The following is a 56,553-nucleotide window of genomic DNA, read 5'->3' as shown; positions in this document are numbered from 1 at the left end:
GCGACTGATGGCTCGTTGACCCCCATCTGCTGCTGTTTCGCGCGTGAGGTGAGGCCTAGTTTCACCCCTGTCACCACTTCACCCCGGGACTTCCGGTCGGCCAACGCGATGTCCTGCGCGGCGTAGGCGACGTCGAGGGTCAGCCCGGGCCACTCGTCCTGAATGGAGGTCCGTGCGGTATGGGACCGTTCCGCGGTCAGCAGGATTTCGGCGACCCGCGCCGGGTTCCATTCGTCGTCGATGTTGCCGTTGCTCATCGGTTGTCCTCTTCCATGATCGCGGTGACACTGCCCAAACCGCCGATGGTCGCAACGATCGTGTCGCCCGGCCTGATCGGTACAGCCTTGGTCATCGAGCCGGGCAGCACCACATGGCCTGCTTCCAGTGTGACGCCGAGCGGTCCAACCGTATTGGCCAGCCACACGAGGGCATTAATTGGTGAACCCAGAACGGCACCACCCCCGCCGGTGGCAATCAGCTGGCCATTGACGTGCAGGTTACAGCCGGTCAGCCGCACATCGACGTCGGACAAACTCGCTGGCCGACTGCCGAGGAGCACCCCGCCAGACGAGGCGTTGTCGGCAATGGTGTCGAAGATGCCGATATTCCAGTCTCGAATCCGGGAATCGACTATTTCCAGGCACGGGAGCACGAAATCGACGGCGGAGATGGCGTCGGCGACCGTGACGCCCGGCCCCGTCAGTGGCTTGCCGAGTACGAACGCAATCTCCGGCTCGATCCGCGGCTGAATGAAGGTGTCCGCCGCGATCGGAGCGTGCTCGGGGTGGAACATAGTCGCGGTCAGATGGCCGAAATCGGGTTGGTCGACCCCCATCTGACGCTGGATCGCGCGGGATGCGAGGCCGACTTTGTGCCCCTTGACGGTGTCCCCGCTCTTCTCCCAATCCTGCACCTGCGCGAGCGCGATCTCGTACGCCATGGACAGCGGCGCGTCGGCGAATCGTGGTGTGATCGGGTCGATGGGTTCCATCGACCGGTAGACACCGAGAAGGGCCTCGGCTGCTTCTTGCACTTCATCGACCATGAGCCGCACATTCTTTCTGTTCGGGCACCGCAGAACTCGTCTGCCGCGCATTGCCTAACCTGGTCACCATGCGGCACGATGAATAACCGTGCACGAAGAATGTGCCAACGATCGCCGTAGTGGAGACCGGATCCATATGTCTGCGAATCTGCATGCCGCACAGCCTGGTTCGATCTCGCGTGCCGTACGTGTGCTCGAAGCTGTCGCCGCAGCCGAACTCGGAATCGGCGTGTCGGCCATCGCCCGACATACAGGGATCTCCAAGTCGAGTGTTCAACGCATCGCGGTCGAGTTGGTTGAGAACGGTTTGCTGGAACGCACTGGCACGCGGTACCGACTGGGCCTGCACCTCTTCGAACTCGGACAGCGAGTGCCGCGACGTCGCGATCTTCGCGACGCTGCGGCTCCGTTCATGCACGACCTGTTGGAGGCCACCGGACATTCCGTGCATCTGGCCGTGCTCGATGGCACGTCGGTGTTGTACCTGGATGTGTTGCGGAGCTCGACCGCGCCACCGCTGCCCACCCGGGCCGGCGGGCGCTGGCCCGCGCACGGCACTGGGATCGGAAAAGCGATCCTGGCGTTTTCGCCCGCAAACGTCGTCGAGCAAGTCATTTCTGGCGGCCTGCAACGTCTCAGCGAACGCACCATCACGAATCCCGTGTTGTTCACCGCCGAACTCGAACGTATCCGCGTGCGGGGTGTCAGCTACGACCTCGAAGAGTCGAGGTCCGGTGTCGTCTGTGTTGCCAGCCCAGTGGTGGGCAGCGATGGCCAGGTCGTCGCCGGTATCTCGGTATCGGGATGGCACAACCGCATCAACCTCGAGCAGTCGGCGACCGCGGTGCGAACAGCGGCCCTGAGCTTGTCGCGTCAATTCACCGGTCATTGAGCCTCAACCCGCGATCACGTGCAAAGTCGGGTTGTCGAGTCCGGTCGGGACTGTCACTGGCAACGCGACACTCAGGGCCCGCGACGCCTCAGCTGCCGCAGCAATTACCGCGTGCCGGAACTCCTGCTGCGCCGGAACAAAGCGACTCGCCGGTGCGGTGATCGACATCGCGGCCACCACGACGCCCATGTCGTCGCGGATGGGAGCGGCCACGCAGTGCACTTCGGCTACCGCCTCGCCGTTGTCGAAGGCACAGCCCTGGCGAAGCACCGATTTCAATTCGCGATGCAGCGCAGCAGGATTGCTGATGGTCGACGGGGTGAGACGTCGCAAGGGCTGATTGGTGACATTGCGGTCGACCTCCTCTGGATGGCACTGCGCCAGAAGCACCTTTCCGACGGCGCTGCAATGCGCGTCGAGGTGTGCCCCGATGCGGGCGCCGGTCACGTTGATCACGTGATTCCCCAGAACCTTGTCCACATACATCACGCGGTAGCGCTCCATTACCGCCAGGTGAGTTGTCTCGCCAAACTTTTGCGACAGGGCCTGCAGGATTGGTGCGGCGCAGGTTCTCACGTCGACACTGCCCTGCAGTGTCTGGTTCAGTTCAACCACCCGCCAGCCGATCCGGTATCGACCACGAGCACGACACTGCAGCAGTCCGATGTCGACAAGAGAAGCGAGCAGCGCGTGAGCACTGGACCGAGGCACACCGACCTCGGCCGCCACCTCCGAGACACCCCATTCGGGGCGCGCAACCGTGAAGAGATCCAAAACCGGACCGATCTTCTGGACCGTCTGCAGTGCGGCCATGACCAACCTTTCTCAGGTTCTGTGGAGCGCGAATCGGCTGCCACTATGTGCTTGTTCTGGCGGACTGTCCAACGACGTGTGCCGCTGACCGGTACAGGTGTAAGAGTCCCGCCATTCACCCGCAGCGCCTATGTAGAAGGAGGATCACGAGTCGCCGCTGAAGAGCATCATGGCGCCGCCGGTGGCGAAGTTGGCGACATCGCCAGCCGCTGTCTGGCCCGCGGGTGAGGACAGCGCCTGCAGGGCAGTGTCTTTGGATTCGAAGGTCAGTCGGGCGAGCGCATACGCGGCAGGGGGGTTGCCGTCGAGGGATTCGCACTTGTCGAAGCTGAAAGCGTCGACGCCGGAGATGGCATCAACCAGCGGTACATGCTTGGTCGAGTAGTAGTCGTCGAACGCCGCGGTGTCAGTTGGTTGGTTGTAGATGATGGTGATGTGGTACATGGTTGATGCTCCGTTCAGGTTGGGGTGGATTGTTCTGGCTATCGCGTTGCGGGTGTGAACTCTTCGCGAAAGATCAGGCGAGGCGCCATCCGGCGTCGCTTCAGCGCCTTCACCGACGCTGCGATCATGGGCGGAGGTCCGCAGAGATACGCGCTCATGCCCTTGCATGACGCGAAGTCGTCCAGCACGACGTCGGTCACTAGGCCAGTGGCGCCGTCCCAGTTCTCTTCGCTCAGTGCGGGTCGATAGTGAAAGTTGCTGTGACTCTGTGCCAACTCGGCGAAGTAGTCTCCGTCGTAGAGGTCCTCCCGACGCCGTCCACCGTGGTAGAGGAAGATCTCTGGCAAAAGTCGGTGTTCAAGGCCATGGCGGACAATCGATTTCAACGGCGCCAGCCCGGTGCCTCCCCCGATGAGGATCGCCGGTTCAGCCTGTTCGGCAACCAGATTGAACTGGCCCAGCGGACCGCGTAACCCGATTGGATCGCCGACGGACAGCGAGGTGAAGATCCAGCCCTCGGTGGCCAATCCGCCGGGAGTGAGTTTGATATGAAACTCGAGATGCCGGGGTTCGCCAGGCGGGTTGGCCATGGAATACTGCCTGCCGATTGAGGTACCCGGCACCACCAACTCGCAGTACTGCCCGGCGTTGAACGTCATGTCCGAGTCCAGTTCCACCACCAGGCGACGCGTATTGGCGGCAATGTCGTCGAGGCTGATGACGGTGCCCGAGTAGTCCTTGAGCGGATGGTGCGGCACCCCGTCGTCGACCGCCCCGATCGGTTCGACCGTAAGGTTTGACCGTGGACTTGCCATACAGGCCAACGCCATCCCGTTCTCACGTTCTTCGGCGGTCAAGGTGTATTCGGGCGAGGCGCGATGGTCGATCTCTCCACAGAGAACCTTGAGCTTGCAGGTGCCGCAGGTGCCCTGAGTACACGAATGCGGAATCCACGCGTTCGCGCGTAGAGCGGCATCCAGGATCGGTTGATCCTCGGTCACCGTCAGTGATTCGTCCTGGCCGGCGATCGTCACCTGGTGTGACTGTTCCATGGTTTGTTCCTCGAGATCGGGTTCGGGGACCGTCGCAGTCACCTCACACCTCCCAGGTGACGTGGAGTTCCTTGGGGCCGCGGAAGCCCCAGCCCCAGAAGTCGACGTCGCGTGTCGTGTCGCGTTCGATGTTCGGAATGGTTTCGAAGAGCTCTTCGAGGGCGATTCGGACCACAGCGCTGGCGAAGTAGGTTCCTGCGCACGCGTGGACACCACCACCGAAAGTCATGTTCGGGATCACCGGTCGGTCCAGGTCGTACGTCGTGGGCGCGGCGTAGGCGTTTTCGTCGTTGTTGGCCGAACCATAGGACAGCATCACCAGCGAGCCCTCGGGTAGGGTGACCCCGCCGACGGTGACCTCACTCGTCGCAACCTTGACCGCCGCCGACCAGATAGGTGCCACCCACCGCATGCCCTCGCTGACGGCGCGCGGAATGAGGGCGGGATCGTCGATGACCCGTTCAAGCTGTTCGGGGCGACTGAACAAACCCGCAAGCGTGGTGGCCATTGCGTGACCCGGTTCCTGCATCGCGCCAAGCAAGAAGACATAGAGATTCGGGTAGATGACATCTCGGTCGCGGGTCTTGCCTTCCGGCATTCCATCGTGCAGCCAGTGTGAGATCGCGGTGTGATCGGGATGTTCGATCCAGTGGTCGATCTTCGGATCGACGTGCGCGATGATCTCGGCTTTAGCCTCGTCGCCGGGGAGAAAGCCGTCGGGGTTGGCAAACTCGCCGTCGGGAGTCATGTCCGCGTTGGTGAACGACACGCTGAGCTTGTGGAACCATTCGCGCAGCTTGTCCGTGGACACGTCGTCGAGCCCCAACAGGTCACCTAGAGCTCGGACGCTGACCGGCTCGCAGTATTCGGCGACGATATCTGCCGACCCGGCGTCTTCGATGGCGGCGAGACACTCGCGGGCAAATGGCCGCACCAGCGGGTCGATGTACTTATCCACCTCAGAAGGCTGTAGATGGGGCTCCACCATGTCCCGCAAGTCGCGGTGCTCGGGACCGTTGGTGTTGAGAATGGCGCCGTGCCCGAAAGTGCGGCCACCGGCAGGAGAAATTACCGCGGGCCAGTTCGCAGAGTCCTTCGCGATCTCCATACAAAGTTCTCGGGTCGACACGATATGTAGTCCGAGCTGCGGAAAGAAGGCGACAGGCGCTTCGCGACGGAGACGTTCGTAGGTCGGTCGCGGGTCAGCCTCGAGTTCGGCCATCGTCACGTCCTCGATCCACTTCGGGGTGAGGGATTGCTGGGTGGTGGTCATGGTTGTCCTCCGTCGGGATGGTCGGATGGGGTCTGTTGATGGGATGGGGTTGTTCGGCAATGTCGCTACAGGCTGCGCACGATCACTGTGATTTGGGACACTATGGCCGGAGGTGGCGGGAGAGAATGACCGAGAATGCACGGTTTCTTGATCCGGAGTGCACAGCGACGAACAGCACGGTGGCGCTCAGTACTCGGGAGTTGGCCTCGACCGAAGGGCGAGCCGTCTGGGCGGAGACCTTGGACTCGACCTATTGCGAGATGTCGGTCGACTGGCCCTCTACGGAGACGTCGTTCGCCGCCGACATCCGAGCGTGGTCGGTGGGCGATCTGTCGGTGAGTGTGGTCCGTGCGGACCCGCACACCGTCGTCCGAACACCAGCGATGATCAAATCTGATCCCGGCGACGACTACATCCTGTGTCTGATCGCGAAGGGCTCGGCAACGATCTCGCAGGACTCCCGGACCGCAGTCCTGGCGCACGGTTCGTTCGGTCTCGTCGATTCTTCTCGCCCGTTCGTGGTGAGTGGGCTGACCGAGTTCGAGCAGGTTGTGCTTCGCTCCCCACGCGCTCTGTTCGCGACGCGCGTCGGCGTTCCGACTGACATGCTTGTGGCACACACAATTTCGGCCGAGTCGGGCGTCGGTCGCCTGGCCTCGAACCTCCTGGTGGATGTCGCTATGCACGACGACGAGCTGCACGTCTCCTCGCTGAACGCGGTGTCCTCCGCGGTCCTGGACGTGGTGTCGGCCGCCGTCAACCAGCAGGCGGGAGGGCTGACGCTCACAGAGCGCGTGCATGTCGATGACCTCCATCGGGTCCAGTCGGTGATGATTCGTGACATGTCCGATCCTGATCGGACGGTTGCCGAGGTCGGTGCGGAACTCGGTATGTCGGTGCGGTATATCCACAAGCTGTTCAGTTCGTCGGGGACGACCCCTCGAGCGTGGTTGTACGGCAGGCGAATTGATCGAGCCAAGAACCTACTGCGACAGACTGAGCTCGGTGCGTCTGAGATCGGTCGGCAACTCGGCTTCCGCGACGCCTCACACTTCAGCCGCGCATTCAGTCGCCACTGTGGCAGTAGCCCAAGTCAGTTCCGCGCGAGTGCTTCGCGTTGACTGAACTCCTTGACAGCCGCCTTCAGGTCGTACGTGGGGTCTGCGGCCTGCTCAGGTGTCAGGGGCATCGCGCAACCGAGCATCTTTCGGGCGGCCATGTGGTCGCGGGCCATGTTCACAGACTCCGCTCCCACGAGTTGGCCTGACCTGAATCCGAAGACCGAGAACGAGCGTTCGGCGAGCGATCCGCGCACAACGTGGGTGTCGCTCGCCGCCATCAAACCGACCATCTGGAGCTTCGACTCGTATTGCTCGGACCAAAACCACGGAACCTCGCAGTACGGCTTGCGCACGCCAGTGAGTTGCGCAGCAACACAACGTGCTTGATCAACGGCGTTCTGCACTGATTCCAGTCGCACCAGCTCGTCGGAATCTTGGAGCGGGAAAGCCGCGCAGTCACCGATAGCCCAGATATGCGGATCAGGAGTCCGCAGATGCCGATCGACGATGATGCCGTTGTGTGTCGGTAATCCTGCGCGATCGGCGAGTTCGGAGTTGGGTAGCACCCCGATGCCGACGACGACGACGTCTGCTGGCACGATCTCGCCATCGGATGTGCGGACCCCGCTCGCGCGGCCGTCAATGGCAAGGATGTCGGAGACTGAAGTGTTGAGTCTCAGATCGACACCGTGACGTAGATGTTCGTTTGCGAAATACTCCGACATTGGTTTCGAAAGGGCCCGAGCCATAGGACGATCCAACGCTTCGATGACCGTCACACCGATGTGCTTCTTGCGTGCCGCAGCCGCCACTTCCAGTCCGATGAAGCCCGCCCCTATCACGACGAGCGACGTGCAGCTGCGGAGTGCACCCACCAGCTCGCTTGCTTCTGCGGCGGTACGCAGATAGTGAACGCCTGCCGTACTCGCTCCGGGTGTCGGTAGCGGTCGATTGCGGGCGCCGGTGGCGAGAATAAGGTGATCGTAGGCCATGGTGGCGCCGTCAGACAGTTCGATGAGTTGCCGACGACGATCGATGGCGGTAACAGCCCGTCCGCATTCCAATCCGATGTCGTTGGTTGCGTAGAAGCTCGACGGACGAAGTGCAAGGGCATCGTTGTCGTGCTCATGTAAGTACGCTTTTGACAGCGGTGGGCGTTGATACGGCGCCTCGCACTCGTCGCTGACGAGGGTGACGCGTCCCGCGAAACCGTTGGCGCGCAGTCGTGTTACCGCCTCGAAACCGGCCTGGCCACCGCCGATGACAATGACACGTTCCGTGTTCATACTTGTGCCTCGGGTAGTCGAACGACAAGGCCGTCCACATCGTCGGTGACCACGAGCTGGCACGAAAGTCGGCTGGTGGCCGTGCGTTCGCTCACGGTCTCCTCGAGCATCTCTTCTTCTTCATCAGAGATCGGTGTGAACTTGTCGACCCATGGATCGTCGACATAGACGTGACAGGTGGCGCACATGGCCTGGCCGCCACATTCAGCCACGATCCCGTCGATCCCGTTGGCGACGGCGGCCTGCATGACGCGCTTTCCCGCCGGAATCTCGAGCTGCTGTTTGGTTCCGTCGCAGTGGATATAGGTGATACTTGGCATGGATGAACTCCCTTGAGCTGATCGAAGATTCTGGCTATTGACGGTCGTCGCCGACCGGACTGTCGGCGGGATTCCACTCCACGAGAACGTGCTCCGGCCCGCGGAAAGAGGTGTTGGGCAAGTAGCTGAACTGCTGACCCTCGACCAATCGAATATGGGGCAGGCGACGGGTGACCTCTTCGAGGAAGACTTTCATCTCCAGCCTCGCAAGGGTGGCACCCAAACAGGTGTGGGAGCCGATACCAAAGGTCAAGTGCCGACGTGCATTAGCGCGATGAATGTCGAACTCATCGGGCTCGGCGAACACCTCGTCGTCGCGATTGGCCGACGCGGTCACGATCAGCAGGCGCCCGCCTGCGGGTATCTCGACATCTCCAACCGTGGTGTCCTCGACCGCCATCCGCCGCCACGCAACCACCGACCCGCTATACCGCAAGCACTCTTCGATCGCCTTCGGGATCAGCGTCTGGTCTGCGCAGATCTCTTCCCACGCATGACGGTTCTCCAGGAGGGTGCGAAACGCGTTGCCGGTCGCGTTAGTGGTGGTCTCATGGGCTGCCACCACCCCGCTCATCATGATGTTCTGCAGGTAGTTGTCGTCAAACAGGTCGGGGTGCTGTCGCTGCATCTCGATCGCATGAGGAATCCAGCCCCGTGCTGTCGGATCGGCCTTGAGTTTCTGGACGAGACCGCCGGCAAACTCCCAGAACTTCCCCATCCCCGTGGCAACCCGGATCTGCTCGTCACCATCTGGATGTCCCCAGGTGAACAATGTCTGCTGCATACCGAAATGGCGACAGGTCTCGATGTCCTCGTCGGGTACCCCAAGGAAGATCAATGCCACGATGCACGGCACCTCATAGAGGAGGTCCCCCACCAGGTCGGCTTTGCCGCTCTCGACGATGCGGTCCAGGTAGGTGTTGACCACCTCTCGAATTTTCGATTCCAACACCGCGACGCTATCGGCCTCGAACGGCTGCATCAGAAGTCGGCGGCGTTGTGTGTGAATCGGCTCGTCCTCGTTGACGATGGTCGGACCGGGCGCGAATTGGTACCTGCCAAGAATCTGAAGTGCCTCGTCGCTGATCGGTGTGATCTGATCGAGAGTGATCCGCGGCGAGAACACTCCCGGATTCTTGAAGATGTGCTTGATGTCGTCATAGCGCGTGACCACCCAGTAATCGAGGAGTGGGCTGTAGAACACCGGCTCTTCTGCGCGTGCGTTGCGCAACGACGACGACGGGTCTATCTGGTAGGTGCCCCTGAATGGGTCGAAAGCTGCGGCCATCCCCGAAACCGGGCATCCGGTAGGACTTAACAACTTTTCACTCGCATGATCGACAGTCATTGGTACCTCCGCGAAGAATCGGAACGTGATGAGGATTGCTCGCTAGCCAGCGTATGATTCGGATCACACGGGAGACATCCGCAAAGCGCACCGTTCGATCCAATTGACGCAGCCCTCGCGTCGTTCAGTGACGCGCAAGCGGGGAGAAAGACATCAGTGGTCATGAGCTCAGAACCCATTCGCGAAAAAAAGACTATTTCCGTTGCATCGTCGGATATTGAGGAAGCGCGCCACATGGGCGCCGATCTGTTCTATCCACATGAGCTTCACGTAATTGGAGATGAGGCGTCATTTTCAATGAGCTTGTCCGCTGCATCGATTGGTCCAGTGACCATAGGGCGCCTTGAGTACTCAAGTGAAGTCGAGATAGTAACTAGTGAGTTAGGCGATGCCTATCAGGTCAACATTCCAATAATGGGCGACCTTGAGACAAGGTGCGGCACGGCCCATACAGTTGCGACCCCGCACCAAGGCGCCGTCTACCGTTGGGGGCTGGTGCACGAGTAGGTGACATCTGATCTGGCTTGCCCTGCCGGGCGGCCTGGAAGGATGCCAGCTGTGCCCAAGCCCTATCCCCAGGAGTTCCGCGACGACGTTGTCCGCGTCGCCCAGAACCGTGAAGACGGTGTGACTCTCGAACAGATCGCTGCCGACTTCGGTATCCACCCGATGACCCTGAACAAGTGGATCCGCAAGGCCGACGTGGAGGCCGGGATCAAGCCCGGCACCACGTCGGCCGAATCGCGTGAGCTGCGCGAGGCCAAGCGGCGTGTGCGCCTGCTTGAACAGGAGAACGAGGTCTTACGCCGGGCGGCGGCGTACCTGTCCCAAGCGAATCTGCCGGGAAAAGGTGGTACCCGCTCGTGAGTGAGCTGGCCGCTGACGGCATCCCCGTCACGGTGGCGTGTCGGGTACTCAAGATCGCTCGCCAGCCCTACTACCGGTGGCGCAAGAACCCGATCACCGACGCCGAGCTCGCCGAGGCGTACCGGGCCAACGCCCTGTTCGACGCCCACCGCGAAGACCCGGAGTTCGGCTACCGCTACCTCGCCGACGAGGCCGAAGCCGCAGGCGAGAAGATGTGCCGGCGGACGGCGTGGCGGATCTGCTCCGCCGGCGGCTGGACCAGCACCATCAGCAAGAGAGGCCGCGGCAAGCACCGCAAGGCCGGCCCGCCTGTACACGACGATCTCGTCAAGAGAGACTTCACCGCGCCCGGCCCCAACGAGCTGTGGCTGACCGACATCACCGAGCACTGGACGGCCGAGGGCAAGCTGTACCTGTGCGCGATCAAGGACGTCTACTCGGGCCGGATCGTCGGGTACTCGATCGACTCGAGAATGAAGTCCCGCCTGGCCGTGGCCGCCCTGAACAGCGCTGTCGCCAGGCGAGGGGACGTGGCCGGCTGCGTTCTGCACAGCGATAGAGGGTCTCAATTTCGTTCGAAGAAGATGCAGAAGGCCATCACCCGGCACGGCATGCTCGGGTCGATGGGCAGGGTCGGTGCGTGTGGTGACAACGCGGCGATGGAGAGCTTCTTCTCGCTGCTACAGAACAACGTCCTCGACCGTCGATCCTGGGCCACCAGAGACGAGCTCCGGGCCGCCATCGTGCACTGGATCGAACGGACCTACCACCGCCGCAGACGACAGGACCGCCTCGGCAGATTGACCCCCATTGAATTCGAGACCATCATCAACCACGAGGCCCCTCAGGCCGCGTGACTAACCCTGTCACCTATCCGTGCACCAGGCCCTTGCGACCAGCGAACGCGGCTCCGGGGCTGGGGCGTGCACGGCTGCGCGCCAGTCCTCGCGATCAAGTTCCAACGTCACGCCGTCGAGGCGCAACTGGCAGCGCAGCTGGGCGTCGAGATCCACGATCCAATCGTGTTCGACCTCGACCTCGACCTCGACTCCGCGTACGGGCGTCAGTGGCTCACGCTTGTCAATAATGTATGTCGACAGTTCGATGCGACTGACATGCTGGCGCTCGAACCCATGGTGGCGCAGCCGATGGCCGAAGTACTTACGTCCGGACTGTTGCTCGCAACTAGTCATGACTACCGGAGCATGCTCGACGAACCGACCCCGCCACTCCCACGTGTCGTGCAACTCGCCATCGATTACATGCAGGCGAACGCGAGCGATCCGCTGACTGTTGCGTGCATTGCAGGCGCTGTCAGAGTCAGTGTCCGGACACTGCAGATCAGCTTCCAGAAAGCCTTGGGCGTGACCCCGATGCGCCACTTGAAGTCAATCCGCCTGCACCGCGTGCGGGTCGATCTACACGGTGCTGATCCCCACGACAGTTCCGTCACCGAGATAGCTAGACGGTGGGGCTTCACCCACGTCGGCCGGTTTGCCGGCGACTACCGATCCGAGTTCGGGGTGAGTCCGTCTCACGATCTTCGATCGTCTGATTCTTGAAAAGTCCTGTACTACGGATAATTCGAGTTTGCTCGCGCTTCACGTTCTGAAATCTCTGCTGAGCGCATTGCACTTGCAGGAATGCCCGCTATTCCCCAGTTCTCCGGCGATACTTCAATGATCTGCCCACGGACCAGAGTGCGCTCGACCTCAAGGATGTCGACGAGGAGATCAGTGAATGCGGCCAGCAATTCTCGTCGCTGCGCAACCGGACGTCCCGCAAGTACGATTGCCGTGAAATATGTCGCAGATAAGCCACTTTCGGCAACTATTTCACCGGCAGCCGCAACCGATTTCGGATCGTACTCCACGAAGAAGGTTCGTACCCGTTCAATGGGTGACTGCAGAATCGCCGAATAGGACTTGCTGGATTGAATCAGCAGCGAGCGCTTCTGGTGGTCGTCGGCGATCCCCTGCGGCACGTGAAAGTGCGCGACTGGCATTGGAAACTTCCTTCTGTCAACTGATCCCGTGCCGTGTGCCGCCATCGGCGTTCAACACACTTCCGTGCAGCACCGCCGCGGCGGGCTCGAGCAATATCTCCACGAGCCACCCGATCTCATCAAGCGTGGGAAGTCGCCCCAGAGATGTTTTGTTGTGGTAGCGGTCCCAGATCTCGCTCCGTGGCCGTCCGGTCTCTGCAGATTCAGTGTCCACGAACTTGCGTAGGCGCGGAGTATCGATCGGACCCGGTGCAATGGTGTGCACCGTGACACCTCGCGGTCCGTACAGTTCGCTGATCTGATGCATCAGGTTGAGCAGGGCCGCGTTGGCGGTGCCAGGTCCGGCGTCGAGCGGTCCGGGTTCCAATCCGAGCGAGCCCGCGATCGAAACAAAGCGCGAGCCCTCGATGAAGTGATCGCGCACTGCGTGTAGCAGCCGGACCGGGCCGGCAACCTTGACGTTGGCTGCCGTCGCCAGCGCGGATGGCGCGATACTGTCCGCCGACCCTTTGACCGGAAGTCCGGCTGCGAACACAGCAAGCCGGACGGGCCCCTCCAAGCGCTCAGAGATCTGGACGACGGCTTCGTCGCGGCCGATATCCGCCGGACAGCCGACAATTCGATCATTGTCCGCAGCAAGTTTTTCCAGCTCATCCGCGGACCGAGCGACTGCAAGGACGCGGTACCCCCGGGCGGCGAGTCGCCCGGTGATAACCGCTCCCATGGCACCCGTGGCACCGACCACCACGCACATTTCGTCCGCGGTCATCCGATCAGCCCCGTAGGCGAATCGTCACCGCGCGTGGTTCGGTGAAGAAGTCGCGGGAATACTGCCCGCCTTCACGTCCGAGGCCGCTGATGCCCTCCCCGCCAAACGGCAGTCTCAGATCTCGCTCGAAGAAGGTATTGATCCACACCGTGCCAGCTTTCCATCGAGCAGCGAGCCGGTGAGCGCGATCGAGGTTCTGGGTGAACAAAATTCCGGCGAGGCCGTACGGTGAATCGTTGGTGATCCGCAGCGCCTCCTCCTCCGTATCGAACCCGAGTACGGTCTCGACCGGACCAAAGATCTCCTCACGCGCGGTGCGGGAATCGTTGGTCAGGCCGGTGATGACCGTCGGCGGGAAGTAGAAGCCACCCGCGTGCGTATCGTCGGTGAGACGTTCACCCCCGGTGATGACCTTGCCGCCTTCTTCCTGTGCCAATTCGACGTAGCCGGAGACCTTCTCGAGATGTCGCTGCTCGATCAACGGACCCATGAACGTCGCTGGATCCTTCGGATCACCGATTGCGAGCTTGCGTGCTTCCTCCGAGAACCGCTCAAGGAACTCATCGCGGATCGAGTTCTGCACCAGCAAGCGTGACCCGGATAAGCACACCTGACCGTTGCCGCCAAATATCGCGCGAATCGACATCGGTACCGCAACATCGAGATCTGCGTCGGCGAACACTATATTCGCGGATTTTCCGCCCATCTCGGCGGACACCGGCGTGTGGTTGACCGCTGCTGCCTGCAGGATTTTGACACCGGTGGCGCTGGACCCGGTGAAGGTGATGCGGTCAACCCTCGGGTCAGACGTCAACGGACCGGCAACAGCCTCGCCGCCGAAGCCGTGCACCACGTTGAGTACTCCCGGCGGAAGACCGGCCTCCAGTGCGATCTCTGCGAAGCGGTTGGCCGTCAGCGGTGTCTGCGGCGCCGGTTTCAGGACAGCCGTGTTGCCAAAAGCCAAAGCCGGAGCGATCTTCCAGGTGGCGAGCATCAGCGGGGCATTCCATGGACTGATCGCCGACACCACCCCAGCGGGCGGGTAGAGCACATAGGAGAGCAGGTCGCCATCCGGGTACGCCTCATTGGCGGCCATCGATACATAGTCGGCGAAGAACCTGAGATTGTGCGCTACCCGCGGGATCTCGGCATGCAGCGACTGCGTGATGGTCTTGCCACCATCGCGGGTTTCCAACTGCGCCAGCTCTTCTCGATGATCGTCGACGGCATCAGCGACTGCGTGCAGGATCGACGCGCGTTCCTTCGGAGACATGCTCGGCCATGGTCCCTCGTCGAAGGCTTGTCGTGCGGCAGCGATGGCGGCGCTACCATCAGCGGCGGTGCCGCGCGCGACGTTCGCGAGCAAGGTGCCGTCATGCGGGTCGCGAGACTGAAATGTCGCTCCGTCGGAGGCTGTCTGCCAGTTGTCACCGACCAGATGCCGGATTTCCAGCGGCGCGTCTGTCTGGGTCATACCGTTGCCACCTCTGGGGTTTCGTACGTACGTCCGGCGAGTTCGGATGCGACGTCGATTATCATGTCTTCCTGTCCGCCGATCACACCCCGCCGGCCGAGTTCGAGAAGGATTTCCCGAGTTGAGATCCCGAACTTCTTGGCCGCGCGCTTGGTGGGGTGGAAGAACGTCGAATACACACCCGCATAGCCGAGAACCAACGCTGTCTCGTCGACGATCTGCGGCTCTTTCATCAGTGGCGCCACGACGTGCTCGGCGGTGTCGATGAGTGGGAACAGATCAACCCCGGTGTCCCAGCCGGCACGCTCGAACGCGGCAGCCAACACCTCGGTCTGCGCGTTTCCGGCGCTAGCGCCGAGGCCACGCAATGAACCGTCGATGAAAGTGGCGCCGTTCTCGGCGGCCGTGAGCGCGTTCGCGATCCCGACGCCGAGGTTGTTGTGGGCGTGAAACCCGATGTCGGCGGAGATCGCCGATCGGAGTGCTTTGACGCGAGCACCCGCCTGTTCGGGCACCAAGGCCCCCGCGGAGTCGACAACGTAGACTACGTCGGCGCCGTAGGAGTCGAGCTTGACCGCCTGCTCAGCCAGCGCCTCAGGCTCGAGTTTATGGCTCATCATCAGGAACGTCATCACGTTGAGTCCCTTGTCTTTTGCCCACTCAATGGGTTGCTGGCCGCAGTCGGCCTCAGTGCAGTGCACCGCCACGCGGACCGTCTTGATACCGGCGTCGATGGCGCCCTGCAGCTCGTTCAACGTGGCGATACCTGGCACATAGAGCACGGCGATGTCGGCATTCTGTACAGCACCGACGGCTGTCCGTACATAGTCGGGATCGGTGGCCGCGGCAAATCCGTACTGAATCGACGACGCGCCAAGACCGATGCCGTGCGCAACCTCGATTGTGGAGATACCCGCCTTGTCGAGGCCGGCGGCGATGGCGGCGACGTTGTCTGTGGTGAACTGGTGCGAGACGCTCGACATCCCGTCGCGGAGGGTGGTGTCGACAAGAGTGACCTTGCGTTCTGACGTGGTTGCATTGGCGTTCACTGTGCTGCTCCTGTCACGAGATTCTGCTGTGCCATGACGTCAGCGACGCGAACGGCGGCAGCAGTGATGATGTCAAGGTTGCCGGCATAAGTTGGGAGGTAGTCGCCTGCGCCGACGACTTCGAGCATCACGGTGACGAGGTCGCCGTCGATGTCGACGAGTTTGAGGGTGTAGCCGGGCACATACTTCTGGACTTCGGAGACCATGTCGACGACTGCGCGTTCGATCGCAGCGGCATCCGGGTTGCGCACCTTCGCGTAGACGGTGTCGCGCATGTTCATCGGCGGCTCGGCCGGGTTGATTACGGAGATCGCTTTCGCTCGGTCTGCGCCGGCCACCTGCGCCAGGGCACGCCCGGTCTTTTCACTGAACTCACTGAGGTTTTGCCGGGTGCCCGGTCCAGCACTTTTGGACGCAATCGCGGCGACAATCTCGCCGTACGTTGCGTCGGCGGCCTGGTTGATCGCGTACAGAATCGGAATGGTCGCCTGCCCCGCGCAACTCACCATGTTCACGTTCGGTGCCGTGAGATGCTCGGTCAGGTTGACCGCAGGAACCACATACGGGCCAACAGATGCAGGCGTGAGGTCGATAGCTGTGATACCCGCTTCGGCATACCGCGGTGCGGCTGCGGCGTGAATCTTGGCCGAGGTGGCCTCGAACACGAGATCAGGTAGTTCCGACTGAGCCAGAAGCCACTCTGCGCCTTCAGCAGATGTCTCCAGTCCTGCCTCGCGGGCACGTGCAATGCCTTCGCTCTGCGGGTCAATCCCGATCATGTACTTCGGTTCGATATTGTCCGAACGCAGCAGCTTGTACATCAGATCTGTACCGATGTTGCCCGATCCAACGATCGCGGCCACCAACTGACTCATATAGTTCTCCTCCACTCGCTGGCGATAGCCAAGACCGTAGGCATTTGGCAGTGCCAAGGGGCCGATCGCCGACGTACCCGGACGCGCAGCCCCCTGGGAAGGTCTCTGTTCGACAATGCCGAACGCGCGTGACCACGGTCACAATGGGCGCCATTCTTGTCACCATCCACACGATGGACCGCCCGCCGCCAGGGGGCACTACGATTTACCACAGGAGAACCGATGAGCGAGAACCCCGCCCGTTTCGATATCGCACACCTGGCACGGTGTGAACTCTTCAGCCCGAAGCCGCAGGAAACCGAAGACTTTTTCACGCGCTTTCTCGGCATGTATGTCACCAAGCGTGAGGGGCAGTCGGTCTTCCTACGCGGCTACGAGGACCCTTACCAATGGAGCCTCAAAATCACCGAGTCCCATCAACCCGGTATGGGCCACGCCGCCTTACGCACCAGTTCCCCGGAAGCACTCGAACGGCGCGCAGCATCGCTTAAGGACGCCAACGTCGAGAGCGCTTGGCACGAGGATGAATTCGGCTACGGTAAAACGCTGTCGTACACGACAGCAGACGGACACAACTTCGCTCTGCTGTGGGAAGCCGAGAAGTACGTCGCCCCGACAGAACTGCAGAGCAAGATTCTTACCCGCCCCTCGAAGAAGCCCCTGCAAGGCATCCCGGTCAAGCGGATAGATCACCTTAACCTCATGGCTTCCGACGTCACGCCAGTGAAGAACGAGTTCGAACGCCACCTCGGTTTTCGCACCACCGAACGTGTCGTTGACGGCGACGTGGAGATCGGCGCCTGGATGAGCTCCAACTTGCTCGGCCACGAGGTGGCGTGCATGCGGGATATGACTGGCGGGCGAGGCAAGCTGCACCATCTCGCGTTCTACTACGGAACCGGCCAGCACAATACCGACGCCGCGGAAATGTTCCGCGAGTATGACATTCAGATCGAAGCTGGCCCTGACACCCACGGCATCACCCAGGGCCAGTTCCTCTACGTGTTCGAACCAGGTGGCAACCGTATCGAACTGTTCGGCGAGGCCGGCTACCTCCACATGGACCCAGACGCGCAGACCAAGACCTGGAACATGGCTGAGATCGACACCGGACTGGCCGTCGGCGGAGCCAAACTCCCCTGGGAAACCTATTTCACTTATGGCACCCCGAGCCCGCTCTCCCTCGATCAACACATCGAACAGTTCGCGCACTTCGGTCCAGGTGAGCAGCCCCCGGCGGTCGAAAGCGCTGAGGCGAACATCCCCGAAGAGATCGATCACTCCCGTGCAGTAGCGGGTTCGCCTGTTTGATCTCGGACGCTGGCCGGACCCGTGCAGGTAGTTGCGAGTTCGCCAGCATGAACCAGACACCGCCCGATCAGCTGTTGGGGCGTATCGACATAGCCACTCCCGTGGCTCGATACGCCCCAAGAGCTGTGAGGCCTTGTCACAAGTGGACGTTTCCTATGCGCCGGCTATGGCTGCCGCCACAATGGTCAAGTCCATTGTTGGCGACGACCGAAGTGTTCTACCGGTAGTGGTCCGAATCGACGGCGAGTATGGTCTCGACGGCATTTCGCTGGCGTTTTCGGCCGCCTCGGGCGAGGGACTCCAAGAGATCATCGAGATACCACTCACCGAGAACGAAACGTCGATTCTCCGAGAGCTCCGGACGAGCCAGAAGGCAGCTCGTATCCGATTCGCGCTCGCCGAAGTAGGCGTGGCCATACAAGGCCGTGACTCTATGCGGGATTCTCGAGTATCGCCGCGATCATGAGTCGCACGTAGCGGGCGATGTCGTCGATGCTGGCCGTCGCCAGTTCGCGAGTACCTATGCGATTGCGCAGGATGCTCACACCGATCACCAGAGCGTTAACCAGTTCTGCGCGCAACGCAGCATCCGGACCGTCGAGCCGATCACCCAGCGTCGTGGTGAACGTGTCCTCGATCGCCTCGCGGATGACCTCGTTGACCGTCTCACTATCGACCACGCCCACGAGGTGACCGGTCATCGCCCCGTCTGGCCCACTGGCAGCCAACACCTCACGCAGTATTGCATCGGACAACGCCTCCAAAGGCACAGTGGCCACCATCTCAGTCGCCGGAGACGTGTGCCTACGAACCGCCTCGACAAACAGGTTCTCCTTCGAACCGAAGTATCGGTTGATCAACGCCTGGTTGACCCCCGCTTTGGCAGCGATATCCCGGCTCGTGACCGACGCACCCTGGTCAGCAAGCAACTCTCGCGTGGCATCCACCAGCGACACACGCGTCGCAGCAGCATCACGCCGCCGCGGCACCACAGCCTCAGACTCGGACATCTCTCATCTCCTGATCAGCGATTCGTCGTGGCTGGACCGATGACGCCAGCCACCGGTGCGGGCCTGCGCGCCGCGAACCACACACCGAGTAATCAGTCGTTGACTTAGCCTACAGCTCCGACGTACCCTTGCTAAGTAATCGTACGTTTACTTAGGTCAGGGGCCGCACCTCACCCCCGGTCACTTCGACCATCGACCTCTCAGACTTCACAGCAAGGAGTACGTAGTCATGAACATGCCTCGATCAGACACCCGTTCCGCGGGAGTCGTGGCCACCTTGGCCTTCGCGGGCACCGTCGCGGCGATCATGCAAACCCTGGTCACGCCGCTACTTCCCCAACTGCCCTCGATCCTGCACACGACGCCGTCGAATTCGAACTGGTTGATCACCGTGACACTGCTCGTCGCCGCGGTCTGTGTCCCGGTGACCGGACGCCTCGGAGATCTACTCGGAAAAAGGCGCGTCCTACTCGCCCTAACCGTGCCACTGTTCGCCGGCTCCGTCGTCTGTGCACTGTCGACCTCGGTGTGGCCCATGATCATCGGTCGAGGGCTCCAAGGCATGGGCATGGGCATGGTGCCACTGGGTATCGCACTACTGCGCGACGCGGTTCCGCGGGAAAAACTCAGCTCCTCGATCGCCCTGGTCAGCGCATCCATGGGTATCGGCGGCGGACTCGGCCTCCCCCTGGCCGCAGCAGTCGCCGAATACGCCAACTGGCGCGTGCTCTTCTGGGGTTCAGCCGTACTCGCAGTAGTCATCGCGGTCTTGGTGTGGACACTCATCCCCGACGTCGCGCCCGCAAGCCGCGGCCAAGGCTTCGACGCTCCCGGCGCAGTACTCCTCGGCGCCGGACTGGTCGCCTTGCTACTCGCAGTCTCCAAGGGCGCCGACTGGGGATGGACCTCCGGGGCCGTCATCGGACTCTTCGGCGGCGCCATCATCGCGTTGCTGGCCTGGGGCGCCTGGGAACTACGCACCCGCCATCCACTCATCGACCTACGCACCACCGCCAAACCGCGCGTGCTGACAACCAACATCGCATCCATCTTCGTCGGCGTCGGCATGTACTCGAGCATGCTGGTCTTCCCCCAACTCCTCCAACTACCCCAGGCAACCGGATACGGGCTCGGCCAATCAATGCTCGCCGCAGGCCTATGGATGCTGCCCGGCGGCCTGATGATGATGCTCATCTCCCCCCTCGGCGGAAAACTCACCGACGCACGCGGCCCCAAGATCACCCTCATGTGCGGCGCCACAGTCCTAGCCGCCGGCTACCTTCTCTCACTGCCCCTCTCAGCCAGCACCTGGGGCATCATGATCTCGCTCATGATCATGAACAGCGGCGTCGGACTCGCCTACGGCGCAATGCCCGCACTCATCATGGGATCAGTACCACTGTCAGAAACCGCCGCCGCCAACGGATTCAACACCCTCATGCGTTCACTCGGCACATCAATCGGCGCCGCAGTCATCGGAGCCGTCCTCGCACAAATGACCATCAACTTCGGCGGCCACACCATGGCATCCGAAACAGGATTCCACACCGCACTCATCATCGGCGCCGCAGTCTCACTCATCGCCCTACTCATCGCCGCCGCCATCCCACGCAATCGCGATGCGGCCCATAGCGACACTGACCCGATGACAACAGAGCAGACAACGACGATCACTACCCGTCGCGGCCAGAACTTCGAGGAGGCAGAGTCGGCATCGAAGGCGTTGCATCGCGACGAGATTCATGACCACGCCTGAGACTTGCAAGGACGCAATCGAACGATCCACTCTGCTGTAAGCGACAGTCGCAAATCGCCCCAGCGAAGGCCTCCAGTTGAATACGGACAAGCCGTGCTCGTATTCAACTGGAGGTCCTCGCGCTTTCGCGCCTGGGTGATCAGCAGACCCATCTGACGCTGGCCGTACCTTTTGCCTGATCTCACGTGCAGCCAGATACATCGCCGTCACAGTGACGGAATCTAGCGCAATAGCCGCAAGACCAGTAGGCCAACCGCCAAGCAATCCCAAGCCATAACAACAGCAGTTAACTCCTGCAACACCCAGCTTCAAATCTGAAATCGCATGAAGCTCAAGTCGAGATTTTGCAGTTCTATGCGAGATCTGTAGGTTCCATTTAATCGTTTCAACTCTCCGTCTTTTGACCAGGTATTTTCCAAGTTATGTCAGCGAGATTTTCCAGCTAATTCTGTCAGAATCCACGTTTGTCCAGGTCCGTTCCAACAGGCACCGGGCAGCGACCACTGTACGGCGGTGCAGCCCCGATCCAGTTCGCGGGACGTTTCGGTCAGAGCAACTTCGGACGCACGACGGGAATGATGCCTGTGCTATCCACTCTCATAGTGTCTGGCGACAGCAGCGACTTAGACGGCATGCGAAAACACAATCCCCGCTCGACGACCGTTCTCGGTGGCGGAGTGCTCGCAATCTGAAATGCAGTGCGACGCTTGCCAGTCGCAAGCCTTGATCAGCTTGTTGCGATAATTCTCGGTGGCGAGCTCGGCGAAAACCTTTTTTATAACGATTTACCGGGGCTCGTTGGCTTTGGGTGCGTCAGCTATTCCACGCCGACGATAAATTCGTCGTATACATTCGATCGGGGACTTGGCTAACATTTCAACCCGACGCGATGCACGAGTTGGGACTGACCGAACAACGCCTTTTCGGCATTCCTACCCCCTTTAACCCCTCGGCTCGCACCGGAACTATTGGACACCGCTCCTATTGATCCGAAACACGTTTCCTTCTGGATCACGCAGAACTGCCTGCCGCGCACCGTAGTAGGTCAGATACGGTGCTTTGACTAGCGTGGCACCAGCGGTCAACGCGTCAGCTACGAGCGTGTCCACTGCCGCTTCGTCAGCGGTTTCAAACGTCCAGAATGAGGCCGAGCTGTCACCGATGATCGTCTCCGGAGGCAGACTGAGAAGTTCGAGTGCCCCCGGAGTGTGAAACCCAAGAGTAGTGCCGCCTACGCGCAACGCTCGAAAGTGCTCTGACGCGAGTTCTTCGATTTCTGGCAGAGAAAATACGGTCCCATAGAACGATGCTTGCGAGATGAAGTCGCTGCAGATGATGCTGACAAAAGACAGGGATATGTTCTGTGTAGTCATGAGTCTCCTAGCTGACGGGCGCTCCCGCGTTGGCGGCCGCGCACAAGCGGTTTGACCTGAACGAAGGCGAGATTCGGTCGGGTATAGAGAGCAGTGGGTACTTGATCAGCTGACCGTCGCGGCTTGAGCACGCCGACGGAGATACTCGCCGGCCTCGATCGCGGGCAGGTCTGTGTTGACTCCGACGGGTGCGGGCATCGGCTCTACGACGGCGTCAACGTTGGCGTCGCAGAACTGGATCAGCGAGATGAGTTCTTCCTTTGGTGCTTGGTCTTGTGGCGGCAAGACCCGATGGCGGGTCGAGCGCCAGCGGTCGCCCGTCCAGCGGGCCATTAGGTCACCGATGTTGATCACGAGTGCTCCTTCGACAAAGGGCGCGTCGAACCACTCTCCATTGCTCTCGACTTGGAAGCCGCCGTAGCCTACTTGGCGGTCGAGGAGGGTGAAAATGCTCCAGTCAGTGTGTGGGCCGACGCGGAACTGCCCTTCCTTCGGCGCACCGGCCTCCTCAAGCGAGGGGTAGCGGTTGATGTTGAGGGTTCGGGTTCCACTGGAGGTGCGTTCGATGAACCACTCTGCACCAAGGTCGAGCGCTTCACCGCAGATGCGAAGCAGGTCGTCGTACAGTCGGTACATTTCAGTCATGTAGCGGGTAGCGCACTGTTGGAGTTCGGGGACTTCCGTTGGCCACACGTTGGGCCGGAACCAATACTTGTCGAGGGCGGGGTCACCAGTAAGGTAATCGCGCCCGATGGTGTAACTCTCTTTCATGTCGGGCTTGTTGGAGTCCGAGTCCTCGCCGTCGAAGGAATTGGCTTCCTTGCCACTCGGCAGCCACCCGCGGCCGCCGACTGAAGTCTCATACTGCGCTTTTACTGAGGCCGGAAGGGCGAAGAACTTTTTGGCAGCAGCACGCAGCTCGGTTCCCAGCGTGGGTGCGACTCCGTGATTGGCCAGGAGCAAGAATCCGGACTGCTGGAGCGCCTGGTCGACCTCTGCGGCGACCGAGCGCCGAGTCTCGGCGTCACCGGTTTGCCAGGAATTCAGATCAACGAGTGGTATGAGCGGTGCGTTCATGTGGAGGTTCCTCGATTTTTTGGAGAGTAGGAGTGTGGTGAGTGAGTGCCGTTTCTGCATCAATGCGGTTTTTAGGAGCGATCCGCCTTGCTTACTGCGGCGAGGACGCGCGATGCTTCGCGAACTGCAGCGGTGTTGGCTTTTCCTTGCTGAGAACCGGCAAGTTTGGCTTTAATGTGGTCACGCACGAGGATCGGCTCGTAGGCAAGCCCGTTGTCTGCTTCGAGATGACTGGGCAGAGTGACAATGGTGGCATCGATGTTGCCGTCGTGGAAGAACGCAACCGAGCGTCGACGCTTGATCGTTCCGTCGACGATCGGCGGCTTCACGCGGTGCAGCGTCGACATCCAGCGGTCATTGGTCAAGCGTGCGGTGAGGTCGCCCAAGTTGATCAGAAGTGCGTCATCCATGGGCTGAACATCGTGCCAGTTTCCAGTTCCGTCAAGTACCTGCAAACCGGGCACTTGATCGGCCCAGAGGACTGTGACGAGGCCAAAATCTGTGTGTTCGCCCATGCCGGTTAGGTCACCGTCCAGGTTGACAGTGCCTTCGGGCAGTGCGTAGTTGTTCATTCGGAGAACGTCGACAGAATGGTCGGTGAGGAACTCGAAGTAGTCGCTGGGCAAGCCAAGCGCATCGGCGAAGACTGTGGTCAGGGTGCGGGCGACTCGGGATGCGTGCGCGTAGTACGCCTCTACATTGGATCTGAAGCTACTCAAGGTCGGCCAAACGTTGATGCCGTAATCGTCTTCGGACAGGTTGAGTTCCGGAAATGATCTGGCCTCGGCACCGACGTTGAAGGCCTCGAAGAAGTCGTTCATTCGGGTTGCTGATTCTAGGCCGAGGCTCAGTCTCAGCGATTCACTTTTAGGCGGCGTGTATCCCCTGTTGCCATCGACTCGGTAGGTTCGTTTTTCATCGATCGGCAGGGCGAAGAAGGCGTCTACTGCATTCCGCAACCCGTCGATCGCTTCGTTGGGGATTCCGTGTCCGAGAACCTGGATGAAACCTACAGTCGAGCAGGCTTGGTCGAGCTGATTTGCCACTTCAGCTTTGGCTTCAGGCGTGCCGTTTGTGGTGTAGGCGGTGATGTCGACGATCGGGACTTCAAAATGATCGTTGGTGTCAGGGGTTAGCATGTTGATTCTCTCCGTCGGTTGTGGTTGCGCGTGCGTCTGCGCTGATGTTGGACATTGCCCTGCGTGCGCTGTCGCCGAGTGCTGTGTGGTTGAGAATGAGGTTCAGTGTGAATGCAGTGATGGCAGCGAGGGTGATGCCGCTGCCGAGAACAATTTGAATTGTGTTCGGGAACTTTCCGAATATTCCTGGTACGAAGGTGGGCAACATACCGACACCGACAGTGACCGAGGCTATAGTCATATTGATAGGATCACCCAGATCGATATGGCGGAGAGTGTTGATGCCCACTATCGCCACGACGGCGAACATGATCAATCCGACCCCGCCAATGACGGGACCCGGTAGTCCTGCTACGAAGGCTCCCAGCTTCGGCACCATTCCGAGAGCGATGAGGATAAGCCCGCTGAAGGCAGTGACGTAGCGGCTGAACATCCGCGTAGTCGCCACGGCACCAACATTGTTGGTGTAAACGGTATCTGTGAATGCATTGAAGATGCCGCCAATCACGCCCGAGACGGCATCACCAGTGAGTCCACGCGCGAGATCGCCACGACTGATCGACTTTCCAGTAATCTCACTGAGGGCCAGAATGCTGGCGGTTGACTCAGCGTATACGACAACCATCACGATGGTCATTGAAACCACGGCAGTGAGCGGAAACTGGGGGGCCCCGAAATGGAATGGTTGAGGAATTCCGAACCACGAGCTGGAGCGCACAGCATCAAGGTTGTAGAGCCCAAGAGGTAGAGCAATCGCAGTACCGGCAATGAGCGCAATCAGTATGGCCAGTTGGCGCCACATACCACGGCCTAGGCAAAGTACCGCGACGGCTATCACGATGACGACAACTGCGAGGCTGATTTTCCCAGGTGAGGCGTAGTCCGCTGCTTTAGAGTCGTCTCCAACAATGAGGTTGCCGGCGACGCCGATCAGCGAGAGTCCGACAACGGTGAGTACAGCACCCGTAACTAACGCGGGGAAGAATCGCAGAAGCCTGGCGAAAGCCCAGGCAAGCGGAACTCCGATAATGCCGCCGAGGATCATGGAGCCGTAGACCGCTGGCATCCCGTACTCGTGAGCGATGAGGATCATTGGTGTCAGCGCAGTGAATGTGCCTCCGCAGATGACCGGCAAGCGGACACCGATGACTCTGCCGATACCGAGACTCTGAACGACAGTTATGGCTCCCGAGACGAGCAAGTCTGCTGAGATCAGGATCCCGATATCGGTGGCGTCGAGTCCGACTGCTGCGCCGAATATCAGCGGAACGCTGACGCATCCGGCGTACATGATCAGGACGTGCTGGATACCGAACATCACGAGCTGTGAGATTGGTGGGCGGAGGTCGACAGGATTGGCGCCCGGCGGGGACTGCGGCGCTGTGAGAGCGGGCATGGGATACTCCAATAGGGAGGCAGATGCTTACCTGGAATATTCTCCACACGAATATTTCATTCTCTCTATCAGTATAGTTTCGTTGGTGTTTCTGAGGTTGCCGTTGCGTTACCTGTCCGCGATCTGCCGTGGTTCAGACAGCTCGGAGACTGCTACCTTGCGTGTGTGGATGACGACGATCAGGCAATACTTGCGCGATCCCTGGGCTCATCGATTCGAGCCGCTCGCAAGAGCGCGGGATTGACCCTGTCGGCACTTGCAACCAGCACTGATCTTTCGCAGCCGTTCCTCAGCCAAGTAGAGAACGGCAACACAACCCCAAGCGTGATCAACTTGCACAGGATCGCTCAGACACTGGGAACTACAGCCCATGATCTGCTCGAACAGAGCAACCGCATACCTGTGAAAGTGGTCCGGAACGGGGAAGCGCGACGCTACAACCTCGGGCCCGACGCCGTGGTCCGGTTCTGCGTGGGCGGAACGCGACTTATGGATTGCAACGAAGTGACTGCCGAGCCGCATAGCTCCGCCGAGGCAGCAACAAGTCACGCCGGGGAAGAATTCGTTTACGTCGTGATGGGCGAGGTCCGCCTCAACATTGGTGGGCAGAGTGTCGTGCTTCGCTCCGGCGACACCGTCTACTACTCGGCGAGCGTGCAGCATCAATGGTTCAACGACACCGATGAGACCGCCGTCTTCCTCTTCGTCGGCACGCCACCATCCTTCTGAAATGCGCGGCGGTCCGCACTACAAGCTGACAGCAATCAGGGGGACGCGATCCGCGCTACCCGAGAAGGGCCTCAGAGCGCCTGCCGTTGGGCGAACGCGCCTCCGGCAGAGAGTTCTGACTGGTCTTCGTGCGCGTCGAGGTGCTATGTCAACGCCGTTGTTCGACGGACCCGAATTGTCCTGTCCAACGCGAAATCCACTCCGGGAGATAGGCCCAAGTCGCGAGGTGCCCGTGCTATCGGTTTGCGCCGTATACCCGGCGGACGGCCTGGCCGTCGAACGCTGGACTGCCGGCTAAGCCTCGATCCACCGATCGGCTTTTGCGGTGTGGTGAAAAGTGTTGAGCACGTTCGGCCTGGGTGGCGGGCATGAGTCAGTTGCCGATCTCTGATGTCGGCTTGTTTCACCGGGTTTCGGGATCGAGGCTGTTGGGCCGGGGTGGTTAGGGCCAGGTTGGCGGTCTTCGGTGAATAGTGTTGTCGAACAACAGGTTCCATTCGGTTTCCCACGGCCATCGGGCGGGTAGGTGCATGGTGATGCGCCGGGCTGAGGACGCGATACGCGCCGGAATGCAGATCAGGGTGCGGCGGACCGTGGATGTGGTGGCTTTGGCCAGACGCCCGCCGCTGAGGCTGGCGGCAGCACGAGTCAGGTTGAACGCGATGACCGCACACACCAGCCAGGCGGCGTTCGCGCAGAACTTTCCCGACGGCAGATGCGCGAGCGCGGAGGCTTTGAGATCGGCGTGAACTTGTTCGATGACCGCGTGGGCGCGGTGGGTCTTGTCGGCGGTGACGGTGTCGAGGTCGCTGGTGGTGAAGAAGGCGTGGAATCGCCACACATCGAACAGGCCGTCGCCCTCGGGTCGGAAGTCGGGGATACGGCGCACCACCAGCCGCCCGGGAACCTGCAGCGCTTTGGCTTTGGAGGTGAACGCGGTGAACGCTATCTCGGCGACCTCGGCACGTGAGATCCACAGTCCGGTGTCCGCGTCGAGAATCGCGTCGGTGTACTCGATCTTTGTCCACGCATCGGCTGCGATCTCGCTGATCGCCGCACGTATCCGCAAGTCTTGGCGCACGGTGACCGATACCTGGGCGCCGGCACCGATCGCAGCACTGACGGCGCGGTGACCGTAGAACGCTGAATCCGCCCGCACCAGCACCGGCCCCGACGCGTCAGTCGACCGCAGACGCCGCACGCTAGCCAGTGTGTCGGCGATCAACCGATGGGCTCCGCGGGCGGAATTGCATGCTCCTTTGCGTAGTCGTTGAGCAGCGATCACCGGTGCACCGTGGGCGGTGCTGATGGTGGTGATCGCCGAGTTGAGCCCCCGTACCCGGGTGTAGCCGAACCCAGCGCCCTGTTTGGCCGGGCCGTGGACCTCGATGATCGAGTCGTCGATGTCGACCATCACCGGCCCGTCGATCCCGGCCAGTACCGGGGTGTGGGTGTGCAGGCCAGCGAGCGTGCGGGCGGCGATCGCATCCAATTGCCGGACATGCCCGAACCGGAACTCGCGCAGAAACGACCCCAACGTCGACGGGGCATACGGATGGTCGAACACCTTCCCCATCGCACCGTGCCGCAGTACGGCCATGTCATCGATGCTGTCGGCACCGGCCACCATGCCCGCGACCAGCGAGAACACCTTCCGATCCGGATTGGCGCCCTTGTCGGTCGGCACCGTCAGATGCTCGAGAGCCAACCCCGACAGGCCCGCTTGCTCGGCCAACGTCATCACCGGCACCAACCCCGCCGCGCCGAGGAGATTCGGATCATCACAGGATGCAGACCGGACCGGATGACTGTGAGACAATCGCATCTACGAGATGCCCTTCTGCGTGCACGGATGGAAACCTAGACAATTCCCATTCTGTCACTCAGACAGGGCATTTCGTCTATCCCTCACCGCCCAAACGAATACGAATCGGTGGATCGAGGCTTAGCGTCGGGCGTGTTCGGTGGCCGGGCCGCACCGCTCGACCATGCGCCTGACGCTGCCACGAGGGCACCCGGCTACGGGCCTGGCTGCGCACGTTTTCCACCGATCGTCCCGATGGGGGGTGGGGGCGTGCGGCGAAGATGGCTCGCGACTCCGGCTGGTCGGTCAACGACAAACGTATCCGACGGTTGTGGCGTATGGAAGGATTGCGAGTTCCCCAGCGCCGCAGGAAGAAGCGGTTGACCGGCATCGGGGTCGCCGTCGGAGCGATGATGCCGATCCGACCGAACGCGCTCTCGGCGACGATCGCGTCAGTGTTCCGGGTGGCCTTTCACTTTGCTGAAGGCGCACCCACTGCCACGGCGGCACTCCCAGTGCTCATTTCTAGGGGTCGGAAGCACCGGGTCCAGGCCCAGAGAGCACTCACTGATGAAGCGATTGATGAGGTAGGCGCCAGAGCATGTCAGAGCCCCGCGGTCGAGCATGTCGGGGGTGGCACCAGCGTCGACAGCGGCCTTGAGCATCTCGAGCCCGAGCCCGATACCTCGGTAGCTCGCGTTCATAATCTCGATATTGCCGATGTGATATTCCTGCCCATCGGGCCAGGTGATGATTCCAACGTATCGGCCGTCAAGCCCCTGACGGAACGCCTCGGGCCGTGTGCTGTAGCAGAGGATTGAGTGCCGGTAGACATCCATGAAGATGAGCTGGTCACCGACTTGGACCTGCTTGCGGTGTGGGAACTGGTCGCTCATGACACTCCTGACGCACAGCTTCGAATGAAGCTGTCTGGTCGATTGGATTGGGGTGCCTGACCCAAGATGAGAACTCCGCACGCAGCTTTATCTGTGCGCAGCTTCACCCGGAGGCATTCGCCTCGACGGGTCAAGCGAGGGCCTGTGACCCTCCGGATGAATGGTGTGGTGACCTCACGCTAGCACGATCGCTCAGCACTGATGAGATAAATCGGACGCCGCCCTCGTCGGCACGCCCGCACCAGGGGTGCCCTGCCGCACCCAGTTCACCGGGGGTACCCGCTGAAACGCGTATGCGAACGTGTCCGCAATCGAAGGACACAGGCGAGGAGATCGCGATATGGGAGCACGTGACGTGCCGGGTCGTGTGGGTGATGCGGGCAGTGCGATTGCGGACAGGGCACGCGATGGCTGGGATGCGGTGAAGTACTCGTCCTGGCGGGTGCGCGGTGGCCTGGTTGCTGCTGCGATCGCGGTGGTGGTCGTGGTCGCGGTGGCCGTCGTGGTGTTGCTGCCCGACAGCGATGATGAGACGTCAACTCAGGTACTGCGACCGGTGCTGGTCACCAATACGGACCTGCCCGCCCCACGATGGACGGGCTGGACGCAGAAAGCGCTCGACGCTCAACCCGCGCCGGCCACGAAAGCAGCCGGCGTGACGGCACAGCCTGCCGAATGCGTGCCCGGCGGAGAGTCGCAGCGTGCGGTGCAGCTTCTGGGGGTGCAGGGCGAGCCATGGGCTGGGACCGAGTTCGTCAGTCTGTCACTACAGGCTCGCGCGACTGTGATGTTGGCGAAGAACTCGCTCGATGTTGTTCGCGCAGTGGATGAATGGATCGCGCAGTGTTCGCATGCGACCGTCACTGAGGGTGACAACAAGGCGTCGGTCGATCTGAAAGGGTTGGCGGTGAACGCCAAGTCCTATCGGCTTGCCGCAGCCCGCGTGGTTGCGCAGTCGGTTACCCCGGATGTCACGAATGCTGACGTGTCGTCGACCGCTATCACCGCCGTCGGCCGTGCTGTCAGTGGCACTCGCCATCCAGGGCGGCGATCACCAAGGATCTCCAATTCGACACCCTCGCCGACGGACGACAATTCATGCTGCTCAACGTTATTGACGAGTTCACGCGTTAGCTTCCAGCCATCGAGTTACGCGGACGGCGTGGCGAAACTGTTCCGCGAACAGCTGGTGGTCAAGGTTCGGAAAGAAACGCGGCCGGAAGGGGAAGAAAGCCGGCTCGCCGGTGCACGACGGCCTCGTTGAACGCGACTTCACCGCCGAATCCACGAACCAGTTGTGGCTCAGCGATATCACCGAGAATTCGACCGACGAGGGCAAGCTCTACCTCTGCGCGATCACAGACGCCTGCTCCGGCCGGATCGTCGATGCCCCGGCCAACGATGGTCATACTCGCCTACGATTTTGACGACGCCCATTTTCAAACCCCGGCACTATGCTCGGTCGCGGTGACGAACTGCTACTGGCGGTTCTGGGTGCGCCAGTGACGTTCAGTCTGGCTGCCCGCGAGCGAGAGTCGGGGGTGACGCTCGCGCAGATCTCGAAGGACTTCGGGATCCATGAGATGACCCTGCAGAAGTGGTTACGTCGCGCCGATATCGACGAGGGCCGGAAACCGGGCACGACATCCATGCGCCGTACGACGATCGGGACCTACCATGTGGCGGCGGTAAAAGCTGGATGAGGTCCGCATCGCAGGCCTGGTTGCGGCTGTCGTACTCGCCTATGCAACTGCGGGACTGTATCGGGAACTGGGGTCGGAGGATGCGTCTGTGCGAACCCTTTAGGCCCGCCTCCCTCCAAAGCGCACCGACCCGCGGGACTGGTTGGCCGCCAACACCTCCTGGATCACCGCGCTGCGCGCCCGATTCCTGCACTGCCTGCCTGGCCGGCGACACCGGCGGCCAGGCAACCGCGCTACCGGCACGGCCCGCTGCCGGCGACGCGGTCAGCGCCGCCCACACCGGCCACCTCGACAGCCGCACCCGCCGTGTCGCCGCGGACACCCTCGCCGCGTTCACCCCACCCACCCCCGCCGGCAACCGGCCGGACACCGTCACCACGGGCCGGTGGGCCAGCACCGGCGCACCCGCCGACGACCCGCCACCCTTCTGACTAGTTCATGCGTGTCCTGCTGTGCCGCAGTGCGGTAGCGTTAGCACGCCGCCCGCCCCGCCCCGCCGGGTCTGCTCCCTAGACCGCGAGGAGTGAGCTCGCCTGTGGACCCCACTACCAGCGCCGAACGCGCCCTACTCGCCACCGCCCAAAATCGTAAGCATTGCGATCTGCGCAGCACCCGTGAACAAGACGATGCTCGGTGGTCACCGACCGGCGAGGAAGCCGTCGGCTGGGGTGACGGCCGCACCGTACACGCCGCATTCCTACGCCACCTCGTCTGCGACCGGAATCTCCCCGTGCACCTGACGTGCGCCCGCATCGACGGGCACCTCGACCTGTCCGACCAGAGCATCATCCTCAGCATGCCGAAGTGCGTCTTCGCCGAAGAAACCAGGTTCGAGGGGGCGACGTTCGCCGGGGACGCCAGCTTTGACGGGGCGACGTTCACCGGACCCGCCAGCTTTGACGGGGCGACGATCGAGGGGGACGCCAGCTTCAACGAGGTGACGTTTAGCGGACCCGCCCGCTTCGACGGGGCGACGTTCACCGGACCCGCCAGCTTTGACGGGGCGACGATCGAGGGGGACGCCAGCTTCAACAAGGTGACGATCGAGGGGGACGCCAGCTTTGACGAGGTGACGTTCAGCGGACCCGCCCGCTTCAACGGGGCGACGTTCGGACAACTGGATTGGAGTGGTACGTGGTGGTCGACGTCTCGGGTGTCGACGACAGGCTTGGCCGCTGAGCGGTTCGTGCTTGATCGTGCGGCGTTCGGGTCCACCGTCCGTCTAGACGTGACAGCTGGCGCGGTGTCAGCGAAGGGACTGCGGGCGGTGGAACGGCTGCACCTGGTCGTTGCCGGCGCCGCAGTGGAACTCACTGACGCTGACCTGGCGGAGGGGTCGTTGATCGAAGCCGTACCGGTCATCGTGCCCGGCGGTGGCAGGTGGGTTCCTATCCCGGCCACCGGCCACGCTGACGGCACCACAGCACGTCCCCGGGGAGCGCCCGAGGAGGTGGGGGCCACACTTCTTGCTGCGTTGCAGCGCCTGGACCGCACACTCACCGCCACCCTCACCCCGGACCGGCGCGCGTCGATCAGCTCGCTGCGTCGGGCGCATGTGGCTGGCGTGACACTGTCCGGACTGGACCTGCGTGAGTGCACCTTCGCCGCCGTGAACGGACTCGATGAGTTGGTGATCACCGGCACCGATGTGCTGGCCAGCAACCGCGACCACACACGACGCGGGTCAGCCCGTGGCCGCCGATGGTGGCGCACGGATCGGCGGGTGATCCGCGACGAACTCGACGCCCGCACACCAGCATCCACACAACCCGCTACCGACGACCCCGCTACCGACGCCCCCGCCACCGACCAACCCGCCACCGACGCCCCCGCCACCGACCAACCCGCCACCGACGCTCCCGCCACCGACCAACCCGCCACCGACGCTCCCGCCACCGACCAACCCGCCACCGACGCCCCCGGGTTGGTGGAACCGCTGTCGCTGCGGGATGTGTCAGCCGCCTATCGGGCGCTGCGTAAAGCGCTCGAGGACAGCAAGGACGAGCCCGGCGCCGCCGACTTCTACTACGGCGAAATGGACATGCGGCGTCTGGCCGCGCCCTCGTGGTCGGTGGAGCGGTGGCTGCTCACCGCTTACTGGCTGGTCTCCGGATACGGGCTGCGCGCGTGGCGGGCGTTGGCCACACTGCTCGTGGTGATCGCGGTCGCTGGCTGGTGTTTCACCAACAGTGCGTGGGTCCGGCCATCACCGGCGGGTACGACACCTGTGCTCGACCCCGACAGCCGGGTATGGCCGTGGGCGTTCGCCGCCCAGGAAACCGTTGCCCTGTTCCGGCCAGCAGGCACCATCGGCGTCACCCTCGTCGGGGCGGGCGTCGCCGTCGACCTCGCCGTCCGCATCCTCGGGCCCGCCCTCCTCGCGCTGGCGGTGCTGGCCATCCGCAACCGCACCAAACGATAACCCAGAACGGTGTACCAGCTGTGCGCTGCAAGTGAAAGGGCGCGCAACTTCACTCGAACGCTGCCCGTACATCAGTCGGCGTCGACTATCGGACGCTTCGTGTGCAACGATAAGCACTGTCCGTGCTCGTGCTGACGACAAATCCCCTGCGTCGCAGGCGTCCGACCGCTAAGGGGGCTCGGTGAGTATTTGGCACTCCATCATGAACACTGCGGCCGAGGCTGAAAATATGCGCGTGCGCGCTGCCCTCATGCGTGCTGTACGTGAACGGATCAGTGTTCTGGGTTGGTCCCCGAGTACTGTTGCCGCCAACCTCGGTATCACGCAACCGCGTGTCTCGGAACTCTTGGATGGGCACATCTCCGAGTTCAGTCTCGATACCCTGCTCGCTTTGGCCGATCGGGTGGGTGTCCACCTCCAAGTCGTGGTCGACGCCGACTCATGCTCGCCTACCGCGTCTTAGACAATGGAGCGGCTCGCTCGCCACCTAGAGTCTTCCAAGCCGCGCAGGGACCTTTTGCGAAATCGGATCGTTACATACCTGCCGGCCGAAGTGCAGGGCACAGGCGAGATCTACTGGCGCAGTTTCACGCAACGGCGAGGCCTCGAGCGCACAGTGCGTTGCGTGGGCCGTAAGCAGCTCTATTTGATTACCCAAAAGTAGTTAAGAGATGACCAATATTTTGGCCTCCCCCGTCGGCCGAAGCCGTCGAGTTACTCTCGAGGTATCCAGCTCTCAATTTCGACTTTGCCGTAATCACGGTACACTATGCTCCCAGTAGCGAGGGACAGTGTTCCGCCCTCGGGGTGTGTTGCCATATCATCCCCGTGTCGGCATGCAGATCAATATGTGCGGGACGAGTCGTGCGTCCGAGGCTGAGGAGTGACAGGACCTCAGTCATGAAACCCCTCTTTTGTCGGGTTCTTTAGGGCGCTCGTTAGCGATCGATTCTAATCCGAGGATGGTTGCCGGACGAACTATCGTTCCCAATAGTTTGTGGATCTTCCATGACCAGTTGTCACTCCTTATCACGATGACGGCGGTCTTTGAACTTCGCGGCGCGCGCTGCACTTTTCTGATGTCTCGAAGTTTCCGTGTTGCGGTGAACTACGAGTCGCTCTAACGAGTTAGATATCGTTCTGGTCGTCGGTTTTCTTCTGAGCGTCCGGCGGCGGGCCTGAAGGGTTTTGGGCGCGTGCGGTGGCTCGCATGATCGCAGCGTGTACTGCCGAGATTGACAATCCTTGCGCGTCGGGTTCGTCGTTGTGTGTGATGCGGTCCGCCTTGTTGATTTGGGGAATCAATGGGAGTGATTTTTCGGTGAGCAGGCGTTCAAGGTCGCGGGGGGTAGGAACGCACGAAATGGTGTTGTCGGCGACTTTTCTCTCCTTGTCCGAGTTTTGACGAAGGTAAACCTGCATCCACCGGGCAAGGACTTGGTATAGGCCATTCGGGTCGGTGGTGTCTGCTGGCACGGTCAGGTCGTGCGGAAGGATGTAGATGGCACCTTGGTCATCGATCTGGATGTCGTCGGTTCTGAGGTATGCGAGGTCCTTTGACGGTATGCGTAGGATTTTGTTGAGCCAGAGCAGTAGGGCGTCGCGACGATTCTGATTTAGAAGATGCCCATCCGTGGGGAGGTTCGCGATGATGGTTGTGATGCTGTCAGCGTCGACGGTTCGTGTTGACATCATTGCGCGGATGCGGGTGCTGCGGGCTGGTGGATCGAACCCGTTGTCACGGTGGACTGCGTTGATCGCCGAGATGGCTGCTCGTCGCGTGTACAGCGACGGATTCTCGAAGGTGAGGAACTCGGCAACCACGTGCGGAGACGTGGGTAGATAGGGGTGGTCGAATGCTCTCGCCCAGTCGACGAAGTAGCGCCACTCGTTGGTGTAGCGGGCGGGCACGGTGATTGGTTTCGCGGAAGGTTGTGAACTGTCGTCGATGTGTTGTGGCGCAACGATTGTGCGTGATCCCATCACGATCCACGTCGCCAGAATGGTTCTGGTGCGGTCATCACCGATGGTGCACATGCGGGCTGGACCTTCAACGGTGTGTACTGGGTCGTCGTCAATGTGGATGAACATGGCTGTCCTCCAGGTGGGAGTTAGTGAGTCTATTGAGGTGATCGACGCTGATCGATGCCAGTCCCAGTTGTGTGGCGACCGTGCGGATGTCGCTACCGGCTTCGACCTCTTCGAGGAGGTATCCGTCGGTAAGGCTGCGTGATCGGTACCCCCGGTGGCTGATGTTCGGGTACGCCGCGGTGAGGCGACGCCTAACGATCCCGGTAACGACATCGTCAGTCACGTGTCCAGGCCCGAATCGTGCTCGCCGGCCTGGGGGGAATGCCTGCCAATTGCGTTGAAGTTTGAGGTGTGTCGCTCTCTTCTTGCACACGTGGTAGCGGTGTCTGTCGGGTCGGGCCAGGAGTTTGATGACGCCCGCGCGGCCGAGGTCGGCGTGAACGTCGAGCACTTCCAGCCAGCGGATCCACGCGCATGGCGCGCACAGAACAAACTCGTCGGAGTCACAGACGCTGAGAGGTTCCAGCTGCGTGTTGTGGCGCAGGTCTTTGACGCGCACCCACCAGTGGTCAGAGCGGCGGTAGACGTCGCCGACGCGTAGCTGGACTACTTCACGCCCGCCGAGACCAGTCATCGAGGGCAGTAGCAGCAGCGCGCTGTCTCGTCGTTCCTCGAGGCGGTCCTGCCAGGTGGTTGCGCTGCCTCTGGCTACCGTGATCATCTGCGTGAGGAAAATTCTGCGTAACGGCCGATGCGGGCGTTTCGGTTGTGGCTCTGTGGGATAGAGCGCTCTGAGTTCAGTGAGCGCACCACGCATGGCGGTGTCATCCCACAGAGGCTTCGCAACGCCGGCTGTCGCGGAATCGGTGGCTACGGCCTCGACGTTGCGATGGACATACACAATCGCCGAGTAGTATACGTTCACACTCGAGCGGGAACGGGTGGGTATCGCGTCGATGCCGCCGACTCCGGCGAGGTGCCAAAGGAATCGGGTGACGGTTTGCGTGGTCGCCGGTAGCGAATTGACGCCTTCGGCTGCACACCATTGCGCGAACACTGTCCACTTGGCCGTGTAGGACCGGCGTGTCTCGGCGCTTGCGCAGTCGGCGAGTACTGCCATGGGGTCGATCGTCGCGAACAGTGAATCGGTCGTCATGCGCTCTGCTTTCCGATCTCGTCTGTCACAAGCGTCTGAGGAGGATCCCACTTGGTGAGGTCCACATCGGCACCGAAGGCGTGCTGTAGATGTGTGAGCAGCTCGAGACCGAGGTCGTCGAGTACCCAGCGGTCGTTGTCGACTCGGTAGAGGCCCTCGATCGCGATATCGAGGGTCGGTCCGAGGGCAATGTTGTTGGTCCGTGCGTACGAGATGAGGTCGGCGATGACGCGGTCGGCATCGGCTGTTGTCGCGAACGTGTGCAGCAGGTGATGGGTGGTGTGATCTCGGCTGGAGCGGCGCAGGGTGTCGCGGCGGCTTGGCGAGTTCCACCCGGGCAGTTGGCGATCGAGTGATGGTGGCGGTGAGGTCCAGCCATCGTCGTAGTCGAATTCTGGCTGCCAGTAGACGGGTTCGTCGATGCGGTGAAAGAGGAGAAGTCGTTCGGCTTTGCGCCGTAGGAACGCCTCAAGTTTCGGTGCTTCGAGCGCGCAGAATTGTTTGTATGCACTCCGCTGCTCTCCGGCTGGAAGGGCGTGGTCGAGGCGGAAGCGTGCGTCGGATCCGGTCAGGAGTTCGTAGAGTGCGTGGCCAAGGAACAGTCGGCGGCGGTCGGTGGCGATGATGTGTGCGTCTCGGCATGCTTGCCGCCACCCGCGGCCTGGATCGATCACGTTGCGGAACGTCCACCGGCGACGCGCATAGTCGATAGGTGGTGGTTCGGTCATGAGGCATTCGGTCAGCGCGTCGAGGACCATCACTGTTTCGGCGAACATGTCGTGTGCGGATAGTGAGGCCATCACTGACTGCGGTGTGCGCGAGAAGCTGGCCGGGAGCGCGAACTGCAGTGCGAGCGGATTCCACCGGGTGTAGGTGCCCAGTCGGGCGAGCATCATGGCTGCCACGATTGGTAGCGCACCGGTGTCTTGTTGATTGTGTTGTGGCAGTTGGGCGTACACGTTGGTCCACAGGCGCTGCGGGATGTGTCTCGGGGTGGGTGGCTGCTGGTCGGTGTGGGGCCATTTCGTGCCGGTGGCTCCGGCTGGGCGCGGTCGCCGCGGTACCGGGTTGTAGACGCGGAAGGTGAGTTGGTCGGTCGGTGTGTAGTCGTCCCGGCCGGACAGGTCGATCGCTTCGATCAGTCCACTGGACGCGCGGGTCTGTACGCGTGGTGTGTCGTGGCGCCACTCGTAGAGCTCGTCGGCAGGCCCTGTTGGCGGTGCGCCGTTGTGCTGGCCGAGGTCTGTGTAGCGTTCGATGTTGTGGGCTGCCGCCGACAACGTCGGTGCGGCCAGACAATCCACCGCCATTGTTGCGATCTCGCCGAACAATGCGGCGTCACTGGTGGTGGCGGCGAGGATCGATTGGGAGGGCATCGGTTGTGATGGGCGGTCGATTCCGCAGCTGACGCGGCGGGGTGTACCGAGGTTGTGCACCATCGCGATGGTGGTATCGATATGCAGTATAACGAGGCGACGAAACAGTTGCGTCAGACCGATCAATACTTCGTGACGCGGGACGCTGATTCCGCAGAGTGATACGACGTCTGGTGATGGTGTCGATGGCGATCCGATCAGGCGGTCAAGCCACGACTGCGCGGTCAGCATCGGGCGCCCGGCGGGAAGGCTCACCGCATCCGCGGACCGAAGATCGTGCCCGCAGATCGTGCGTGGCCCGGCGGCCGATGGGCGCTGCGCATGCTGGCATTGCCATGGTCGCACGCGAGGGTTCCGTCGGTTCTCTCCTGAGCGGGGTATGTGACCGCATTGCGGGCATCTGTCGAGCAACACCGTGCGATGAACCGTGCACGCGAAGCTCCAGTGCAGGTGCCAGGACAGCGGTGTGACGCAGGGATGCTTTGTCAGGCATGCGGAGCACCACCGTGTACCGCTACGCCGGACGAGTTGGAGCCGCGTGTCGGACGTTCGCGCCGGGGAGGGCGACGCGCATAACGCCGCGGCTTCTATCTTCCGGTAGTACGCGGGTGTCGCAGAGTGAAGCGCATCGATATCGTATCCGGTGGCTGCCGCGAGATGCTCGATCACTGCACGATCGGCGTCGAACAGTGCGTGGACAGTGCGCGGGGCCTTCGCGTCGAGGCGGCGCAGCATCGTATTCACACTGACGCGATAGTCCAATGCGAGTGACTCCAACGCCGATTCGATCGTTTGTCCCGTCACCAGCTCGAACACAAACGGTAATGCTCGCACACTATGCGGATCGGTCATGCCGCAAGATTCCGTTCCACACGATTCTCCCAGTATTGTTCGGCGGCAAAGTCCAACGGCACCATTTCGAGGATCGAGCTGGTGATCCGCTCGCTACCGCTACGGATGGCGTGTGAGGCCGCCCGGGTGATCAGATGATTGACCGACACCAAATATCCCTGAGTACGGTCGTGAATCAGCTTTGACTGCGAAATCAGGTCGGTCGGCTCATGCTGGGCAAGAACAAGTGTCGACTCATAAGCAGCAAGCAGGTCCTTCCATTCTCGCTTTGCTTGTTTTCCCTTGTTGATATAGCTCGGCATTTCCACGGGCGTCCAACGCCGGCCATTCTGGGCGGTGTGCATGAGCGCCTTACCGTCGGTGTAGAGGCCACGGCTGGCCAGGTCGACACCGGTCATGATCAGCGCGACACCGAGATCGTTCGACCACCCCTTCACAAAGTTGGAAACCGTTTGGCCGTCTTTCGAGGCTGGGTCGAGGAAATGAATGTCGTCGACCGCGATGATCTCGGTCTCGGTGCGCTGCACATAGTCCATGAGCATCTCGTAGAGTTCACTGCGCACGTAGGAGTCGCTATCGGATTTGGGACCACCATAGAATCGCAAAAGACTCGCCACGAGAGGCCGCAGCCCTGATTTCGCCGTCATGCCGATCCGGCATACCGGCACACGATGGTGTCCGGCATCTGTTCGATCACCGAGCCGCCGTATCCGGGCGCGTTCGAAATCGCGCAGGTACTCGTTCACGGCCGTTGTTTTGCCGACTCCGGGCTGCGCGTCGAGCACCACCGACGGTTTAGCGCGGTCGGAGTCTACGCGCAGGCCGGTGTCGAACACCATATTCATCAGGTCGTGGGCGCGGACGAGCTGCGGGGTGCGGATCACGCCGAAGTTGGCGTGATGATCGCCGCGTCGGTTGTTGTAGTCGTCCCGTTCCCTTTCCGAGAGTCGAGCGAGGTCACTCATGCTCAGTCTCTGCGGCATGGCGCGGCGCTCAGACACCACGAATTGTCGCCATCCTTCGCGCCTGGTCAAATCCCAGCGCCGCGCGCCACTCACTGTGTCCAATGTCCCAATCTCCTTCGTGTGTTGGTTATCAACTGTGTTAGGTATCAACTATGTTGCGTATCAACGGATGAGCAGCTCGGCCGGCATGTAGTCGTCATCGTCGTCTTCCTCGTCGCTGTCACCCAGGTTGCTGTCGCCGTCGGCGGCTGCCGCAGGCGAGAGTGGCTCCTCCGCTGGCGTAGTGCGGTCTGACGGCTGCGAGGAGTCGATCGTGAGGTCGGCCTGAGCGATAGCCGTGGTGTCCCCGCGTGCGGCAGCTACACAGTCGGCCACCACGCCTGCCGCGTCCTCATCGTCGGTGTCGTCCCACGCCGACTCTTCGGCGAGTTCCTCTGACGGAACAGGCTCAGTGGGTGCGGTGAAGTCGGGTAGATAGCCGGGGTCGGCGGGGACGGAGTCCTGCTGCTTCGCGCGCGCGACATGCAGGGTGCGGATGAGCGCGTTGCGGTCTCGGCGGCCCATCTCGATGGTGGTCAGCCAGTCGACAATGATGTCGCTGGTCTTTTCTGCGGGTATTCCGTGACGTCGTGCGTTGCGCCGCAGAAAGGCGTAGGTGTCTTCACTTAACGGCACATCAATTTTGTGGGCATGTTCCCATTCCAGTTCGTGCCATTTCAGATCACGCGGATCTTGAATATAGACGATGGTAATATCGTCGGGGTTATATCGTATCGGCCACTTTCCTGCGTGCGGCCCGGCATAGGGTGATTCGCGCCCGTTGAAGGTGGCGAGTATGTCGCCACGGTAGCGACGCTGCTGACGGACTTCAAAACCGTAGTGGTGCAGTTTGCGCCACTTCACCGGTAGAAAATCGACGAATGCGTAGGGGCTATGGGGGATTCGTGGGAGCCCGTGGACCTCAACGGACAGTTCGTACATACGGTCGGGGCTCTGGCGCTGGTGAGGCCAGCGTGGATGTACGAGCCCGGCATGACGTTTTTTGTGGTACCGGCGGGTGATCCAGTTCCTGATAATGTCTTCGATCTCGTGGACGAAAAAGAAGGCATCACCTTCTGGATTGGCACCACGAGAATAGACGTCTGGTCCCGAGTATCCGGGCAGTCGCATGATCAGGTCTCGCCGCAACGACCCGAAGAACCGTTCGACGGTCGGTTTGTCGGTCGGTTTGTATGGCTGGGCGGGCCACACATTGATACCTTTACGCCGCGACACCTCCAACACATGCGCCGACAAGAATGCGCGACCGTTGTCGATAATGAGGTTCTCGGCGGCGATGAGCGGCATCCCCCAGTGATGGCTCTTCTCGGTGAACACGAGGTTCTCGGGGACGCCGTGGTAGTTCCATCGGGCGGTCTCGGCGACCCTATGTCTGATCGGTTTCGGATGACACGTCTCGAACAGCACGGAGGCGACGTCGATAGCTTTGGTCGAGATTGGGGTGACGACCAGTCCCACGATGCTGCGGGTGTAGAGATCCATCGCGATGGTCAACTGGCACCGCACCCACTGCCACGTGGCGGCGTCCATCGCATAGAGGTCGAGGGTTTGGGTGTCCATGATGACGTACTCGCCAGCATGGGTCGGTTTCAGTTGCCGGAGAGAGATTTTGGGGCGCTCGGCGATCGACCGGCGCCCCTTCGCCGACCCCCGAAAAGCATTCAGGTCGTCATAGTTGGCTTTCAGGTATTCGTAGGCGGTCGACTTCCCTGGTATGCGCACTACGCCCTTGCCGAACTCGGCATTCAGTTCGGCTGCCGCCAGTTCTAGGACGATGCCACGGTCGAGAGTGGACTTTGGGGTGACGCGCGCAACGATCTCGGCGATCTTGTCTTCCCACCGGGGGTCGATCGCGCTACGGCGTCGCCGGGTCGCCTTGGGTCGGACGAGTCCGGACGGCCCGTGCGCAGCGCTCAGATCCGTCAGGTCTCGCCAGATCTGTCGCTCTGATCTACTCAGGCGAGCCGCGAGCTCGGTGACGCGCCGTGAACGGCCACGCTTGGGCGTCGCAGTCTCATAGTCGGTGATCGATTCTAGGCGTTGGTCATAGATCACCCACAGCAAGTCCAGCATGTAGGCAGTGGCGTGGCGGCGTTCAGCGTCGGCGGTGAGCTCCCACTGCAGATCCTGTTCGATCGACAAGACTTCACCCGCCCGGCTACACGGATGCGACTCGGCAAGGAACGCTGCCAGCGACACTGTGCGCACGACCTGCCGTCCCAGGTCAGCGGCCACCACGCGTGTCGGATCGATCTCCTCCACACGCAACACATCGCCACGAAAGCGGACGTACGAACCCGGCCCCACCTTGCTCGACGCCTCCGCGACAGTCACTGCACTACCATTCCCGGCACGTAGGTTAACCACGAATCTCCCTGCAACGACTCCGACATGTCGGATCGGTACATGCCCCGCCACAACGCATGGCGCACAGCCGGTTTGACGAGCATCGGCGGGAACCGGGTAGACAGTTGATCGACCAGATCATTCATCTGGGTCGACCGTGCGAACGCGCAGGCTTGTGTCACGATCTCGCTGTCCACGACCATTGGGCGCCGACACGCGCTCAACAGCGTGAGGTTGGCCATCGCGATCGGGTCCGCACCGCTCCACACCTCATACCGCCATCCCACAGCCCTCACTGCCGCCGCCGTCCAGGTGAATATCGCGACTCGCTTCGCCTTGTGGAGGGCGTTCTCGCTGGTGACGTCGACGAGTAGCGGACCGCTCGTCGTCAGCAACAGCAGGTCCGGGTAGTGGTTTACTGCCTTGCCGCCCCTCGGCGTGTAGGTCAAACGCATCGGCTGCGAGGTGATTGCGGTGACCGCTGGGTCGAAGTCGGCGATCATGATCCGCGCATGTTCAAGTCGCGACTCGAATTCGATGGTGCGGCCGCCCGTCATGACAACATCAAAACCCGAATAGTTGCGCCGCCCACGATATTTCGGTATTGGTCTGGCCATACGAGCGCCGTCGATATCGCCCGCGTCCGCCTCGAGCAACGGCACACACACCTCATGGCCGTTGGGACGGGTGTAGGTGACCTGCGTCCGCGTAGCGACGGCGTCGCCGTCGAGGCCCGCGCCACTCTCCATCCGGGCGACATGCACCGGATCGGATGATGTCCGCCACAACTCGGACTCAGTCAGTACCTGCATCGGTCCGCACCCCCCGACCCCGGAGCGCCATACGATCGTCGCACTCGATGGGTCAGGGAGAGACTGCGCGGACACAACTGTGGGCACGACAAAGACACGTCGATACAATCACCCATGGTGGGCTCCTTCGGATTTCTTTCCGTTCTCATCGGGACCCGCCAAGGGGCGATCGGGTCGCAGGCTGTTGGCGCAGCCTCACCGGTCGTCCCGCTCCTAGCGAGCGTCCACCCACGCTAAGCCCGTGGCAGCGACGCGTCAAGCCCAAAACGACAAATAGTCCTTGGTCGCAGCAGCCCTATGAGCAGTGCGTTAGCACACCCTCCGCGTACAATTTCCTGCATACATCGAAGCCATCACTCACAGGGGAACCTGCCATGCGCAAGGCAGCAGTGACACCAAAGGAACCACACGTGCGCGCCGAACCACGGTCGAAACGGCACGCATCCACGATCCGCTCGCCACTGAGCAACCACTCCATCGAAGCCTTCTGCTTGAATCCGAGTTGCGTCAACAAGGTGGCCTACGCGGTCGGGCAGCCCGGCAGAAAGGCAATGTTCTGCAGTCAAGGTTGCTCCACGGACTACCACACCAACCGCCGTCGGCTTAGAACCGAAGCCGAGAGACTCGACAAAGCACTTGCCTCACTCGAACCAAGAACACAGGAACACAAAGATCTCACCGAGCGCCTCAAACACGTGCGCTGGCACCTAGCGCGATACGGAGGCTAACCGGCCACTACGAAGATGTGAAGCACGCTCCACGCTTAGCTCATTACGCAGACACTCACTGCGATGCTGCCAACTTCACCGAGACCCGCCGCGCAGTTCGATACCTGTTCGTACGAAGCGGAGGTACGTCATGCAAACAGGTTCGGTTGATTGGGCCAGCCTTGGTGAGGAGCAGTTCTCCCGAGTTGTCCAGGTAGGGATGAGGCGTCGATGGGTGGGCTTGTCACCCTGCAAGCACCGGACGGACGCGGCGGTGATACCGGAATCGACGTTCTTGCCGACGACCAGCGACGGGTGTACCGGATCAAGTTCCTCATCGGTGGTTCCGGCAGCCACCGAAACGACCCACTGCAACCAAATCCGCATGTCTTTCGAGTGGGCGTTGACCTCTTGCCACCCCTGCACGAACGGGTACTGATCACCTCGAAGACCCCCACGCCGGGTGTGCGTCGGTCCAAGGGAGGGGTTTCCACCGCCGACGGCCTGAAGATCAGAATCGAGGAGGCCCGTTCGCGAGTGAGTCGGAATCTGAACACGACGCACTTCATTCGCCAGGGAGTACAGTTAGGCATGTATTCCCCTCGATTCCGTCCAGCGACGCCCCACGGTGTTACACCAGCAGCGCGGACAGTTCACGTCTGCACGACGAATTCTGGTCGTCCAACGGAGATGTCATGTCTGATCTGATGAATCACAAGCGGCAGCTACTGCACGAGCTAACCGGACTGAACCGCCCCGGGTTCGTCGGAGGCTCTCGAACCTGTGAAGGATGGAGAGCATGGCAGCACCTCGGAAGTACAGCATTGAGCTGAAGGAGCGAGCGACGCGGATGGCGGTGGAAGCCCGCAAGGACCCGGCCACACGGCCGGGAGCGTTCAAACGGATCGGCGATCAACTCGGTGTGCACCCGGAGGCGCTACGCACCTGGGTCAAGCAAGCCGAAATCGATGGCGGGCAGCGGCCGGGGACCACGAGCAGCGATTCCGAGCGGATCGCGCAGCTCGAGCGGGAGAACCGCGAGCTGCGGCGGGCGAACACGATCTTGAAGCAGGCGTCGGCTTTTTTTGCCGCGGAGATCGACCGCCCACAGCGTTGATCGTGGAGTTCGTCGCCGCTTCTCGCGACGAACACGGAGTCGATCCGATCTGCGCGGCCCTACGCGACACGGCCGCCCAGATCGCTCCGTCCACGGTACGAGCCCACCTGAGTGCGAACAAGACCGAGGCGCCACGCACGGTGCGTGACCGGGAGATGCTCGGCGAGATCCGCACCGTGCACGCCGACAATCTCGGCGTCTACGGTGCCCGCAAGGTCCACGCCGAACTACGCAGAAAGGATATCGACGTGGCGCGCTGCACCGTCGAACGATTGATGAAAGCCGATGGACTGCAAGGGATACCGAGGTTGAAGACACGCAGGACCACCCGCAGCGATGGCGCCGAAACCCCGCAACCGGCCGACCGAGTCGGCCGGCAGTTCACCGCCGAGGCGCCGAACACCTTGTGGGTGGCGGACCTGACCTACATCCGCACCCACTCCGGGTGGGTGTACGCGGCGTTCATCCTCGACGTGTACTCGCGCGTGGTCGTCGGCTGGCAGGTCTCGACCACCATGCACACCGACCTCGCGCTCGACGCCTTGGATATGGGGTTGTGGGCGCGGTCGCGTGCCGGCCAGGGCGTGGCCGGGCTGATTCACCACTCCGACCGCGGAGTGCAGGGTGGATTCAATCGGTCGTCGCAACACCTCGATGACGGAGGTGTGCGATGGGACGCAGCAACAAGCAGACACGCCAGGCGCCGGTGGGTGCCCGCCGGCAGTGGGCGGCGGATCGGGCGTTGCGCCCGTCGATGCGGTCACCGGGGAGACCGGAACCCTCGCGTGCGGTGCAGCGCGATTTCTGGCGGCGGATCGCCTCAGGAGCGACGACTGCCGACGCCGCGGAGGCCGTCGGCGTGTCGTGGCCGGTCGGGTCCCGGTGGTTCCGTCACGCTGGCGGCATGCCGCCGATCAGCCTGGACGAGCCCACGGGCCGCTACCTGTCGTTCACCGAGCGTGAGGTGAGGAGATCGCACTGTTGCGCGCCCAGGATGTCGGCGTGCGGGAGATCGCCCGTCGGATCGGACGCGACCCGGGGACGATCTCACCGAGCTGCGCCGCAACGCGGCGACCCGCAGCGGCACGCAGGTCTACCGAGCCGGAGTGGCGCAGTGGAAAGCGCAGCAAGCCGCGAAACGCCCGAAAACGGCGAAGCTGGTAGACAACGACAGGTTGCGTGAGTATGTGCAGGAGCGGCTCTCCGGGGCCGTCCGCCGGCCCGACGGCACCGCCGTCGCAGGCCCCGACACGCCCGCGTGGAAAGGACTGAACAAGCCGCATCGGCAGGACCGACGGTGGGCGACGGCATGGAGCCCGCAGCAGATCTCGCACCGGCTGAAAGTTGATTTCCCGGAGGATGAGTCCATGCGCATCAGTCACGAGGCGATCTACCAATCGTTGTACATCGAAGGTCGAGGCGCCCTGAAACGGGAGTTGGTCACATGCCTGCGCACCGGCCGGGCACTGCGGGTGCCCCGTAGCCGATCGCAGAACAAGCCGCAGGGACATGTCACCGCGGACGTGGTGATCAGCGAACGCCCCGCCGAAGCCGAAGACCGTGCTGTCCCAGGGCATTGGGAAGGCGACTTGATCATCGGGACCGGCCGGTCCGCGATCGGCACGCTCGTCGAGCGCAGCAGCCGCTCCACGATCCTGGTGCACCTGCCTCGATTGGAGGGGTGGGGCGAGAGGCCGCCTGTGAAGAACGGTCCGTCCCTCGGTGGCTACGGCGCCGTCGCGATGAACGCCGCGCTGACGACATCGATGACCACGCTTCCCGAGCAGCTCCGCAAGACCTTGACCTGGGACCGCGGAAAGGAGCTGTCCGGTCATGCCCGGTTCGCTCTCGAGACCGGCACGAGAGTGTTCTTCGCCGACCCGCACTCGCCCTGGCAACGACCGACGAACGAGAACACGAACGGCCTGCTGCGCCAGTATTTCCCGAAGGGAACCGATCTGTCCCGGTGGTCCGCCGAGGACCTCGAGGCCGTCGCTCTGGCGATCAACAACAGGCCACGCAAGGTCCTCGGCTGGCGAACCCCGGCCGAGGTCTTCGCCGAGCAGCTACGCTCCCTGCAGTAGCCCGGTGTTGCATCGACCGGTTGAACTCGCCCAGTATCGAGCCATCCGCTACACCGAACGTCTCGCCGAAGCAGACGCAGTGACTTCTGTTGGCTCCAAGGGTGATTCGTACGACAATGCGATGGCCGAGGCGTTCAACTCGTTGTTCAAGGCCGAGTGTATCCGTAACCCAGTCATGCGCCCTCGCGGTGGCTGGGGCGGTGTCGGCGAGGTCGAGATCGCCGTCGCCGAGTACATCGACTGGTTCAACCACCGCCGCCTGCACGGCGAGATCGGGCACGTCCCACCCGTCGAGTACGAGACCACCTACTGGTCGACCCACACAGTCACCAGCTACCGTGAGAACCCGGTCCCGGCAACCGCTGGAACCAACTAACCGAGCCCCCAGCAAACCCGGGGCGATTCAGCGTGCTGTATCGACCCGAACCTGGCCGGGAACACCGGCGCCACTCATGTCAGGTGCTACCTGCATTTAGACGGGTGACGACCCAGGGGTTCAGTGCGGCGGCCATGCGGACCTATCACGTCGCAATGGAGTCGGTGGCCGATGACCTCGCAGATAAGTGGATGGACGCGCAGACTGGCATATCTGTTCACGACGACATGACTGCGGCCACCCTCGAGGTGATTGGGCGTGCGGGCTTCTCGGAGCACATGGGACTCCTTGGGCCCAAGAGTGTCGGCGATCGAGACACGGCCCGGTTCCTCTCCGCTTTGTCGCGGACACTGGAATGGGCGAGCACATCCACCAACGACTTGCCGATCATCGGCGGCCTGCGTGAGGCGTTGACGTCTCAGCAGCGACGACGTGATATCGACTTTGCTCGTTCGTACATTGACTCCATCGTTGAGGCGCGAGCGAGCAGCAGCTCAGAACGCGCCGATGACCTGCTGTCCCTGATGCTCGGCACTACCGATCCCGAGACAGGAAAGCAGCTGCCACGGGACAACATCCGGGACTAAGTACTCACGTTCCTCGTTGCTGGCCACGAGACCACTGCGGCGTTAATGGAGGTCGCACTCTTCTACCTTGCGACCCAGCCCGAGGTCTCGGACCTGACCGCTGCAGGATCGATCCCCTCCACGACCAGCACGTTGACCGGGTAGTGCGCCATTTGCCTGTCCGATCCACCGTTGTCGTGGACGCCGAAACACTTCCGGACGTGCTGGTTCACGTTGACGACGAGCAAACGGTCGCGAAAGACCTCACCGGCTCGCCGGTGTCGATCGGCTCGACAAGCCGAGTCCGCGGCTGGATCGATCCGGCGGATCGACGACAGGTCGTAGTCGTCGACGATCGGGTGCTTGGCGAGGGCGACCGCGATGGGCGGGGCGATGTATAGGTATGTCACGCGCCGGCTCTGGACGAGGTCGAGGAACGTGGGCAGTTCCATCTTCGGCATCGTCACCAGCGTTCCGCGGCGATACAGGGTCAGGTTCATGATGGTGTTCATCCCGTAGATGTGGAAGAACGGGAGTACTGCCATGACCCGCGTCGGCGACCGGGTAAGGTATTCAGCACGAATAACCCCTCGACCTGAGGAGCGGCCCGTGGTTGAACAAGCCCCCGACGAGCTGTCGACCGTGCAACTCGTCGAACGCCTGCAACAACAGACCACCACCCTGGTCACCACCGAGATCCGTAACGCCCTGGATGAAATAAAGACCAAGGGGACCCGACTGGGAATCGGAGTCGGCATCTCCGGTGCCGGCACCCTGCTGGTGCTGTACGGGCTCGCCACTCTGGTAGCGGCCGCCGTCATCGGCCTGGCCATCGCCGTCCCGGCGTGGCTGTCGGCACTCATCGTCGGTGCCGCACTCGTCGCCATTGGTGGCGTCGCTACCGCCATCGGGGCGCTACGGGCCAAGGCAGCGGTGCCACCCGCCCCCGAACGCACCGCGGCAAGCGTGCAACGCGACGTCGAGACCATCAAGGAGCATCTGTGACCACGACACCCGAGGAGCCCCGCGACGCGGACTCGACAGCTACCCCACCACCCGTTGTTCCGGACGAGTCGCCACGGGTCGAAGAGCAACGGGCAGAGCTGGCCCGCACAGTGGATGCGCTGACCGACAAGCTCGACGTCCCGACCCGCCTCAATGCCGCAGCGAGCCAGAAAGCGCATGACGCCGCAACCACAGCCAAGGACAACAAGCAGACACTGATCGGCGGCGCCGTCGTCGCAGCCATGGCCATCGGAGTGATCCTGGCGATTCGTCGCCGACGTCGATAGGAGTTTCCCATGAGTACGGTGTCCAAAGCCTTCTACAAACCGCTGTCGCTGGCGACCAGCGTCTTGGGCGGTATCGCCGCCGGGGCAGTGTTCAACCAGATCTGGAAACGCGTCTCCGACAAGCCCGATGCCCCCTCGCCCACCGATCTACAGCGCACCAACTCCGAAGTGCTGACCGCGGCCGCGTTGCAAGGGCTAATCTTCGGACTCGTGCGTGCGGCGGTCGATCGCGCCGGAGCGCGCGGCTACAAAGCCGTCACACACGAAGATCCGGCATGATCCCGATGACGCCCTGACACCCAGCGCCTGCCCGGGGGCATCGGCTACGGCGACGGGGCGCAGTTGCGTGACAACCGGTGTCAGTTCTGCTCGTACAAAGCAGCGCTCTGCGACGCCTGGACCCACACGGGAGATCAGTCGAACCAACGACAGACGCAACCAAAGCTCGTCGAGAGCGTTTCGTTTCGATGTCTTGCAGGGGGCTCTGTTCCGACCACCGATTCGAGTCCGGCGGCCGATTCGAGTCCGGCGGTGAGGTTCTGGAGAGTGGTGAACGCAGCCACCGTTGACGAAGCCATGCGCACGATGGCATCCATGGGACTCTCCCGCCACGCCCAGTTGTCGCCGCACCTCCTGCGTAAACGGCCTGTGCGCGACAACGTTCCTACGCCGATCTCCACGAATGGCTGGCACAGGCCAACTCATCGACGACGCCCTCTCGTCGTGGCGGGCGACTGGGCAGCTGCCGACGCCGACACATTTTCACCACCGGCAGTGCCCCGGGGGTGAGAACGGGGTCTACAGGGTGACGAGCTCGATCAGGAGTTCTTCTCGGTGTCCTCGACCAGCTCGTGCTCGTGCTCGGCGCGCTGGTCGAGTTCCTCGCTGTCGAGATGCTTGGGAGACTTGGCGTGCTCCCGATGATCGGGGTGCACCGTCTCAGTCGGGACCATCACGTCATCCAGGGTGGGTTCGTCATTGCTCATGGTTTAACAATAACCACTCACGGTGACACCCAAACCCGTCCCGCTTAGTGCCCGGCCATCTCGTCCTTGACCTTGCCTGCAGCATCCTTCACGCTTCTGACGCCGCCCTTGACCGCGGACGATGCCTAATCGCCCTTGCCTTCGTCCTTGATGTCAACGGCCAGATTGAGGTCCTGAGCGCCGGCGGCATCGCGTTCTTACTTGTTCGATCACCCTTAATAGGGTGCAGGGAAGTGAAATGCCTGCCGAGGTCGACGACGTCGAGTGTTTGACGACGCGATCAAGGGCACGATCTCACGGGCGAACGACTGTTCAGAATCTCGAGTGGTTCGAGGTCGTCGAGACTAGAGGTCATATCGACAACGGCACGGTGGCCCACTTCCAGGTCACCCCAAAACGGGTTTCCGCCTCAACGAATCGTGAGTCTGCGGACGGTGACTTGCCGTTCCCCGCGTTGATCATTGACTTGCAAGGTGACGGCCCGACCACCGAGGGCGGGGCGTCGCGCGCAGCCTGTGCCACAGCACCTTGAGGACCCGGAAACCGGGTCCGGATGTTCCGACCACCGCTGCACGTGATCCAGTGACATGGCCACGGCCATCAGAACAAGCGGCGCCATGAGGCCGACGAACATCGCACTTCCCTCCCCTGGTGACGCGCACTCGGCGTCACGCCTTCCCGTCGTCTCGTTCGGGCGCACTCGGCGCCTGGTTTAACCTCGATCCACCGATCGGCTTTTGCGGTGTGGTGAAAAGTGTTGAGCACGTTCGGCCTGGGTGGCGGGCATGAGTCAGTTGCCGATCTCTGATGTCGGCTTGTTTCACCGGGTTTCGGGATCGAGGCTGTTGGGCCGGGGTGGTTAGGGCCAGGTTGGCGGTCTTCGGTGAATAGTGTTGTCGAACAACAGGTTCCATTCGGTTTCCCACGGCCATCGGGCGGGTAGGTGCATGGTGATGCGCCGGGCTGAGGACGCGATACGCGCCGGAATGCAGATCAGGGTGCGGCGGACCGTGGATGTGGTGGCTTTGGCCAGACGCCCGCCGCTGAGGCTGGCGGCAGCACGAGTCAGGTTGAACGCGATGACCGCACACACCAGCCAGGCGGCGTTCGCGCAGAACTTTCCCGACGGCAGATGCGCGAGCGCGGAGGCTTTGAGATCGGCGTGAACTTGTTCGATGACCGCGTGGGCGCGGTGGGTCTTGTCGGCGGTGACGGTGTCGAGGTCGCTGGTGGTGAAGAAGGCGTGGAATCGCCACACATCGAACAGGCCGTCGCCCTCGGGTCGGAAGTCGGGGATACGGCGCACCACCAGCCGCCCGGGAACCTGCAGCGCTTTGGCTTTGGAGGTGAACGCGGTGAACGCTATCTCGGCGACCTCGGCACGTGAGATCCACAGTCCGGTGTCCGCGTCGAGAATCGCGTCGGTGTACTCGATCTTTGTCCACGCATCGGCTGCGATCTCGCTGATCGCCGCACGTATCCGCAAGTCTTGGCGCACGGTGACCGATACCTGGGCGCCGGCACCGATCGCAGCACTGACGGCGCGGTGACCGTAGAACGCTGAATCCGCCCGCACCAGCACCGGCCCCGACGCGTCAGTCGACCGCAGACGCCGCACGCTAGCCAGTGTGTCGGCGATCAACCGATGGGCTCCGCGGGCGGAATTGCATGCTCCTTTGCGTAGTCGTTGAGCAGCGATCACCGGTGCACCGTGGGCGGTGCTGATGGTGGTGATCGCCGAGTTGAGCCCCCGTACCCGGGTGTAGCCGAACCCAGCGCCCTGTTTGGCCGGGCCGTGGACCTCGATGATCGAGTCGTCGATGTCGACCATCACCGGCCCGTCGATCCCGGCCAGTACCGGGGTGTGGGTGTGCAGGCCAGCGAGCGTGCGGGCGGCGATCGCATCCAATTGCCGGACATGCCCGAACCGGAACTCGCGCAGAAACGACCCCAACGTCGACGGGGCATACGGATGGTCGAACACCTTCCCCATCGCACCGTGCCGCAGTACGGCCATGTCATCGATGCTGTCGGCACCGGCCACCATGCCCGCGACCAGCGAGAACACCTTCCGATCCGGATTGGCGCCCTTGTCGGTCGGCACCGTCAGATGCTCGAGAGCCAACCCCGACAGGCCCGCTTGCTCGGCCAACGTCATCACCGGCACCAACCCCGCCGCGCCGAGGAGATTCGGATCATCACAGGATGCAGACCGGACCGGATGACTGTGAGACAATCGCATCTACGAGATGCCCTTCTGCGTGCACGGATGGAAACCTAGACAATTCCCATTCTGTCACTCAGACAGGGCATTTCGTCTATCCCTCACCGCCCAAACGAATACGAATCGGTGGATCGAGGTTTAACCGGCCACATTGAGGCTACCTTGGGACGATGAGTTTCCCATGCGACGACCACATCCGAGACGATCCTGACTCAGCGGATCCCGATGATCCGCGTAAGCCGGACTCGCTGACCGATCTGACGAAACCGTCGTTGGTCTACGTGTTACGTAAGACCGCACGCGAATTCTCCAAGGACCAGTGCACGGACCTGGCGGCCGCGCTGACCTATTACTCGGTATTGTCCTTGTTCCCGGCTCTGCTCGTGTTGGTGTCGCTGCTCGGTGTGTTCGGGCAGGGGCAACGGACAACTGATGCCGTGCTGAGGATGGTCGACGATCTCGGCCCGTCATCGGCGGTCGACACGCTTCGTGGGCCGATCGAGCAGATAGTCACTGCGCCCAGTGCGGGCTTCGCCCTGGTGATCGGTTTGGTTGGCGCGGTGTGGTCGGCATCCGGGTACGTCGGCGCGTTCGGTCGTGCGATGAACCGGATGTACGAGATCGATGAGGGCCGGCCGATCTGGAAGCTGCGGCCGCTCATGCTGCTGGTCACGCTGGTGGCGTTGATCATGACTGCGGCTGTCGCGTTCATGCTGGCCGTGAGTGGTCCGGTAGCGAAGTCGCTCGGCGATGTGATCGGTGTCGGCGACACAGCGCAGGCGGTCTGGAGTGTCACGCGGTGGCCGGTGGTCCTCGTCTTCGTCATTTTGATCGTGGCGATCCTGTATTGGGTCACCCCGAACGTGCAGCAGCCGAAGTTCCGGTGGGTCAGCGCGGGCGCGGTTCTGGCGATCGTCACCTGGATCGCCGCGTCGGCGTTGTTCGCCTTCTACGTGTCCGAGTTCAGCAACTACAACAAGACGTATGGCGTGTTGTCGGGGGTCATCGTGTTCCTGCTGTGGCTCTGGCTCACGAATCTCGCTCTGCTTTTCGGCGCGGAGTTTGATTCCGAGCTCGAACGAGGCCGCCAACTCCAGGCCGGATTGCCGGCCGAGGAACACCTGCAGCTTCCGCCCCGCGACACGCGAGCGGCGGACAAGAAAGAGCATGCCGACAAGAAATTCGTGAAACGTGCTCGCGCGTTGCGCGAGTCACGCGGTGAGCAGACCTGAGACGCAGTCCGCACTGCTGGTCAGCGGTGTCGGAAACGCGCACTCAGGAACGCAACTGCCAGTGCAGCACAACGGTGGTTCCCTCGTCGCCGGTCGACGTGGTGACAGCGTCGCTCAATACGGCCATCAACGCGATGCCGCGACCACGAAGGGGGACTCTCAGGATACATGATGACACGTCCTCCGGCCGATATGCCCCGCGACTACTCCGACCATGCCGACCTCATGGCGGCGCTCAGTGCAGAGAACGACATCGACGTCCAGGCAGCTATCCGTGCTGCTGTGGACAAGTACGGAGTACTGCCAGATCAGGTCACAGCGGCCAGTCTCCTCGCGATCGACACCTACGGGCACTGGAACCGGGCCGGGAAGCCCGTTCTCGAGGACCGGGATCTGTACGAAGCGCTGTGGGCATACGCTGACGCCATCGACCACAGCGACGCCGGATGGATCGAGTCGTTGGATGAGTTGGCGAGGCTCGCCGCCGAAGGCCGGTACTACTCCCAGGGAGGTCGCAACGACGACCTGCTGGCGGCACTGGCGACGTCGCGGCGACTCGCCGCAGCCAGTGACGAAATCCTGCTCGCTGCCGTCCAATCTGCCCGCGACGCAGGAAGGTCATGGGACTTCATCGGGGAGGCGCTGGGCATCGCGCGTCAGAACGCCTACCGGCGCTATGCCCACAGGCTTCGCACACCCGTCAAGACGAAACGAGCCTGACGCGCACCCGATCACAGCATCGATCCTGTGGTGAGGCGTGTCAGCTCACTAGCGTCCGGGGATCGTCATCAGAGTCGTCGACGTCGTGAACGTCGGTGGTCAGGGTGAATCCGCTGCGAAACAGGGGAGCGAGGTTGTCGACTGCCTGGTCGAGTTTCTTGCCGCTCAACAACCCAGTGCGAGCTGAGATGATCGCGCAGACGGAGAGTGTGAACGCGTGGAGTGTCGGTCAAACGAACTACGCGCGGGAGACCGGTGCGAAGAAGAAGATATGGGAAGCCCTCGCAGGTGCTTGCAATCAGTGCGCTCCACTTGATGGAGTGAAGGTGGATCTCGACGATGAGTTCCCCGGGGGAGTTCTGATGCCCGCTCGACATCCTCGGTGTCGGTGTTCGGTGTACTTCGAGTATTAGTAGGGGATGGCATGGCGGGACCAATACGACGTGACCATCGCTTTCACGTATTCGTCGTCGAGCTTGACATTAGAAATCCGAACGTTCCTGTGTTTACGTTCGCAAGAACTAACGACCGAGGTTGGGCCTTGACCCCGGATCGTGGACACGATGTCATTTCGGTTATGCCGCTTCCGTGAGGGTAGCTGATCTCGCGGCCGCGTAGGTGTTCTCGTAGCTGTTCGGGGTGATCTGGCCGATCGCGGAGTGGCGTCGGCGCGTGTTGTATCGGTTCGTCCACCGGAACACGGCCCGGTGGGCGGTGGCTTGATCGGGGAACGCCGACGCGCCTTGGAGGAGCTCGCGTTTGAGCGCGGCGTTGAAGCTCTCGGCCAGCGAGTTGTCGGCGCTCGTGCCCACCGCGCCCATGGACTGGGTCACCTTGAGCTGCTCGCAGAGTGCTGCGTAGGCTTTCGACGCGTAGACCGAGCCGTGGTCGCTGTGGAACACTGCGCCGGCCAGCGATCCGCGGTCGCGGTGCGCGCCGCGGAGAGCGCCTTCGACGAGTTCGGTGCGCATGTGGTCGGCGACCTGCCAGCCGGCGAGCTTGCGCGACCCGAGGTCGATGCAGGTCGCCAGATACAGGTTGCTGCCGTCATCGATGGGGAGGTAGGTGATATCGCCGACATACCTGCGGTTCGGCTCCCCGGTGCTGAAGTCCCGCCCGATCAGGTCGGGGAACTTCCGTCCGGACTGGTCCGGGATCGTGGTCTTCACCCGGCGGCGCAGTCGGATCCCGCGAGCGCGTGTTCCCGCATCACCCGAGCGACCCGCTTATGATTCACCCGCCCGGCGGCGGGGACGCCGTCGTTGAGGTCGGCAGTGATCCTCGGTGCCCCGTAGGTGCGGTCACCACCCTGCGCGGGGTCCTGCAGCACCCGGATCCGTGCCGCCAACCGGGCGTCGTCCGCGGCTCGCGCGGCCCGTCCCGGGGCTGCGGCCAGCCACGCGTAGAACGAGGACCGGGCGATCTCGATGACCTCACACAACCGCTTCACGCCGTAGGCGTCCTTGTGGTCCTCGACGAACTGGAAGCGGTTCACCAGTTCGTCTCCGCAGCGAAATACTTCGCCGCCTGACGGAGGATGTCCCGCTCCGTCTCGAGCTTGACCTGCTCCGCTCTCGAGACCGCTAACTCGGCTTCCAACCGGATGATCCTCGCCGCCTGCGACTCCGACCGCACCGACACAGGCGGCGACACCGAACCGGCCGCAGCGGTCCCGGATCCGAGCTTGTCGACCCATTCCTTCAACGCACCACGGGAGATCCCCAAATCGGCCGCGATCGCTTTCAGCGTCGCGCCCGGCGTGGACTCGTACAAATCCACCGCACGCTGCCGGAACTCGTCCGTGTAGTTCTTCCTTGCCATCCCTCAGATTCTCGCTTCCCCAGCATCGTGCTGGAATCAGCGTGTCCAAGATCAGGGGTCAAGCCCCGGCGCATTCTGACATCTTGTTGGCACTGCATGTCAGCGACACTCATCAGCGGGCGTGCATACGATGGGATACGGCCAGCCGTCTTGGAACACAAGCGCTTTCTAGGCCGATGGCCGCCCGAGATCACCACCAACCCGAGGAGATCGACATGGCAAACGGCAATCGTGCAGTACTGTTCGACAGCCCGAAACACATGAAAGTCGAGGAACTCGACTTCCCCAAGTTGGAGATGCCGAATGGCAAGAAGGCGCCACATGGCGCCATCCTGAAGATGGTCGCGACGAACATTTGCGGCAGCGACCTACACATCTACCGTGGGTCCTTTCCCGTTCCCCAGGGCATGGTCATGGGACACGAGATGACCGGCGAGGTCGTCGAGGTCGGCCCGGACGTGGAGTTTCTGACCGAGGGCGATCTGGTCTCGGTACCGTTCAACGTTGCGTGCGGACGATGTCGAAACTGCCGCGCGCGTCGCACAGAGGTCTGCGAGACGACCAACGCAGATGTGAGTTGCGCCGCCTACGGCTTCAATCTCGGAAACTGGGACGGCGGACAGGCCGAATATCTGTTCGTG

Annotated in this window: 52 protein-coding genes, 8 pseudogenes and 1 other annotated feature (2 of these 61 running past the window's edge); of the genes and pseudogenes, 28 read left to right on the top strand and 32 right to left on the bottom strand. The window is 62.1% G+C overall.

Features of this window, described 5'->3' with window-relative positions; genetic code table 11:
* Both LK459_RS10160 and LK459_RS10155 read right to left on the bottom strand, forming a co-directional pair.
* A protein-coding gene (locus tag LK459_RS10160; protein WP_227923134.1) for a 2-keto-4-pentenoate hydratase crosses the window boundary here: on the bottom strand, nt 1-257 show its 5' portion. It extends 544 nt beyond the left edge of the window; the window shows 257 of its 801 coding nt (coding positions 1-257); the start codon lies at nt 255-257; its stop codon lies beyond the left edge, outside the window.
* Complete coding sequence (locus tag LK459_RS10155; RefSeq protein WP_227923132.1) at nt 254-1,045, bottom strand: 2-keto-4-pentenoate hydratase; 792 nt, start codon at nt 1,043-1,045, stop codon at nt 254-256. Before LK459_RS10155 ends, LK459_RS10160 begins: the two co-directional genes overlap by 4 nt.
* Nucleotides 1,046-1,181: 136 nt before the next feature.
* On the opposite strand from LK459_RS10155, the gene LK459_RS10150 reads away from it, so the two are divergent.
* Nucleotides 1,182-1,937, top strand: a complete 756-nt coding sequence (locus LK459_RS10150) for an IclR family transcriptional regulator (protein ID WP_227923130.1) — start codon at nt 1,182-1,184, stop codon at nt 1,935-1,937.
* A 3-nt stretch (nt 1,938-1,940) separates the two neighbouring features.
* Here LK459_RS10150 and LK459_RS10145 read toward each other — a convergent pair whose 3' ends face one another.
* The 4 genes from LK459_RS10145 to LK459_RS10130 form a co-directional block, all read right to left on the bottom strand.
* Nucleotides 1,941-2,750 carry an IclR family transcriptional regulator gene (locus LK459_RS10145; protein WP_227923120.1) on the bottom strand — a complete coding sequence of 270 codons (810 nt, stop codon included), beginning with the start codon at nt 2,748-2,750 and terminating at the stop codon, nt 1,941-1,943.
* 144 nt (nt 2,751-2,894) lie between these two features.
* On the bottom strand, nt 2,895-3,194 hold the full coding sequence (locus tag LK459_RS10140; RefSeq protein WP_227923118.1) for an EthD family reductase: 300 nt from the start codon (nt 3,192-3,194) through the stop codon (nt 2,895-2,897).
* Between the two features lie 38 nt (nt 3,195-3,232).
* A complete protein-coding gene (locus tag LK459_RS10135; RefSeq protein ID WP_227923116.1) occupies nt 3,233-4,246 on the bottom strand; it encodes an NADH:ubiquinone reductase (Na(+)-transporting) subunit F in 1,014 nt (337 codons plus the stop codon).
* 43 nt (nt 4,247-4,289) lie between these two features.
* Entirely contained in the window at nt 4,290-5,519 is a 1,230-nt protein-coding gene (locus LK459_RS10130) for a cytochrome P450 (protein ID WP_227923114.1), read from the bottom strand.
* A 125-nt stretch (nt 5,520-5,644) separates the two neighbouring features.
* Between LK459_RS10130 and LK459_RS10125 the strand changes: the two genes are divergently transcribed.
* Nucleotides 5,645-6,640 (top strand): AraC-like ligand-binding domain-containing protein, encoded by a 996-nt coding sequence (locus LK459_RS10125; RefSeq protein ID WP_227923113.1) that lies wholly within the window; start codon nt 5,645-5,647, stop codon nt 6,638-6,640.
* On the opposite strand, the gene LK459_RS10120 is transcribed toward LK459_RS10125, so the two are convergent.
* Genes LK459_RS10120 through LK459_RS10110 form a run of 3 tightly spaced genes read right to left on the bottom strand, consistent with a single transcriptional unit; the run spans nt 6,613 to nt 9,474 of the window.
* The gene (locus LK459_RS10120; protein ID WP_227923111.1) at nt 6,613-7,866 is read right to left on the bottom strand and encodes an NAD(P)/FAD-dependent oxidoreductase; all 1,254 of its coding nucleotides are present in this window, start codon (nt 7,864-7,866) and stop codon (nt 6,613-6,615) included. The genes LK459_RS10125 and LK459_RS10120 overlap by 28 nt on opposite strands.
* The gene (locus tag LK459_RS10115; RefSeq protein WP_227923109.1) at nt 7,863-8,186 is read right to left on the bottom strand and encodes a 2Fe-2S iron-sulfur cluster-binding protein; all 324 of its coding nucleotides are present in this window, start codon (nt 8,184-8,186) and stop codon (nt 7,863-7,865) included. Before LK459_RS10115 ends, LK459_RS10120 begins: the two co-directional genes overlap by 4 nt.
* A 34-nt stretch (nt 8,187-8,220) precedes the next feature.
* Nucleotides 8,221-9,474, bottom strand: coding sequence for a cytochrome P450 (locus LK459_RS10110; RefSeq protein ID WP_227923107.1), 1,254 nt, complete (start codon nt 9,472-9,474; stop codon nt 8,221-8,223).
* Nucleotides 9,475-9,696: 222 nt separating this feature from the next.
* Here LK459_RS10110 and LK459_RS10105 point away from each other — a divergent pair, with 222 nt between their 5' ends.
* From LK459_RS10105 to LK459_RS10095, 3 genes are all read left to right on the top strand, one after another.
* The gene (locus tag LK459_RS10105; RefSeq protein WP_227923101.1) at nt 9,697-10,041 is read left to right on the top strand and encodes a cupin domain-containing protein; all 345 of its coding nucleotides are present in this window, start codon (nt 9,697-9,699) and stop codon (nt 10,039-10,041) included.
* A 51-nt stretch (nt 10,042-10,092) separates the two neighbouring features.
* Nucleotides 10,093-11,258, top strand: a protein-coding gene (locus LK459_RS10100) for an IS3 family transposase (protein WP_085948641.1) whose coding sequence is annotated in 2 segments (ribosomal slippage) — nt 10,093-10,377 and nt 10,380-11,258 — 1,164 coding nt in all. Because the reading frame shifts where the segments join, the coding sequence is not laid out codon by codon here.
* Nucleotides 11,259-11,324: 66 nt separating this feature from the next.
* Nucleotides 11,325-11,963: a helix-turn-helix transcriptional regulator gene (locus LK459_RS10095; RefSeq protein ID WP_227923099.1), complete on the top strand. Its 639-nt coding sequence runs from the start codon at nt 11,325-11,327 to the stop codon at nt 11,961-11,963.
* Between the two features lie 11 nt (nt 11,964-11,974).
* On the opposite strand, the gene LK459_RS10090 is transcribed toward LK459_RS10095, so the two are convergent.
* From LK459_RS10090 to LK459_RS10070, 5 genes are read right to left on the bottom strand one after another with little or no spacing between them, the layout of a single operon-like run.
* Complete coding sequence (locus tag LK459_RS10090) at nt 11,975-12,406, bottom strand: tautomerase family protein (RefSeq protein ID WP_227923097.1); 432 nt, start codon at nt 12,404-12,406, stop codon at nt 11,975-11,977.
* Nucleotides 12,407-12,422: 16 nt separating this feature from the next.
* Entirely contained in the window at nt 12,423-13,175 is a 753-nt protein-coding gene (locus LK459_RS10085; RefSeq protein ID WP_227923096.1) for an SDR family NAD(P)-dependent oxidoreductase, read from the bottom strand.
* 4 nt (nt 13,176-13,179) lie between these two features.
* Entirely contained in the window at nt 13,180-14,649 is a 1,470-nt protein-coding gene (locus LK459_RS10080) for an aldehyde dehydrogenase (RefSeq protein ID WP_227923092.1), read from the bottom strand.
* Entirely contained in the window at nt 14,646-15,698 is a 1,053-nt protein-coding gene (gene dmpG / locus LK459_RS10075) for a 4-hydroxy-2-oxovalerate aldolase (protein WP_227923090.1), read from the bottom strand. Before dmpG ends, LK459_RS10080 begins: the two co-directional genes overlap by 4 nt.
* Nucleotides 15,695-16,573: an acetaldehyde dehydrogenase (acetylating) gene (locus LK459_RS10070; protein ID WP_227923668.1), complete on the bottom strand. Its 879-nt coding sequence runs from the start codon at nt 16,571-16,573 to the stop codon at nt 15,695-15,697. Before LK459_RS10070 ends, dmpG begins: the two co-directional genes overlap by 4 nt.
* Before the next feature lie 222 nt (nt 16,574-16,795).
* Between LK459_RS10070 and LK459_RS10065 the strand changes: the two genes are divergently transcribed.
* Together LK459_RS10065 and LK459_RS23280 are read left to right on the top strand one after the other, a co-directional pair.
* A complete protein-coding gene (locus LK459_RS10065; RefSeq protein WP_227923088.1) occupies nt 16,796-17,884 on the top strand; it encodes a VOC family protein in 1,089 nt (362 codons plus the stop codon).
* 166 nt (nt 17,885-18,050) lie between these two features.
* The gene (locus LK459_RS23280) at nt 18,051-18,350 is read left to right on the top strand and encodes a hypothetical protein (protein WP_407648767.1); all 300 of its coding nucleotides are present in this window, start codon (nt 18,051-18,053) and stop codon (nt 18,348-18,350) included.
* On the opposite strand, the gene LK459_RS10060 is transcribed toward LK459_RS23280, so the two are convergent.
* A complete protein-coding gene (locus tag LK459_RS10060; RefSeq protein ID WP_227923086.1) occupies nt 18,316-18,894 on the bottom strand; it encodes a TetR/AcrR family transcriptional regulator in 579 nt (192 codons plus the stop codon). The genes LK459_RS23280 and LK459_RS10060 overlap by 35 nt on opposite strands.
* 229 nt (nt 18,895-19,123) lie before the next feature.
* Here LK459_RS10060 and LK459_RS10055 point away from each other — a divergent pair, with 229 nt between their 5' ends.
* Entirely contained in the window at nt 19,124-20,650 is a 1,527-nt protein-coding gene (locus tag LK459_RS10055) for an MFS transporter (RefSeq protein WP_227923085.1), read from the top strand.
* A 965-nt stretch (nt 20,651-21,615) separates the two neighbouring features.
* Here the strand turns inward: LK459_RS10055 and LK459_RS10050 are convergent.
* The 4 genes from LK459_RS10050 to LK459_RS10035 all read right to left on the bottom strand — a co-directional run bounded on the left by LK459_RS10050 (nt 21,616) and on the right by LK459_RS10035 (nt 25,635).
* Nucleotides 21,616-22,023: a VOC family protein gene (locus LK459_RS10050; protein ID WP_005206417.1), complete on the bottom strand. Its 408-nt coding sequence runs from the start codon at nt 22,021-22,023 to the stop codon at nt 21,616-21,618.
* 105 nt (nt 22,024-22,128) lie between these two features.
* The gene (locus tag LK459_RS10045) at nt 22,129-23,100 is read right to left on the bottom strand and encodes an isopenicillin N synthase family dioxygenase (RefSeq protein WP_039855795.1); all 972 of its coding nucleotides are present in this window, start codon (nt 23,098-23,100) and stop codon (nt 22,129-22,131) included.
* Between the two features lie 71 nt (nt 23,101-23,171).
* Complete coding sequence (locus LK459_RS10040; protein WP_005206415.1) at nt 23,172-24,239, bottom strand: isopenicillin N synthase family dioxygenase; 1,068 nt, start codon at nt 24,237-24,239, stop codon at nt 23,172-23,174.
* Nucleotides 24,226-25,635, bottom strand: a complete 1,410-nt coding sequence (locus tag LK459_RS10035) for a uracil-xanthine permease family protein (protein WP_227923083.1) — start codon at nt 25,633-25,635, stop codon at nt 24,226-24,228. The genes LK459_RS10040 and LK459_RS10035 overlap by 14 nt, the downstream gene beginning before the upstream one ends.
* A gap of 165 nt (nt 25,636-25,800) precedes the next feature.
* Here LK459_RS10035 and LK459_RS10030 point away from each other — a divergent pair, with 165 nt between their 5' ends.
* Nucleotides 25,801-26,364, top strand: coding sequence for a helix-turn-helix domain-containing protein (locus LK459_RS10030; RefSeq protein ID WP_039855792.1), 564 nt, complete (start codon nt 25,801-25,803; stop codon nt 26,362-26,364).
* A 442-nt stretch (nt 26,365-26,806) separates the two neighbouring features.
* Here the strand turns inward: LK459_RS10030 and LK459_RS10025 are convergent, their stop codons facing one another.
* A complete protein-coding gene (locus tag LK459_RS10025) occupies nt 26,807-28,189 on the bottom strand; it encodes an IS1380 family transposase (RefSeq protein ID WP_064868524.1) in 1,383 nt (460 codons plus the stop codon).
* A gap of 124 nt (nt 28,190-28,313) precedes the next feature.
* Here LK459_RS10025 and LK459_RS23275 point away from each other — a divergent pair.
* Nucleotides 28,314-28,611 (top strand): annotated as a pseudogene (locus LK459_RS23275) (IS3-like element ISMyma8 family transposase); the annotation flags it as partial.
* A gap of 9 nt (nt 28,612-28,620) precedes the next feature.
* On the opposite strand, the gene LK459_RS10015 reads toward LK459_RS23275, so the two are convergent.
* A complete protein-coding gene (locus LK459_RS10015) occupies nt 28,621-29,064 on the bottom strand; it encodes a hypothetical protein (protein ID WP_227923082.1) in 444 nt (147 codons plus the stop codon).
* Nucleotides 29,065-29,404: 340 nt separating this feature from the next.
* Here LK459_RS10015 and LK459_RS10010 point away from each other — a divergent pair, with 340 nt between their 5' ends.
* From LK459_RS10010 to LK459_RS09990, 5 genes and pseudogenes are all read left to right on the top strand, one after another.
* Nucleotides 29,405-30,328 (top strand): hypothetical protein, encoded by a 924-nt coding sequence (locus LK459_RS10010; protein WP_227923080.1) that lies wholly within the window; start codon nt 29,405-29,407, stop codon nt 30,326-30,328.
* Nucleotides 30,255-30,449 (top strand): annotated as a pseudogene (locus LK459_RS10005) (IS3 family transposase); the annotation flags it as partial. The gene LK459_RS10010 and the pseudogene LK459_RS10005, both read left to right, overlap by 74 nt.
* A 117-nt stretch (nt 30,450-30,566) precedes the next feature.
* Nucleotides 30,567-30,767, top strand: coding sequence for a helix-turn-helix domain-containing protein (locus LK459_RS10000; RefSeq protein ID WP_227923079.1), 201 nt, complete (start codon nt 30,567-30,569; stop codon nt 30,765-30,767).
* Nucleotides 30,768-31,302: 535 nt separating this feature from the next.
* Nucleotides 31,303-33,189, top strand: a complete 1,887-nt coding sequence (locus tag LK459_RS09995; RefSeq protein WP_227923077.1) for a pentapeptide repeat-containing protein — start codon at nt 31,303-31,305, stop codon at nt 33,187-33,189.
* A 202-nt stretch (nt 33,190-33,391) separates the two neighbouring features.
* Complete coding sequence (locus LK459_RS09990) at nt 33,392-33,652, top strand: helix-turn-helix domain-containing protein (RefSeq protein WP_227923666.1); 261 nt, start codon at nt 33,392-33,394, stop codon at nt 33,650-33,652.
* A 665-nt stretch (nt 33,653-34,317) separates the two neighbouring features.
* Here the strand turns inward: LK459_RS09990 and LK459_RS09985 are convergent.
* The 6 genes from LK459_RS09985 to LK459_RS09960 all read right to left on the bottom strand — a co-directional run bounded on the left by LK459_RS09985 (nt 34,318) and on the right by LK459_RS09960 (nt 42,637).
* The gene (locus LK459_RS09985) at nt 34,318-35,280 is read right to left on the bottom strand and encodes a hypothetical protein (RefSeq protein ID WP_227923075.1); all 963 of its coding nucleotides are present in this window, start codon (nt 35,278-35,280) and stop codon (nt 34,318-34,320) included.
* A complete protein-coding gene (locus LK459_RS09980) occupies nt 35,264-36,376 on the bottom strand; it encodes a site-specific integrase (RefSeq protein ID WP_227923073.1) in 1,113 nt (370 codons plus the stop codon). The genes LK459_RS09985 and LK459_RS09980 overlap by 17 nt, the downstream gene beginning before the upstream one ends.
* Nucleotides 36,373-38,604, bottom strand: a complete 2,232-nt coding sequence (locus LK459_RS09975; RefSeq protein WP_227923072.1) for a TniQ family protein — start codon at nt 38,602-38,604, stop codon at nt 36,373-36,375. The genes LK459_RS09980 and LK459_RS09975 overlap by 4 nt, the downstream gene beginning before the upstream one ends.
* Nucleotides 38,601-39,569, bottom strand: a complete 969-nt coding sequence (locus LK459_RS09970) for an ATP-binding protein (protein WP_227923070.1) — start codon at nt 39,567-39,569, stop codon at nt 38,601-38,603. Before LK459_RS09970 ends, LK459_RS09975 begins: the two co-directional genes overlap by 4 nt.
* Nucleotides 39,570-39,731: 162 nt before the next feature.
* Entirely contained in the window at nt 39,732-41,891 is a 2,160-nt protein-coding gene (locus LK459_RS09965) for a Mu transposase C-terminal domain-containing protein (protein ID WP_227923068.1), read from the bottom strand.
* Nucleotides 41,892-41,959: 68 nt separating this feature from the next.
* Nucleotides 41,960-42,637 carry a TnsA-like heteromeric transposase endonuclease subunit gene (locus tag LK459_RS09960; protein WP_227923066.1) on the bottom strand — a complete coding sequence of 226 codons (678 nt, stop codon included), beginning with the start codon at nt 42,635-42,637 and terminating at the stop codon, nt 41,960-41,962.
* Between the two features lie 1,656 nt (nt 42,638-44,293).
* Between LK459_RS09960 and LK459_RS09955 the strand changes: the two genes are divergently transcribed.
* The 5 genes and pseudogenes from LK459_RS09955 to LK459_RS09935 all read left to right on the top strand — a co-directional run bounded on the left by LK459_RS09955 (nt 44,294) and on the right by LK459_RS09935 (nt 47,802).
* Nucleotides 44,294-44,611 carry a transposase gene (locus LK459_RS09955; RefSeq protein ID WP_012832290.1) on the top strand — a complete coding sequence of 106 codons (318 nt, stop codon included), beginning with the start codon at nt 44,294-44,296 and terminating at the stop codon, nt 44,609-44,611.
* Nucleotides 44,572-44,700: a sequence feature (AL1L pseudoknot), on the top strand. Its footprint overlaps the gene before it by 40 nt.
* Nucleotides 44,614-45,234, top strand: a pseudogene (locus tag LK459_RS09950) (IS3 family transposase); the annotation flags it as partial. (Overlaps the previous feature by 87 nt.)
* Before the next feature lie 131 nt (nt 45,235-45,365).
* A pseudogene (locus tag LK459_RS09945) lies at nt 45,366-46,695 on the top strand (IS30 family transposase).
* A 28-nt stretch (nt 46,696-46,723) separates the two neighbouring features.
* A pseudogene (locus tag LK459_RS09940) lies at nt 46,724-47,071 on the top strand (integrase core domain-containing protein); the annotation flags it as partial.
* A gap of 134 nt (nt 47,072-47,205) precedes the next feature.
* Nucleotides 47,206-47,802: pseudogene (locus LK459_RS09935) on the top strand (cytochrome P450).
* On the opposite strand, the gene LK459_RS09930 reads toward LK459_RS09935, so the two are convergent.
* Nucleotides 47,721-48,182 (bottom strand): AMP-binding protein, encoded by a 462-nt coding sequence (locus LK459_RS09930; protein ID WP_407648765.1) that lies wholly within the window; start codon nt 48,180-48,182, stop codon nt 47,721-47,723. The pseudogene LK459_RS09935 and the gene LK459_RS09930 sit on opposite strands and share 82 nt — an antisense overlap.
* A gap of 64 nt (nt 48,183-48,246) precedes the next feature.
* Here LK459_RS09930 and LK459_RS09925 point away from each other — a divergent pair, with 64 nt between their 5' ends.
* From LK459_RS09925 to LK459_RS09915, 3 genes are read left to right on the top strand one after another with little or no spacing between them, the layout of a single operon-like run.
* Nucleotides 48,247-48,642, top strand: a complete 396-nt coding sequence (locus LK459_RS09925) for a phage holin family protein (protein WP_064870154.1) — start codon at nt 48,247-48,249, stop codon at nt 48,640-48,642.
* On the top strand, nt 48,639-48,929 hold the full coding sequence (locus tag LK459_RS09920; RefSeq protein WP_227923064.1) for a DUF3618 domain-containing protein: 291 nt from the start codon (nt 48,639-48,641) through the stop codon (nt 48,927-48,929). Before LK459_RS09925 ends, LK459_RS09920 begins: the two co-directional genes overlap by 4 nt.
* A gap of 9 nt (nt 48,930-48,938) precedes the next feature.
* Nucleotides 48,939-49,208 carry a DUF4235 domain-containing protein gene (locus LK459_RS09915; protein WP_005203148.1) on the top strand — a complete coding sequence of 90 codons (270 nt, stop codon included), beginning with the start codon at nt 48,939-48,941 and terminating at the stop codon, nt 49,206-49,208.
* Between the two features lie 539 nt (nt 49,209-49,747).
* Here the strand turns inward: LK459_RS09915 and LK459_RS09910 are convergent.
* Nucleotides 49,748-49,915: a hypothetical protein gene (locus tag LK459_RS09910; protein WP_197494568.1), complete on the bottom strand. Its 168-nt coding sequence runs from the start codon at nt 49,913-49,915 to the stop codon at nt 49,748-49,750.
* Nucleotides 49,916-50,185: 270 nt separating this feature from the next.
* On the opposite strand from LK459_RS09910, the pseudogene LK459_RS09905 reads away from it, so the two are divergent.
* Nucleotides 50,186-50,312: pseudogene (locus LK459_RS09905) on the top strand (dodecin family protein); the annotation flags it as partial.
* Between the two features lie 462 nt (nt 50,313-50,774).
* Here the strand turns inward: LK459_RS09905 and LK459_RS09900 are convergent.
* Nucleotides 50,775-52,157, bottom strand: coding sequence for an IS1380 family transposase (locus LK459_RS09900; protein WP_064868524.1), 1,383 nt, complete (start codon nt 52,155-52,157; stop codon nt 50,775-50,777).
* 152 nt (nt 52,158-52,309) lie between these two features.
* Here LK459_RS09900 and LK459_RS09895 point away from each other — a divergent pair, with 152 nt between their 5' ends.
* Both LK459_RS09895 and LK459_RS09890 read left to right on the top strand, forming a co-directional pair.
* A complete protein-coding gene (locus LK459_RS09895) occupies nt 52,310-53,371 on the top strand; it encodes a YihY/virulence factor BrkB family protein (RefSeq protein WP_227923063.1) in 1,062 nt (353 codons plus the stop codon).
* 171 nt (nt 53,372-53,542) lie between these two features.
* Nucleotides 53,543-54,091 carry a hypothetical protein gene (locus tag LK459_RS09890; RefSeq protein WP_227923061.1) on the top strand — a complete coding sequence of 183 codons (549 nt, stop codon included), beginning with the start codon at nt 53,543-53,545 and terminating at the stop codon, nt 54,089-54,091.
* A 40-nt stretch (nt 54,092-54,131) separates the two neighbouring features.
* On the opposite strand, the gene LK459_RS23160 is transcribed toward LK459_RS09890, so the two are convergent.
* Nucleotides 54,132-54,260, bottom strand: coding sequence for a hypothetical protein (locus LK459_RS23160; protein ID WP_265416863.1), 129 nt, complete (start codon nt 54,258-54,260; stop codon nt 54,132-54,134).
* A 19-nt stretch (nt 54,261-54,279) separates the two neighbouring features.
* On the opposite strand from LK459_RS23160, the gene LK459_RS23270 reads away from it, so the two are divergent.
* Complete coding sequence (locus LK459_RS23270; RefSeq protein ID WP_188589019.1) at nt 54,280-54,504, top strand: phage minor head protein; 225 nt, start codon at nt 54,280-54,282, stop codon at nt 54,502-54,504.
* Nucleotides 54,505-54,666: 162 nt separating this feature from the next.
* On the opposite strand, the pseudogene LK459_RS09880 reads toward LK459_RS23270, so the two are convergent.
* Nucleotides 54,667-55,912, bottom strand: a pseudogene (locus LK459_RS09880) (IS3 family transposase).
* 215 nt (nt 55,913-56,127) lie between these two features.
* Between LK459_RS09880 and LK459_RS09875 the strand changes: the two are divergent.
* Nucleotides 56,128-56,553 carry the beginning of an alcohol dehydrogenase catalytic domain-containing protein gene (locus LK459_RS09875; RefSeq protein ID WP_064862424.1) on the top strand. The gene runs 768 nt beyond the window's last position, so the window shows 426 of its 1,194 coding nt (coding positions 1-426); the start codon lies at nt 56,128-56,130; its stop codon lies beyond the right edge, outside the window.

Source organism: Gordonia otitidis, assembly GCF_020735545.1.
Lineage (GTDB): Bacteria > Actinomycetota > Actinomycetes > Mycobacteriales > Mycobacteriaceae > Gordonia > Gordonia otitidis.
Note: the sequence above shows the minus strand (reverse complement) of the source record. Positions and strands in the feature narration are given on the sequence as shown.

Coding starts and splice junctions, on each gene's coding strand:
- LK459_RS10155 (WP_227923132.1), bottom strand. CDS start 1,045: ATGGTCGATGAAGTGCAAGAAGCAGCCGAGGCCCTTCTCGGTGTCTAC.
- LK459_RS10150 (WP_227923130.1), top strand. CDS start 1,182: ATGTCTGCGAATCTGCATGCCGCACAGCCTGGTTCGATCTCGCGTGCC.
- LK459_RS10145 (WP_227923120.1), bottom strand. CDS start 2,750: ATGGCCGCACTGCAGACGGTCCAGAAGATCGGTCCGGTTTTGGATCTC.
- LK459_RS10140 (WP_227923118.1), bottom strand. CDS start 3,194: ATGTACCACATCACCATCATCTACAACCAACCAACTGACACCGCGGCG.
- LK459_RS10135 (WP_227923116.1), bottom strand. CDS start 4,246: ATGGAACAGTCACACCAGGTGACGATCGCCGGCCAGGACGAATCACTG.
- LK459_RS10130 (WP_227923114.1), bottom strand. CDS start 5,519: ATGACCACCACCCAGCAATCCCTCACCCCGAAGTGGATCGAGGACGTG.
- LK459_RS10125 (WP_227923113.1), top strand. CDS start 5,645: ATGACCGAGAATGCACGGTTTCTTGATCCGGAGTGCACAGCGACGAAC.
- LK459_RS10120 (WP_227923111.1), bottom strand. CDS start 7,866: ATGAACACGGAACGTGTCATTGTCATCGGCGGTGGCCAGGCCGGTTTC.
- LK459_RS10115 (WP_227923109.1), bottom strand. CDS start 8,186: ATGCCAAGTATCACCTATATCCACTGCGACGGAACCAAACAGCAGCTC.
- LK459_RS10110 (WP_227923107.1), bottom strand. CDS start 9,474: ATGGCCGCAGCTTTCGACCCATTCAGGGGCACCTACCAGATAGACCCG.
- LK459_RS10105 (WP_227923101.1), top strand. CDS start 9,697: ATGAGCTCAGAACCCATTCGCGAAAAAAAGACTATTTCCGTTGCATCG.
- LK459_RS10090 (WP_227923097.1), bottom strand. CDS start 12,406: ATGCCAGTCGCGCACTTTCACGTGCCGCAGGGGATCGCCGACGACCAC.
- LK459_RS10085 (WP_227923096.1), bottom strand. CDS start 13,175: ATGACCGCGGACGAAATGTGCGTGGTGGTCGGTGCCACGGGTGCCATG.
- LK459_RS10080 (WP_227923092.1), bottom strand. CDS start 14,649: ATGACCCAGACAGACGCGCCGCTGGAAATCCGGCATCTGGTCGGTGAC.
- LK459_RS10070 (WP_227923668.1), bottom strand. CDS start 16,573: ATGAGTCAGTTGGTGGCCGCGATCGTTGGATCGGGCAACATCGGTACA.
- LK459_RS10065 (WP_227923088.1), top strand. CDS start 16,796: ATGAGCGAGAACCCCGCCCGTTTCGATATCGCACACCTGGCACGGTGT.
- LK459_RS23280 (WP_407648767.1), top strand. CDS start 18,051: ATGGCTGCCGCCACAATGGTCAAGTCCATTGTTGGCGACGACCGAAGT.
- LK459_RS10060 (WP_227923086.1), bottom strand. CDS start 18,894: ATGTCCGAGTCTGAGGCTGTGGTGCCGCGGCGGCGTGATGCTGCTGCG.
- LK459_RS10055 (WP_227923085.1), top strand. CDS start 19,124: ATGAACATGCCTCGATCAGACACCCGTTCCGCGGGAGTCGTGGCCACC.
- LK459_RS10050 (WP_005206417.1), bottom strand. CDS start 22,023: ATGACTACACAGAACATATCCCTGTCTTTTGTCAGCATCATCTGCAGC.
- LK459_RS10045 (WP_039855795.1), bottom strand. CDS start 23,100: ATGAACGCACCGCTCATACCACTCGTTGATCTGAATTCCTGGCAAACC.
- LK459_RS10040 (WP_005206415.1), bottom strand. CDS start 24,239: ATGCTAACCCCTGACACCAACGATCATTTTGAAGTCCCGATCGTCGAC.
- LK459_RS10035 (WP_227923083.1), bottom strand. CDS start 25,635: ATGCCCGCTCTCACAGCGCCGCAGTCCCCGCCGGGCGCCAATCCTGTC.
- LK459_RS10025 (WP_064868524.1), bottom strand. CDS start 28,189: ATGCGATTGTCTCACAGTCATCCGGTCCGGTCTGCATCCTGTGATGAT.
- LK459_RS10015 (WP_227923082.1), bottom strand. CDS start 29,064: ATGAGCGACCAGTTCCCACACCGCAAGCAGGTCCAAGTCGGTGACCAG.
- LK459_RS10010 (WP_227923080.1), top strand. CDS start 29,405: ATGGGAGCACGTGACGTGCCGGGTCGTGTGGGTGATGCGGGCAGTGCG.
- LK459_RS09990 (WP_227923666.1), top strand. CDS start 33,392: ATGAACACTGCGGCCGAGGCTGAAAATATGCGCGTGCGCGCTGCCCTC.
- LK459_RS09985 (WP_227923075.1), bottom strand. CDS start 35,280: ATGTTCATCCACATTGACGACGACCCAGTACACACCGTTGAAGGTCCA.
- LK459_RS09980 (WP_227923073.1), bottom strand. CDS start 36,376: ATGACGACCGATTCACTGTTCGCGACGATCGACCCCATGGCAGTACTC.
- LK459_RS09975 (WP_227923072.1), bottom strand. CDS start 38,604: ATGACCGATCCGCATAGTGTGCGAGCATTACCGTTTGTGTTCGAGCTG.
- LK459_RS09970 (WP_227923070.1), bottom strand. CDS start 39,569: ATGAGTGACCTCGCTCGACTCTCGGAAAGGGAACGGGACGACTACAAC.
- LK459_RS09955 (WP_012832290.1), top strand. CDS start 44,294: ATGGCAGCACCTCGGAAGTACAGCATTGAGCTGAAGGAGCGAGCGACG.
- LK459_RS09930 (WP_407648765.1), bottom strand. CDS start 48,182: ATGGCAGTACTCCCGTTCTTCCACATCTACGGGATGAACACCATCATG.
- LK459_RS09915 (WP_005203148.1), top strand. CDS start 48,939: ATGAGTACGGTGTCCAAAGCCTTCTACAAACCGCTGTCGCTGGCGACC.
- LK459_RS09910 (WP_197494568.1), bottom strand. CDS start 49,915: ATGAGCAATGACGAACCCACCCTGGATGACGTGATGGTCCCGACTGAG.
- LK459_RS09900 (WP_064868524.1), bottom strand. CDS start 52,157: ATGCGATTGTCTCACAGTCATCCGGTCCGGTCTGCATCCTGTGATGAT.
- LK459_RS09895 (WP_227923063.1), top strand. CDS start 52,310: ATGAGTTTCCCATGCGACGACCACATCCGAGACGATCCTGACTCAGCG.
- LK459_RS09890 (WP_227923061.1), top strand. CDS start 53,543: ATGACACGTCCTCCGGCCGATATGCCCCGCGACTACTCCGACCATGCC.
- LK459_RS23270 (WP_188589019.1), top strand. CDS start 54,280: ATGATCGCGCAGACGGAGAGTGTGAACGCGTGGAGTGTCGGTCAAACG.